Origin of the sequence: Acetanaerobacterium sp. MSJ-12 (assembly GCF_018917875.1) — a bacterium.
Classification (GTDB): Bacteria; Bacillota; Clostridia; order Oscillospirales; family Ruminococcaceae; genus Bittarella; species Bittarella massiliensis.
Map to the genome: position 1 here is coordinate 342215 of NZ_JAHLPK010000001.1, position 56892 is coordinate 399106.

General features: G+C 65.9%; 50 protein-coding genes and 1 riboswitch (1 of these 51 running past the window's edge). Of the genes, 22 read left to right on the forward strand and 28 right to left on the reverse strand.

Going from position 1 to position 56892, the window contains the following annotated elements:
• Window positions 1–55 precede the first annotated feature (55 nt).
• Complete coding sequence (locus tag KQI11_RS01595) at window positions 56–742, forward strand: phosphoribosylanthranilate isomerase (protein ID WP_021657977.1); 687 nt, start codon at window positions 56–58, stop codon at window positions 740–742.
• 76 nt (window positions 743–818) lie between these two features.
• Here the strand turns inward: KQI11_RS01595 and KQI11_RS01600 are convergent, their stop codons facing one another.
• The 5 genes from KQI11_RS01600 to KQI11_RS01620 all read right to left on the reverse strand — a co-directional run bounded on the left by KQI11_RS01600 (window position 819) and on the right by KQI11_RS01620 (window position 5059).
• Window positions 819–1229: a NifB/NifX family molybdenum-iron cluster-binding protein gene (locus KQI11_RS01600; RefSeq protein WP_216400836.1), complete on the reverse strand. Its 411-nt coding sequence runs from the start codon at window positions 1227–1229 to the stop codon at window positions 819–821.
• Window positions 1226–2077: an Mrp/NBP35 family ATP-binding protein gene (locus KQI11_RS01605; RefSeq protein WP_185915606.1), complete on the reverse strand. Its 852-nt coding sequence runs from the start codon at window positions 2075–2077 to the stop codon at window positions 1226–1228. The genes KQI11_RS01600 and KQI11_RS01605 overlap by 4 nt, the downstream gene beginning before the upstream one ends.
• Before the next feature lie 4 nt (window positions 2078–2081).
• Window positions 2082–2438 carry a DUF134 domain-containing protein gene (locus tag KQI11_RS01610; protein ID WP_059003460.1) on the reverse strand — a complete coding sequence of 119 codons (357 nt, stop codon included), beginning with the start codon at window positions 2436–2438 and terminating at the stop codon, window positions 2082–2084.
• A 97-nt stretch (window positions 2439–2535) separates the two neighbouring features.
• The gene (locus KQI11_RS01615) at window positions 2536–2682 is read right to left on the reverse strand and encodes a hypothetical protein (RefSeq protein ID WP_216400837.1); all 147 of its coding nucleotides are present in this window, start codon (window positions 2680–2682) and stop codon (window positions 2536–2538) included.
• 277 nt (window positions 2683–2959) lie between these two features.
• Entirely contained in the window at window positions 2960–5059 is a 2100-nt protein-coding gene (locus tag KQI11_RS01620; protein WP_353653882.1) for a glutamine synthetase III family protein, read from the reverse strand.
• 558 nt (window positions 5060–5617) lie between these two features.
• On the opposite strand from KQI11_RS01620, the gene KQI11_RS01625 reads away from it, so the two are divergent.
• From KQI11_RS01625 to KQI11_RS01645, 5 genes are all read left to right on the forward strand, one after another.
• Complete coding sequence (locus tag KQI11_RS01625; protein ID WP_216400839.1) at window positions 5618–6871, forward strand: glutamine synthetase family protein; 1254 nt, start codon at window positions 5618–5620, stop codon at window positions 6869–6871.
• 35 nt (window positions 6872–6906) lie between these two features.
• Window positions 6907–7476, forward strand: coding sequence for an ANTAR domain-containing response regulator (locus KQI11_RS01630; RefSeq protein ID WP_059003463.1), 570 nt, complete (start codon window positions 6907–6909; stop codon window positions 7474–7476).
• 19 nt (window positions 7477–7495) lie between these two features.
• Window positions 7496–8335, forward strand: coding sequence for a diaminopimelate epimerase (dapF, locus tag KQI11_RS01635; protein ID WP_353653884.1), 840 nt, complete (start codon window positions 7496–7498; stop codon window positions 8333–8335).
• A gap of 36 nt (window positions 8336–8371) precedes the next feature.
• Window positions 8372–9997, forward strand: coding sequence for a CTP synthase (gene pyrG / locus KQI11_RS01640; protein ID WP_216400840.1), 1626 nt, complete (start codon window positions 8372–8374; stop codon window positions 9995–9997).
• 70 nt (window positions 9998–10067) lie between these two features.
• Complete coding sequence (locus KQI11_RS01645) at window positions 10068–11264, forward strand: LL-diaminopimelate aminotransferase (RefSeq protein ID WP_216400841.1); 1197 nt, start codon at window positions 10068–10070, stop codon at window positions 11262–11264.
• A gap of 72 nt (window positions 11265–11336) precedes the next feature.
• Here the strand turns inward: KQI11_RS01645 and KQI11_RS01650 are convergent, their stop codons facing one another.
• The 3 genes from KQI11_RS01650 to KQI11_RS01660 form a co-directional block, all read right to left on the reverse strand.
• Window positions 11337–11720, reverse strand: coding sequence for a metal-dependent transcriptional regulator (locus KQI11_RS01650; RefSeq protein ID WP_353653886.1), 384 nt, complete (start codon window positions 11718–11720; stop codon window positions 11337–11339).
• A gap of 247 nt (window positions 11721–11967) precedes the next feature.
• Entirely contained in the window at window positions 11968–13059 is a 1092-nt protein-coding gene (locus tag KQI11_RS01655; protein ID WP_216400842.1) for a BMP family lipoprotein, read from the reverse strand.
• 343 nt (window positions 13060–13402) lie between these two features.
• On the reverse strand, window positions 13403–14116 hold the full coding sequence (locus KQI11_RS01660; RefSeq protein WP_185915614.1) for a Crp/Fnr family transcriptional regulator: 714 nt from the start codon (window positions 14114–14116) through the stop codon (window positions 13403–13405).
• An 84-nt stretch (window positions 14117–14200) separates the two neighbouring features.
• Between KQI11_RS01660 and KQI11_RS01665 the strand changes: the two genes are divergently transcribed.
• Entirely contained in the window at window positions 14201–15838 is a 1638-nt protein-coding gene (locus tag KQI11_RS01665) for a sulfatase family protein (RefSeq protein WP_216400843.1), read from the forward strand.
• A gap of 78 nt (window positions 15839–15916) precedes the next feature.
• On the opposite strand, the gene KQI11_RS01670 is transcribed toward KQI11_RS01665, so the two are convergent.
• From KQI11_RS01670 to KQI11_RS01680, 3 genes are all read right to left on the reverse strand, one after another.
• Window positions 15917–17008, reverse strand: a complete 1092-nt coding sequence (locus KQI11_RS01670) for a BMP family lipoprotein (RefSeq protein WP_216400844.1) — start codon at window positions 17006–17008, stop codon at window positions 15917–15919.
• Between the two features lie 243 nt (window positions 17009–17251).
• Entirely contained in the window at window positions 17252–18010 is a 759-nt protein-coding gene (locus KQI11_RS01675) for a glycerophosphodiester phosphodiesterase (protein ID WP_216400845.1), read from the reverse strand.
• Window positions 18011–18130: 120 nt separating this feature from the next.
• Window positions 18131–18841: a Crp/Fnr family transcriptional regulator gene (locus KQI11_RS01680; protein WP_216400846.1), complete on the reverse strand. Its 711-nt coding sequence runs from the start codon at window positions 18839–18841 to the stop codon at window positions 18131–18133.
• A 293-nt stretch (window positions 18842–19134) separates the two neighbouring features.
• Between KQI11_RS01680 and KQI11_RS01685 the strand changes: the two genes are divergently transcribed.
• Window positions 19135–20772 carry a sulfatase family protein gene (locus KQI11_RS01685; protein ID WP_243164336.1) on the forward strand — a complete coding sequence of 546 codons (1638 nt, stop codon included), beginning with the start codon at window positions 19135–19137 and terminating at the stop codon, window positions 20770–20772.
• A 95-nt stretch (window positions 20773–20867) separates the two neighbouring features.
• Here KQI11_RS01685 and KQI11_RS01690 read toward each other — a convergent pair whose 3' ends face one another.
• Together KQI11_RS01690 and KQI11_RS01695 are read right to left on the reverse strand one after the other, a co-directional pair.
• Window positions 20868–21344 carry a hypothetical protein gene (locus KQI11_RS01690; RefSeq protein ID WP_216400847.1) on the reverse strand — a complete coding sequence of 159 codons (477 nt, stop codon included), beginning with the start codon at window positions 21342–21344 and terminating at the stop codon, window positions 20868–20870.
• A gap of 1 nt (window position 21345) precedes the next feature.
• On the reverse strand, window positions 21346–21552 hold the full coding sequence (locus tag KQI11_RS01695; protein ID WP_021658022.1) for a helix-turn-helix transcriptional regulator: 207 nt from the start codon (window positions 21550–21552) through the stop codon (window positions 21346–21348).
• A 317-nt stretch (window positions 21553–21869) separates the two neighbouring features.
• Between KQI11_RS01695 and KQI11_RS01700 the strand changes: the two genes are divergently transcribed.
• Window positions 21870–22982 carry a radical SAM/SPASM domain-containing protein gene (locus KQI11_RS01700; RefSeq protein WP_216400848.1) on the forward strand — a complete coding sequence of 371 codons (1113 nt, stop codon included), beginning with the start codon at window positions 21870–21872 and terminating at the stop codon, window positions 22980–22982.
• A gap of 82 nt (window positions 22983–23064) precedes the next feature.
• Here KQI11_RS01700 and KQI11_RS01705 read toward each other — a convergent pair whose 3' ends face one another.
• Window positions 23065–23787, reverse strand: coding sequence for a helix-turn-helix domain-containing protein (locus KQI11_RS01705; protein WP_185915621.1), 723 nt, complete (start codon window positions 23785–23787; stop codon window positions 23065–23067).
• A 166-nt stretch (window positions 23788–23953) separates the two neighbouring features.
• On the opposite strand from KQI11_RS01705, the gene KQI11_RS01710 reads away from it, so the two are divergent.
• The 3 genes from KQI11_RS01710 (at window position 23954) to KQI11_RS01720 (ending at window position 25381) form a co-directional block, all read left to right on the forward strand.
• A complete protein-coding gene (locus KQI11_RS01710; RefSeq protein ID WP_216400849.1) occupies window positions 23954–24214 on the forward strand; it encodes a hypothetical protein in 261 nt (86 codons plus the stop codon).
• Window positions 24215–24314: 100 nt separating this feature from the next.
• Entirely contained in the window at window positions 24315–24686 is a 372-nt protein-coding gene (locus KQI11_RS01715; RefSeq protein ID WP_185915623.1) for a DUF3795 domain-containing protein, read from the forward strand.
• A gap of 14 nt (window positions 24687–24700) precedes the next feature.
• Window positions 24701–25381: an HD domain-containing protein gene (locus tag KQI11_RS01720; RefSeq protein ID WP_286172421.1), complete on the forward strand. Its 681-nt coding sequence runs from the start codon at window positions 24701–24703 to the stop codon at window positions 25379–25381.
• 1212 nt (window positions 25382–26593) lie between these two features.
• Here the strand turns inward: KQI11_RS01720 and KQI11_RS01725 are convergent.
• The gene (locus KQI11_RS01725) at window positions 26594–28603 is read right to left on the reverse strand and encodes a sensor histidine kinase (RefSeq protein WP_216400850.1); all 2010 of its coding nucleotides are present in this window, start codon (window positions 28601–28603) and stop codon (window positions 26594–26596) included.
• A 48-nt stretch (window positions 28604–28651) separates the two neighbouring features.
• On the opposite strand from KQI11_RS01725, the gene KQI11_RS01730 reads away from it, so the two are divergent.
• Window positions 28652–30394 (forward strand): hypothetical protein, encoded by a 1743-nt coding sequence (locus KQI11_RS01730; RefSeq protein WP_216400851.1) that lies wholly within the window; start codon window positions 28652–28654, stop codon window positions 30392–30394.
• Window positions 30395–30440: 46 nt separating this feature from the next.
• Here KQI11_RS01730 and KQI11_RS01735 read toward each other — a convergent pair whose 3' ends face one another.
• The 5 genes from KQI11_RS01735 to KQI11_RS01755 all read right to left on the reverse strand — a co-directional run bounded on the left by KQI11_RS01735 (window position 30441) and on the right by KQI11_RS01755 (window position 35466).
• Window positions 30441–31127 carry a response regulator transcription factor gene (locus KQI11_RS01735; RefSeq protein WP_216400852.1) on the reverse strand — a complete coding sequence of 229 codons (687 nt, stop codon included), beginning with the start codon at window positions 31125–31127 and terminating at the stop codon, window positions 30441–30443.
• A gap of 311 nt (window positions 31128–31438) precedes the next feature.
• A complete protein-coding gene (locus tag KQI11_RS01740; protein WP_216400853.1) occupies window positions 31439–33316 on the reverse strand; it encodes an aryl-sulfate sulfotransferase in 1878 nt (625 codons plus the stop codon).
• A 56-nt stretch (window positions 33317–33372) separates the two neighbouring features.
• Window positions 33373–34050, reverse strand: coding sequence for a Crp/Fnr family transcriptional regulator (locus KQI11_RS01745; protein ID WP_185915628.1), 678 nt, complete (start codon window positions 34048–34050; stop codon window positions 33373–33375).
• Between the two features lie 94 nt (window positions 34051–34144).
• Window positions 34145–34459, reverse strand: coding sequence for a thioredoxin family protein (locus tag KQI11_RS01750; protein WP_185915629.1), 315 nt, complete (start codon window positions 34457–34459; stop codon window positions 34145–34147).
• 86 nt (window positions 34460–34545) lie between these two features.
• A complete protein-coding gene (locus KQI11_RS01755; protein WP_216400854.1) occupies window positions 34546–35466 on the reverse strand; it encodes an NAD(P)/FAD-dependent oxidoreductase in 921 nt (306 codons plus the stop codon).
• 575 nt (window positions 35467–36041) lie between these two features.
• A riboswitch (Fluoride riboswitch) is annotated at window positions 36042–36114 on the forward strand.
• Between the two features lie 50 nt (window positions 36115–36164).
• Between KQI11_RS01755 and KQI11_RS01760 the strand changes: the two genes are divergently transcribed.
• Window positions 36165–37382, forward strand: a complete 1218-nt coding sequence (locus tag KQI11_RS01760) for a cation:proton antiporter (RefSeq protein WP_216400855.1) — start codon at window positions 36165–36167, stop codon at window positions 37380–37382.
• Between the two features lie 85 nt (window positions 37383–37467).
• Here KQI11_RS01760 and KQI11_RS01765 read toward each other — a convergent pair whose 3' ends face one another.
• On the reverse strand, window positions 37468–38088 hold the full coding sequence (locus tag KQI11_RS01765; protein WP_185915632.1) for a hypothetical protein: 621 nt from the start codon (window positions 38086–38088) through the stop codon (window positions 37468–37470).
• Window positions 38089–38353: 265 nt separating this feature from the next.
• Between KQI11_RS01765 and KQI11_RS01770 the strand changes: the two genes are divergently transcribed.
• Complete coding sequence (locus tag KQI11_RS01770) at window positions 38354–38914, forward strand: thymidine kinase (protein ID WP_185915633.1); 561 nt, start codon at window positions 38354–38356, stop codon at window positions 38912–38914.
• Window positions 38915–38974: 60 nt separating this feature from the next.
• Here KQI11_RS01770 and KQI11_RS01775 read toward each other — a convergent pair whose 3' ends face one another.
• A complete protein-coding gene (locus KQI11_RS01775) occupies window positions 38975–39487 on the reverse strand; it encodes a nitroreductase family protein (RefSeq protein ID WP_216400856.1) in 513 nt (170 codons plus the stop codon).
• A 131-nt stretch (window positions 39488–39618) separates the two neighbouring features.
• Between KQI11_RS01775 and KQI11_RS13390 the strand changes: the two genes are divergently transcribed.
• Window positions 39619–41547, forward strand: coding sequence for an elongation factor G (locus KQI11_RS13390; RefSeq protein ID WP_216400857.1), 1929 nt, complete (start codon window positions 39619–39621; stop codon window positions 41545–41547).
• Window positions 41548–41628: 81 nt separating this feature from the next.
• Here KQI11_RS13390 and gatB read toward each other — a convergent pair whose 3' ends face one another.
• The 3 genes from gatB to aspS are packed head-to-tail and all read right to left on the reverse strand — an operon-like array spanning window position 41629 to window position 46601.
• Window positions 41629–43059 (reverse strand): Asp-tRNA(Asn)/Glu-tRNA(Gln) amidotransferase subunit GatB, encoded by a 1431-nt coding sequence (gene gatB, locus KQI11_RS01785; protein ID WP_502757124.1) that lies wholly within the window; start codon window positions 43057–43059, stop codon window positions 41629–41631.
• Entirely contained in the window at window positions 43056–44513 is a 1458-nt protein-coding gene (gatA, locus tag KQI11_RS01790; protein WP_216400858.1) for an Asp-tRNA(Asn)/Glu-tRNA(Gln) amidotransferase subunit GatA, read from the reverse strand. The genes gatB and gatA overlap by 4 nt, the downstream gene beginning before the upstream one ends.
• 12 nt (window positions 44514–44525) lie before the next feature.
• Window positions 44526–46601, reverse strand: a complete 2076-nt coding sequence (gene aspS / locus KQI11_RS01795) for an aspartate--tRNA ligase (protein WP_216400859.1) — start codon at window positions 46599–46601, stop codon at window positions 44526–44528.
• Window positions 46602–47253: 652 nt separating this feature from the next.
• On the opposite strand from aspS, the gene KQI11_RS01800 reads away from it, so the two are divergent.
• A complete protein-coding gene (locus KQI11_RS01800) occupies window positions 47254–48429 on the forward strand; it encodes a VanZ family protein (protein WP_216400860.1) in 1176 nt (391 codons plus the stop codon).
• Window positions 48430–48499: 70 nt separating this feature from the next.
• Window positions 48500–49033 carry a GNAT family N-acetyltransferase gene (locus tag KQI11_RS01805; RefSeq protein WP_353653887.1) on the forward strand — a complete coding sequence of 178 codons (534 nt, stop codon included), beginning with the start codon at window positions 48500–48502 and terminating at the stop codon, window positions 49031–49033.
• A 302-nt stretch (window positions 49034–49335) separates the two neighbouring features.
• Here KQI11_RS01805 and KQI11_RS01810 read toward each other — a convergent pair whose 3' ends face one another.
• The 3 genes from KQI11_RS01810 to KQI11_RS01820 all read right to left on the reverse strand — a co-directional run bounded on the left by KQI11_RS01810 (window position 49336) and on the right by KQI11_RS01820 (window position 53129).
• Window positions 49336–50730: an MFS transporter gene (locus tag KQI11_RS01810; protein WP_216400862.1), complete on the reverse strand. Its 1395-nt coding sequence runs from the start codon at window positions 50728–50730 to the stop codon at window positions 49336–49338.
• A 72-nt stretch (window positions 50731–50802) separates the two neighbouring features.
• Window positions 50803–51402, reverse strand: coding sequence for a DJ-1/PfpI family protein (locus KQI11_RS01815; protein WP_353653888.1), 600 nt, complete (start codon window positions 51400–51402; stop codon window positions 50803–50805).
• Window positions 51403–51800: 398 nt separating this feature from the next.
• Window positions 51801–53129 (reverse strand): replication-associated recombination protein A, encoded by a 1329-nt coding sequence (locus KQI11_RS01820; RefSeq protein ID WP_216400863.1) that lies wholly within the window; start codon window positions 53127–53129, stop codon window positions 51801–51803.
• A 294-nt stretch (window positions 53130–53423) separates the two neighbouring features.
• Here KQI11_RS01820 and KQI11_RS01825 point away from each other — a divergent pair, with 294 nt between their 5' ends.
• The 4 genes from KQI11_RS01825 to KQI11_RS01840 all read left to right on the forward strand — a co-directional run.
• Window positions 53424–54098, forward strand: coding sequence for a response regulator transcription factor (locus tag KQI11_RS01825; protein ID WP_216400864.1), 675 nt, complete (start codon window positions 53424–53426; stop codon window positions 54096–54098).
• Window positions 54095–55366 (forward strand): sensor histidine kinase, encoded by a 1272-nt coding sequence (locus KQI11_RS01830; RefSeq protein ID WP_216400865.1) that lies wholly within the window; start codon window positions 54095–54097, stop codon window positions 55364–55366. The genes KQI11_RS01825 and KQI11_RS01830 overlap by 4 nt, the downstream gene beginning before the upstream one ends.
• A gap of 203 nt (window positions 55367–55569) precedes the next feature.
• Window positions 55570–56319: a polyphosphate polymerase domain-containing protein gene (locus KQI11_RS01835; protein WP_216400866.1), complete on the forward strand. Its 750-nt coding sequence runs from the start codon at window positions 55570–55572 to the stop codon at window positions 56317–56319.
• On the forward strand, window positions 56312–56892 hold the 5' portion of the coding sequence (locus KQI11_RS01840; RefSeq protein WP_216400867.1) for a DUF4956 domain-containing protein. 112 nt of this gene lie beyond the right edge of the window; only the first 581 of its 693 coding nucleotides appear in the window; it begins with the start codon at window positions 56312–56314; the stop codon falls past the right edge of the window. The genes KQI11_RS01835 and KQI11_RS01840 overlap by 8 nt, the downstream gene beginning before the upstream one ends.

Sequence of the window (56892 nt, forward strand, 5' to 3'; positions counted from 1 at the left end):
TAGAGGCAACAAGCGAGAACCGCCATCCGTTCGAGAGTTGAAGGAGGAACGCCCCATGATCACCCAAATTTATTCCATGCAGACCCCTGAAGAGGCCCTGGCCTGTGTCGAGGCCGGCGCCGACCACATCGGTGTCAACCCCACCGCCAAGAATTCCGGCATGAGCAAAGACGAGGCCATGGCCAAGTGCAAGGCCATCTTTGACGCCGTGGGCGACCGGGCCGTCAAGGTGGCCCTGACCATCGACGACACCCCGGAGGAGCAGATCGAGATCATCGAGAAGCTGCACCCCGACGTGCTGCACGTCTCCGGCGCCGAGGACGACGCCACCCCCGAGCAGGTGGCTGCCTGGAAGGCCAAATACCCCTGGCTGAAGATCATGCAGGCCGTTCCCATGAGCGGGCCCGAGGCCATTGAGCGGGCGGTCGCCTTCAGCAAGTTCTGCGACATGCTGATCCTCGACTCGGTGGTGCCCGGGGTCATCGGCACCGGGGCCGCCGGCATCACCCACGACTGGGCTTGGGACAGAGCCATTGTCGAGCAGGCCTCCTGCCCGGTCATCATCGCCGGCGGCCTGGGGCCCGACAACGTGGCCGACGCCGTTCGCGCCGTCAAGCCCTGGGGGGTCGACTCCCTGACCAAGACCAACTGCGAGAAGAGCCACATCGGCAAGAAGGACATCGACAAGGTGCGCGCCTTCTGCGAGAATGCACAGGCTGCCGCCAAGGAGCTGGGCATCTAGTTTTCCCGATACAGCAAATAAAAACTCCCTGTGCCAGAGGGCACGGGGAGTTTTTTGTCTGTGTACAGAAAAAAGACTAGTGGTGGCAACCGCCCTGGCAGCCGCCCATTTCGCCCTGGCAGCTGTCGTGGTGACCGTCTTTTTCGTGGTGGCCGCCGCAGCCGCAGGAGGGGAGGGGGGCGAACTGCAGCTGCCCGTCGAGGTAGCGCTGTACGACCGCCTCAACGGGGCCCTCGCAGCCGCCGATGAAGGCGATGCCCTCGGCCGTCAGCTTGTTCTGGGCCCCCTGGCCCATGCCGCCGCAGAGGACCAGCTCGACCCCGTTTTCCTTGAGCAGGTCGCCCAGGAGGTCGTGGCTGTGAATGAGGTTTTGGATCTGCCGGGTGGAGATGACCTTCCCCTCTTCGACGGTGAAGAGGGTGAAGTCGCGGGTCTTGCCGAAGTGGTGGGAGACCTGTCCGTCCAGGGTGGGGATGGCGATGATCACTTCTCCTCGCCTCCCATCAGGGCCTCGACGGCGTCGCAGGCGATGTCCAGCGCCGGGAGCTGCACCTCTTCGATGCGGCCCTCGTCGCAGAGGGCGGCCACCGCCGGGTCGATGGGCAGCCGGCCCAGGAAGGGCAGGGAGAACTGGTTCGCCACCGCCTCGGCCTTGCTGTGGCCGAACAGCTCGATCTGCTTGCCGCAGTCGGGGCAGGCCAGGTAGCTCATGTTTTCCAGCAGGCCCAGCACCGGGATGTGCATGGCGGACGTCATGTTCACCGCCTTGGAGACGATCATCGACACCAGGTCCTGGGGGGTGGAGACCACCAGGCAGCCGTCCACCGGCAGGGACTGAAAGACCGTCAGGGGCACGTCGCCGGTGCCCGGAGGCATGTCCACAAAGAGAAAGTCCACGTCCCGCCAGATGACGTCGGTCCAGAACTGTTTGACCACCCCGGCGATGACCGGCCCCCGCCAGATGACCGGCGTGGTCTCGGTGTCCAGCATCATGTTGATGGAGATCACCTGGGTGCCCTGGCCGGTGAGGGCGGGGTAGATGCCCAGCCCGTCGGACTGGGCCTGCTCGTGGATGCCAAAGAGTTTGGGGATCGAGGGGCCGGTGATGTCGGCGTCCAGCACGGCGGTCTTGTAGCCGCGCCGGGCCAGGCCGACGGCCAGCATCGAGGTGACGAAGGACTTGCCCACGCCCCCCTTGCCGCTGGCCACCGCCACTACGTGTTTGACCGAGGACAGCTCGTGGGGCTTCTCCAAAAAGCTGGCGGGACCCGCCTGCTCTCTCGAGGAGCAGGACTGGGAACAGCTGCTGCAGTCGTGGGTGCATTGCTCTGCCATCAAATCATTCCTCTCCATCTTCTTTTGCCGTTTTGCCGCACAGCTGGCAACAGGGGTGGGGCTGGCCCTCCAGCGCCCGGCAGCGCAGCCGGTAGCTGCCGCCGCCGATGAGCAGGGCCTTTCCCCCCACCACCGCCTCGGCCACCTGCCGCCTGGCGGCGGTGAGGATGCGCTGATAGGTGCCGCGGGAGACGCCCATCTGTGCGGCGGCGAGCTGCTGGTCGAGCCCCTCCAGATCCGACAGGCGGAGCGCCTCCAACTCCTCGACGCTGAGGCGGACGCTCCCCTGGGGATGGGGCGGGGAGAACTGGCTGCACCGGGGGACGAAACAGACCTCTCTGCACTTCTTGATGCGCGCCACAGCAGCCCCCCCTTTCGGCAAAGTGATTGAAACATTTATTTTGTGCAAATGCACAATACGGCAGTATTATACCGCACCCCAAAGGGGGCGTCAAGGGCTATTTGTCCCGGTGGCGGCGCAGGACGGCAAAGACCCCCAGGGCGATGAGGAGGACGGCCGCCGCCCCCAGGGCGATGTAGAGCCCGGTGGGGGTGGAAGTGGTGTCCCCGGTGAGGGGGGAGAGGGTGAGCAGGGTCGGATACACGGCAAAGCACTCCTTTCACGGCGCGGCGGGCCGCAGGGGCCCGACGGCGGTTTGAATTCCCCCTCAGTATAGCACAATTGCCGCTGTTCGGCGCCCCTGCCGGGGAAAAAGGGCAAAAAACACCCCGGCGAGGGGGAGGGGAGCTCCGCCCTGTCGGGGTGCTTGGCTGCTAGCTGTCGGGAAAGGCGGGGACAGCTGGAATGGGGTGGGCACCGCTCACCGCCCGTGGAGGGAAGTGGGGCAGAGCGCCGGAACAGAAGAGGCGGGAAGGGGCGCGCTACTCGGAGAAGAGCAGCTGCCCGTAGGAGGGGTAGGGCCAGCAGTCGGCGGCGGTGAGGGTCTCCATCTCATCGGTGACGGCCCGCAACTTCTGCATGGCGGGAAAGACCTTTTCCCGGCAGTGGCGGGCGCAGGCCTCCAAGTCGGCGCAGTTCTTGGTCTCCAGCAGCGCCTCCTCTAGGGTGTCGACGGCCTCTGCAAAGCAGCCGCTGAGGGCGGCCAGCCGGTCGATGATCTTCTCCTCGCAGCGGCAGGAGAGGGCGGGGGAGACGGCGCGCTTGGCGCTCACTGCGGCGCAGAGCTGGCCGGTGTAGCGGCTGACGGCGGGGAGGATGTCCCGCCGGGCCATCTCCAACATGGTCTGGGCCTCGATGGAGAGCACCTTGGCGTAGTTTTCCAGCAGGATATCCACCCGGGAGCGCAGCTCCACCTCGCTGTAAATTTTGTGTTTGGCCAGCAGGGAGATGTTTTTCTCCCGCAAAAAGCAGGGGATGGCGTCGGCCGCTGAGGGCAGGTTGGCCAGCCCCCGGCGCTGGGCCTCCTCCACCCAGTCGTCGCTGTAGCCGTTGCCCGAGAAGAGGATCCGCCGGTGCTCCTTGACGGTGCGCGCCAACAGCTCGGCCAAGGCCTGGTCAAAGTCTTCGGCCCCCTCCAGCTCGTCGGCGAACTGGGCGAGGCTCTCGGTGACGATGGCGTTTAAGATGGTGTTGGGCCCCGAGATGGAGAGGGCGCTGCCGGGCATGCGAAATTCAAACTTGTTGCCGGTGAAGGCAAAGGGGGAGGTGCGGTTGCGGTCGGTGTTGTCCAGGGGGATCCTGGGCAGCACGTGCACCCCCACCTTCAGTTCGCCCCGGCCGCCCCCGTCGTAGCGCTCTCCCCTTTCAATGGCCTGCAGCACGGCGGTGAGCTCGTCGCCCAGGAAGATGGAGAGGATGGACGGCGGCGCCTCGCTGGCGCCAAGCCGGTGGTCGTTGCCCGCCGTGGCCACCGAGGCCCGCAGCAGGTCCTGATAGTCGTCCACCCCCTTGATGACCGCGCAGAGAAAGAGGAGAAACTGGGCGTTTTCCCGCGGGGTGTCGCCGGGGTCCAACAGGTTTTGCCCGCCGTCGGTGCGGAGGGACCAGTTGTTGTGCTTGCCCGAGCCGTTGACCCCGGCATAGGGCTTTTCGTGCAGCAGGCAGACAAAGCCGTGGCGGCGGGCCACCTTCTTCATGGTCTCCATGGTCAGCTGGTTGTGGTCGGCGGCAATGTTGGCGGTGGTGTAGATCGGCGCCAGCTCGTGCTGGGAGGGGGCCACCTCGTTGTGCTCGGTCTTGGCGTAGACCCCCAGCTTCCAGAGCTCGGTGTTCAGCTCCTCCATAAAGCCCTTGACCCGGGCCTTGAGGGCGCCGAAGTAGTGGTCGTCCAGCTCCTGCCCCTTGGGGGCCTTGGCGCCAAAGAGGGTGCGGCCGGTGTACTTGAGGTCGGGCCGCCGGTCGTAGAGCCGCTCGTCCACCAGAAAGTACTCCTGCTCCACCCCGACCGAGGTGCTCACCCGCTGGGTGGTCTGGTCGCCGAAGAGGCGCAACACCCGCACCGCCTGGCGGCTGAGGGCCTCCATCGAGCGCAGCAGGGGGGTCTTTTTGTCCAGCGCCTCCCCCCCGTAGGAGCAGAAGGCCGTGGGGATGCAGAGGGTGTCGTCCTTGATAAAGGCGTAGGAGGTGGGGTCCCAAGCGGTGTAGCCGCGGGCCTCAAAGGTGGCCCGCAGCCCCCCAGAGGGGAAGCTGGAGGCGTCGGGCTCTCCCCGGATCAGCTCCTTGCCTGAAAACTCCAGGATGGCCGCCCCCTCCCCGGTGGGGGCGAGAAAGCTCTCGTGCTTTTCGGCGGTGATGCCGGTCATGGGCTGAAACCAGTGGGTGTAGTGGGTGGCCCCCTTCTCGACGGCCCAGTCCTTCATGGCGCTGGCCACCACGTCGGCCAGCGCCTGGTTTTCCCGCCCCAGGCTACGCCCCTCCCGAATGGTGCGCCGCAGGGCCAGATAGGTCTCCCGGGGGAGCCGCTCCCGCATCACCTCATCGCCAAAGACCATGCTGCCAAAAACCTCTCTCTCAGTGTTCACAGTCGATCCCTCCTCGTCTGGGCGGTGCTTTCCGCCCTGCTTTCTCTTTTTGCCTGCCATCGCGCGCCTCGAACGGGGGCAGCGGCGGGCAGTGGGGTGCTGTCTCAGGTCGGCCAGGCAGGGCGAGAGGCCCCGCCCCGGCGCCTGCTTTTTCGAGACCCAGACAAAAAAGGCGCTGCCGGCCCGTCGGGGCCTGCAGCGCCTTTGCTGTTTCTCTATGCCGGCCAGTATACCCCTGGCCGGGGCGGTTGTCAACACCCCGCCCGCCCTTTTTTCGGCGGGAGGGCGGGGCAAACGGAGGGGCCCGACCGATATAGGGGCCCTGGTGGGGGCGCAAAAAAAATTATCCAGTGGGCAGATCGGCCCAAAAAATGGGTTGACAACCGGCTTTTTCATCGGCTATACTTGCACCAGTAAGTGAACAAAGGCGTTCACCGTGGAAGGGACGAGGGCCCCTTCTCCGGTGGACGCTTTTTTTGGTTGTGGCCGAGGAGAGGGCGGACACAGGGCAAGATGGGCGGGACAGGGCCCGCCAAACAGGGAAAGGACGGAGTAGCAGTGGATTACACCGTGGGAGAGATCCTCCAATTTGTGGAGGAAAACGACGTCAAGTTCATTCGGCTGGCGTTTTGCGACGTCTTTGGGCGGCCGAAAAACATCGCCATCATGGCCGACCAATTGGAGAGGGCCTTTTCCTCCGGCATCTCCTTTGACGCCTCGGCGGTGCGGGGCTTTTTGCAGGTGGAGGAGTCGGATCTCTTCCTCTTCCCCGACCCGGGGACGATGGCCATTCTGCCATGGCGGCCGCAGCAGGGGCGGGTGGTGCGGTTTTTCTGCCATATCCGCCATCCGGACGGGCGGCCCTTTGCCGGGGATGGGCGCTACCTCCTCCGCCAAGCTGAAGGGGCGCTGGCCGAGATGGGCTACACTGCCAAGGTGGGAGCCGAGTGCGAGTTCTACCTCTTTTTGCAGGGGGAGGACGGCGCGCCCACCAAGATCCCCTTTGACCGGGCGGGCTACCTGGATATGGCGCCCCTCGACCGGGGGGAAAATATTCGCCGGGAGATCTGTCTGACGCTGGAGGAAATGGGCATCCTCCCCGAGAGCTCCCACCACGAGCAGGGGCCGGGGCAAAATGAGGTGGACTTTAAGTACGCCGATCCCCTGCGGGCGGCCGATGACCTCACCACCTTTCGCTCGGTGGTGCGGGTGGTGGCGGCGCAAAACGGCCTCTGCGCCAGCTTTGACCCCAAACCCCTGCCCGACGCCAGCGGCAGCGGGCTGCACGTCAACCTCTCGCTGCACCGGGACGGGGTCAATCTCTTTCGGGCCCAGGGCCAGGGGCACAGCCGAGAGGCAGAGGCCTTTCTCGCCGGGATCCTCGACCGGGTGGAGGAGATCACCGCCTTTTTAAACCCTCTGCCCCAGTCCTACGAGCGGCTGGGCCGCTGTGAGGCGCCGGGATACCTCTCCTGGTCCCACCAGAACCGCTCCCAGCTCATCCGCATTCCGGCGGCGGCCGGCCCCTATGCCCGCATGGAGCTGCGCTCCCCCGACCCGGCCTGCAACCCCTACCTAGCCTTTGCCCTGTTGCTGCGCGCCGGGGCCGAGGGGGTGCGGGAGAAAAAGGTCCTCTGCCCCCCCTGCGATCACAACCTCTACACCGCCCCGAAAGAAATTTTGCGGGGGGTGCACCCCCTGCCCAAGGACTTTGCCGCCGCCGCGCAGCTGGCCAGGGAGAGCGCCTTTGTGCGGGCAGCGCTCCCCCAAGGGGTCGTGGACAGTCTGCTTGGCGGCCAGCAGCCCCGCTAAAGGGGTGGCCGTGTGCGGGAAAGGGGGAGTGAGCGATGATGACGGCCCTGTTGGTGCAGCGCTCCAGCGACGGCGGACCGCTGCCGGACCTGCTGAAACAGGCGGGCTATGGCCAGGTGGTGAGCGCCTGTTCAGGGGCGCGGGCCCGGCAGCTCGTCGCCCGGCAGACCTTTGACTTGATCCTCTGCAACGCCCCCCTGCAGGACGAGACGGGGGAGCCGTTTTGCTGCGACTGCGCCGCCAGGACCGACGCCGGGGTGGTGCTGATTGTGGGGAGGGAGCGCGCCGGCGAGGTGGGGGAGCGGGTGGGCCACTGCGGGGTATTCACCGTGTCAAAACCCATGAGCCAGCCGCTGTTTTTCCAGGCGGTGCGGATGGCCCAGATCGCCCGGCAGCGGCTCTACACCCTGCGGCGGGAGAATGTCGAGCTGCAGAAGAAAATCGACGAGATCCGGCTGGTGGACCGGGCCAAGTGCGCCCTGATCCAGTATTTGCAGATGAGCGAGCCCCAGGCCCACCGCTACCTCGAAAAGCAGGCCATGGACATGCGCCTCACCCGGGCTGAGGTGGCCCGCAGTGTGTTGCAGACTTACGAGAAAGAGTGAGAGATTGGGGGGACCGACGGTGACATACCGCTTTACCAAGATGCAGGGGTGCGGCAACGACTACCTCTACTTTGACTGTTTTGCCCAGCCGGTCACCGACCCGGCGGGACTTGCCCGACGCTTTTCCGACCGGCATTTTGGGGTGGGGAGCGACGGGGTCATCCTCATCCTCCCCAGCGAGGTGGCCGACGCGCGGATGCGCATCTTCAACGCCGATGGCAGCGAGGGGAAGATGTGCGGCAACGGGGTGCGCTGTGTGGGAAAATACCTCTACGACAGTGGGCGCTGCAAAAAGACCGCGCTGCGCGTCGAGACCGGCAGCGGCATCAAGACGTTGCAGCTGGAGGTGGCAGGGGGCGTTGCGCGCCGGGCCACCGTGGGGATGGGCCCGCCCGATCTGCGCCCGGCGGCGGTGCCGGTGCTGCTGCAGGGGGAGCGGGTGGTAAATGCGCCGGTCAAGATCGGGGGACAGCGCTGGCAGATCACCTGTGTGAGCATGGGCAACCCCCACTGTGTGGTCTTTGTCGACTGTGTGGACGAACTGGACCTGACTGTCCTGGGGCCCCTGTTTGCGGGGAGCGGCCTCTTCCCCGAGGGGATAAACGCGGAGTTTGTACAGCCGCTGGGGGAGCGGGCCATCAAGATGCGGGTCTACGAGCGGGGCAGCGGCGAGACCCTGGCCTGCGGCACCGGGGCCTGCGCGGCGGCGGTGGCCGCCATCGCCGCCGGCCGTTGCCGCCGGGAAGAGGAGATCGCCGTCTCGCTGCCCGGGGGACAGCTGCAAGTCCGCTGGGGGGAGAGGGAGTGCTATTTGAGCGGCCCGTCGGAGACGGTTTTCTGCGGCCAGCTGGAGTGGTAAACAGAGGACTCGGAGAGCGAGTGGGGAGGAAGAGAGATGCAACAGAAGAAGAGAAAGTACGTATTTGTCACCGGCGGGGTGGTGTCCGGGCTGGGCAAGGGGATCACGGCCGCCTCTCTGGGCAGGTTGCTCAAGAGCCGGGGGCTCAAGGTCATGGCCCAGAAGTTGGACCCCTACATCAACGTGGACCCCGGCACCATGAGCCCCTACCAACACGGCGAGGTCTTTGTCACCGAGGACGGGGCCGAGACCGACCTGGACCTGGGCCACTACGAGCGCTTTATCGACGAGAACCTCAACCGATTTTCCAACCTCACCACCGGCAAGGTCTACTGGAACGTGCTGCAAAAGGAGCGGCGGGGGGAGTATCTGGGCGAGACGGTGCAGGTCATCCCCCACATCACCGGCGAGATCAAGGACTTTATCTACTCGGTGGGGGAGCGCGACGACGCCGACGTGGTGATCACCGAGATCGGCGGCACCACCGGCGACATCGAGAGCCTGCCCTTTTTGGAGGCCATCCGCCAGGTGGACCAGGAACAGGGGCCGGGGAACTGCCTCTTCATCCACGTGACCTTGGTGCCCTATATCCCCGGGTCGGAGGAGTACAAGTCAAAGCCCACCCAGCACTCGGTAAAGGAACTGATGAGCCTGGGCATCCGCCCCGACATCATCGTCACCCGCTCCGACGGGCCCATCGGCGAAGAGGTGCGGGAGAAGATCGCCCTCTTTTGCAATGTGGAGCCCGACTGCATCATTGAAAACATCACCCTGCCGGTGCTCTATCAGGCCCCCAAGATGCTGGAGGAACAGCACTTCTCCGACATCGTGCTGCGGGGGCTGGGGCTGGAGGAACTGCCCCCTTGCGACCTGGCGGAGTGGGACGAGATGCTGCGCCGGATCGGCGCCTGCCGGGGCGAGGTGGAGATCGCCCTGGTGGGCAAATACGTCCGGCTGCACGACGCCTACCTCTCGGTGGCGGAGGCGCTGCGCCACGCGGGCTGCACCCACGGGGTGGAGGTGGCCATTCGCTGGGTGGAGGCCGAAGAGGTGACCGACGACACTGCCGAGGCCCTGTTGGGCGGTTGCAGCGGGGTGCTGGTGCCCGGCGGATTTGGCGACCGGGGGGTGGAGGGCAAGATCGCCGCCTGCCGCTACGCCCGGGAGAACGACATCCCCTACCTGGGCATCTGCCTGGGGATGCAGGTGGCGGTCATCGAGTTTGCCCGCCACGCCCTGGGCTGGGCGGGGGCCGATTCCAGCGAGTTTGCCCCCGATACCCCCTACCCGGTCATCGACCTGATGCCCGATCAACAGGGGGTCGTCTCCAAGGGGGGGACCATGCGGCTGGGGGCCTATCCCTGCGCCCTGGCCGAGGGGTCGCTCCTGCGGGCGGCTTACGGCGAAGCCGCTGTTTCGGAGCGCCACCGCCACCGTTACGAGTTCAATTCCCGCTTCCGCGCCGCCTTTGAAGAGGGGGGGATGCGGGTCGTCGGCACCTCGCCCGACGGCCGCCTGGTGGAGGCGGTGGAGATCCCCCACAACCGCTTCTTTGTGGGGGTGCAGTATCACCCCGAGTTCAAGAGCCGGCCCAACCGCCCCCACCCCGCCTTCTGCGCCTTTGTGGGGGCCGCCATGGAGCGGGGGAGAGGGGACAAATAGGCCAACAGGAGAGAGAAAGCGACCGGAGGGCGGTTTGAATGCCGCGCTGTACCGACAGGGGGGAACACCATTGCAAATCAACGGAAACTACCGCAACTTACAGCCAAACTACCTCTTTTCCACCGTCACCAAAAGGGTGGCGGAAGAGAGGAGGCGCCACCCGGGCAAACCTATCTACCGCCTGGGGGTGGGGGATGTGACCCTGCCTCTCTGCCCGGCGGTCATCGGCGCCCTCGGCAAAGCGGTGGAGGAGATGTCGGCGGCCGAGACCTTTCGCGGGTATGGGCCCGAGCAGGGGTATGACTTTTTGCGGGAGAGGATTCAGCAGTACTACGCTGCGTTCGGGGTCTCCCTGGACCTGGAGGAGATTTTTGTCAGCGATGGGGCCAACAGCGATTTGGGGAACATCCTCGACCTCTTCTCTAAAGAGAACACCGCTCTCATCCCCGACCCGGTCTACCCAGTCTACCTGGACACCAACACCATGGATGGCCGCAAAGTCCTCTTTATGGATGGAGGGGAGGAAAACGACTTTCTCCCCCTGCCCGATCCCTCGGTGAAGGCCGACCTCATCTACCTCTGCTCCCCGGGCAACCCCACCGGCGCGGTCTACACCCGCGCGATGCTGCAGAGCTGGGTGGACTACGCCCGGGCGCGGGGGGCCGTCATTCTTTTCGACGCGGCCTATGAGAGCTTTGTGACGGGGGACCTGCCCCACAGCATCTACGAGGTGGAGGGGGCCAAGGAGTGCGCCATCGAAATCAGCTCCCTCTCCAAGACCGCCGGTTTCACCGGGATGCGCTGCGGCTACACCGTGGTGCCCCGGACCCTGGAGCGGGAGGGGATGTCCCTCAACCGGATGTGGCTGCGCCGCCAGACCACCAAGTTTAACGGCGTCTCCTATGTGGTGCAGCGGGGGGCGGCCGCGGTCTTCACCCCCGAGGGGCGGCGGCAGACCGGCGAGGCCACCGCCTTTTACCGGGAGAACGCCGCCCTGATCGCCGCCGCCCTGCGGGAGTTGGGGGTCTGGTTTACCGGCGGGGTCTGCTCCCCCTACATCTGGATGGCCTGCCCGGAGGGGATGGGCTCCTGGGAGTTTTTTGACCTGCTCCTGCGCGAGGCCGGGGTGGCCGGGGTGCCCGGCGCCGGGTTTGGCAGAAACGGCGAGGGGTATTTTCGCCTCACCGGCTTTGGCAGCCGCGAGGAGACCTGTCAGGCCATTGCGGCCCTGCAGGAGCTCTACCGGGCCAGGGGACTGGCCGGGTAAGACCCGGCGGAAAAAAGATAGGGGGCCCTTTCCCGCCGGGAAAGGGCCCCCTATCTGTGGGTGTAGAGGAAGTCAACGCCCCTCGCCGTCCTCCCGGGCGACGAAGGCCTTGATTTGGTCGAAGGACTCCTGGCTGATGATGTGCTCGATGCGGCAGGCGTCGGCGTCGGCGATCTCAGCCGGGACGCCGAGGGTGAGGACCAGGTAGCGGGAGATCAGCCGGTGGCGCTCATAGACCGCCTCGGCCTTTTGCTGCCCCGCCTCGGTGAGGAGGATGTTGCCCCCTTCCCCCACCTGCACATAGCCGGCAGATTTGAGGATGCCGATGGCCCGGCTGATGCTGGGCTTGGAGAAGCCCAGTTCGGTGGCCACGTCGATGGAGCGGACGTGCCCCTGCCGCTGGCGGAGGAGAAGGATGGTCTCCAGATAGTTTTCACCCGACTCTTGCAGTTTCACGGTGCACCTCCCAAAGGTCCGCCCGCAGGGCGGAGAGATGGCCCCGGGCAGAAGGCGGCCGGGGGCGGCGCGAGGCCGCTTATAAAGGTATTTTAACACATTCTCCCCCGTGCCGCAATCGCCGGCCGGGGGAGTTTGGGTTTCCCCCTCTCGCCGGGGGAGACGGCAAGCGGCGGCGCCCGGCCTTGAGGAAGCCGAGCGCCGCCGCCCTCTATGGATTTTTGGGGAAAGCAGTTGAAAGGGGGATTTACGGCTTGACGCTGTCGCGGAAGGTGACGTACTCGTCCTGGTCCATTCCGTAGACCATCTTCACCTCGATCTCGCCCGAGGCGATCTTGGCGGAGAGGCCGCCGATGTAGTCCTGGGCCTCCTGGGGGACCTGGGCCTTGTAGTAGTCGTTCTCGGCGAGGACGGTGATCCCCTCCTTGAGGCCCCACTTGTAGAGCTTGCCGTACTCGGCGGTGCCCTCGACGGTGTCTTTGATGGCCTTGGCCATGGTGATGTCGTTGCGCTTGGTCATAGAGGTGAGGATGACGTCGGCGATCTCCGGCTTGGTGTCGATGAAGAACTCGCGCTGGTCGGCGTCCACGCCGATGCCCCAGAGGCCCTTGTCCTTGCAGGCCTCAAAGACGCCCAGCCCGGCGCCGCCGGCCACCTGGTGGATGACGTCGGCCCTCATCTGGTTGGCCTGCACCAGGGCCAGCTCTTTGGCCTTGGCGGTGTCGGTGAAGCCGCCGATGAAGGAGTTGGCCACCTTGCCGCTGGGGTTGGCCTCCAGCGAGCCCTGGATGTAGCCGATGATGAAGTTGTTGATGGGCACGGTGTCGGCGCCGGCCACCAGGCCGATGGTGCCGGTCCTGGACATCTTCTGGGCCAGGGCGCCGGCCAGGTATTCGCCCTCGTGCTGCTTGCTCATGACGGCGAAGACGTTGGGGATGTTCACCTCGGTGGTGGGGGTCAGATCGGTGACGATGAACTTGGTGTCGGGGTACTCGGTGTAGATGCGGTCGAGGATCTCATAGAACTCGTTGCCGTTCATCACCACAATGTCGTAGCCCTCGGCCGCGTCGCGGACGGACGGCTCCATCTTGGACTTGTCGGTGCCGTACTCGATGCACTTGGCGTTCAGGTCGATTTCCTGAGCGGCCTTCTGCACCCCCGACCAGGAGAGGTCGTTGAAGGATTTGTCGCCCAGCTGGGCGCAGATGTAGCCCACGCTTTTGTACTCGCTGCCGCCGGCGGAAGAGGCGTCTCCGCCCTCGCCGGACTGGCCGCAGCCGGTGAGCAGGGCAGAGGCGGTCAACAGGCACGCCAGGGCGATGGCTCCAGTCTTTTTCATTGCGATGTCGCTCCTTTTTCTCATGTCTCAAAGTGTTCAATTTGGCGGAGGGGGCGAGCGCTCGCCAGACGGGCCCTGTCGGCGAATCCTGTGTCCCCAGTTGCTGCAAACAGTGTAGCATGGCGGCAAAAGGGGGGAAACGACAATTGTCGCTTCCCCCAAAAAAACAAACGGATTTTCGATTTTTCGGTGAAATCGCCCAGGCAAAACGCTGCCATCTGCCCCTCTTTTGCCCGATTTGGAAAAATGAGCCCCTCCACCGCCCCTGTCTTGCCGGTGGGGGGAGAATGCGACAGCTGTCGTTTTCCCCCCTTCTGGAGGCGGCTATAATGGGGGTGTCCCATCAGAGGGTCAGCTCCTCCACCAGATCGAGAAGCCGCTGGTGCTGCTCCTCGGTGACGGTGATCTTGCGGTGGGAGCCCCCCACATACCCCTTTTCCCGCAGCTTTTGGATGATGCGGTCCACCGAGCGGGGGTCGCGGCCGATGTAGCGGCCGATCTCCGAGCGGGTCTCGAGGATGCGGATGGCCCCCTCCTCGTCGGGCTCGCAGCAGTCGCGGTAGATGGAGTAGAGGAAGCTGAGATAGCGGGCCCCCGCCAGCAGGGAGTTGTTGACGTTGCACTCTCGGTAGAGGCGCTGGTCGTCGTGCTTTTGCTCGATGATGTAGAGGAGGATGGCGTTGTAGACCGGCAGGCAGATCTGGCTCCAGCGCAGAAAGTCCTCCCCCCGGATGCGCAGGGCCGAGACCTGGGTCTTGGCCCGCACCTGGTTGCGCCGCTTCATGGGCTGGGGGGAGAGGATCTCCGCCACCCCGATGAACTGCCCGGCAAAGAGGCGGATGCCCGTCAGGTCGTTGTCGCCGCTCTCGGCGAAGGCGCGAAAGTGCTCGCACACCCCCCGGACCAGAAAGAACAGGTCGGGCGGGGCAAAGCTGTCCTTCTCGATGAGGAGCTCCCCCGGGCCGATCTGGCACAGCTCGATCTTCTCCTGCTCCTCCTGGGGCAGCCCCTCAAAAAAGGGGGCCGCCTGGGGCCACTGCTCCAGCAAATGTGTCACCGATCACCGCCTCCGTTCTCCTGTATTCCTGTCTTTTAGGATAGCACAGGCGGCGGGTCAATACAATGGAAAGGATGAACCTTCATGCGCTTTCGCGTCAACCGGGAGGACCGGCGCCCCAATATCCTCCTCATCACCTGCGATCAGCTGCGCAGCGACTACCTGGGCTGCTACGGGGCCGACTTCATGCAGACGCCCCATATCGACGCCCTGGCCGCCGAGGGAAGGGTGTATGAAAACGCCTACTCCCCCAACCCGGTCTGCATCCCCGCCCGCATGGGGCTGCTCACCGGGCTGGGCTGCCGGCACCACCAGTTTTACGACAACCGCTGGGCCCCCGACGCCCCGTCCCTCTCCTACAAGCTGCCCACCTTCCCCCAGATCCTCTCGGACAGCGGCTACGACACCTGCGCCGTGGGAAAGATGCACTTTCAGCCCGAGCGGCGGGCCAGCGGGTTCGACCACTTCTTCGCCATGGAGGAGGGTCCCTCCTCCCGGGAGGCGGACAGCTATCTGCAATTTCTCAAAGAGCAGGGCTACGGCCGGGTGCAGAGTTTTCACGGGGTGCGCCACTGCCTCTACATGCAGCCCCAGCGCAGCCTGCTGCCCGAGGTGCTGCACGGCTCCCGCTGGGTGGCCGACCGCTCGATCCAGTACCTGGACGAGCAGCGGGGCCGGCGGCCCTTCCTCCTCTGGACCAGCTTTATCCACCCCCACCCGCCCTTTGACGCGCCCGACGAGTGGGCCGAGATGTACGCCGGCAAGCTGCCGGCCCCGGCGGTCCCCAAGACCCCCCTGGGCCTGCTGGCCGAGGAGAACAAGACCCTGGGCGACCTGGCCGACGACGCCTCCCTCCAGCGGATGCGGGAGCTCTACGCGGCCTGCGTCTCCTACTGCGACCACCAGGTGGGGCGGATCGTGGAGAAACTGAAAGAGCTGGACCTCTACGACGACACCCTGATCCTCTTCACCAGCGACCACGGCGAGATGCTGGGGGACCTGGGCACCTACCAGAAATTCCTCCCTTACGACGCCTCCTGCAAGGTCCCGTTTGTCCTGCGCTGGCCGCAGCGGGTGGGGGCCGGGGAGAGGGATCCCCGCTTTGTCGACCTCTACGACATCCTCCCCACCTTTTTGGACGCCGCCGGGGCCGCGTACCCCGACGTCTACGACCTGCCGGGGGAGAGCGTCTTTGGCGAGGGGGTCAAGGATCGGCGCTACCAGTACGCCGAACACCAGCAGGGGAGCAAGCGCTGGTGCATGCTGCGGGACGAGCGGTACAAGTACGTCTACTCCTACGGAGACGACGAGCAGCTCTTTGACATGGCGGCCGACCCGCAGGAGACCGAGAACCTCCTGTGCGGCGGCGGCACCCCCGAGATGCGGGCAGTGGCCGACCGGCTGCGCCGGCGGCTGATCCGCTACGAGGCGCGCTACGGCCTGAAGGGCGGTGTCGTGAACGGCGACTTTGAGAAGCGCCCCCGCTACCAGCCGTCCCTCTACTGGGAGGAGAACTTCCCCCCCTTTGTCCGCTCCCTGGTCAGGGAGGGGGAGAGAGAGGAGCTGGACGACATGCTCGACGAGGTGCTCTGGGCCATCCAAAAGGAGCCCACCTCCAAACCGGCACAGACCCACGCCCGGGACATCCTGCTGCGGGCGGGCTACGCCGAAGAGCGGGTCGACGCGCTGATGGAGCGGGCCAAGGCGCAGGGCAACGGCTGACATTGTACAGAGAAAAAGGACTTCGGAAAAAATCCGAAGTCCTTTTTTTATGGGTGAAGGGGAGGTTTCAGAGGGGATTTACGGCTTGACGCTGTCGCGGATGGAGACGAACTCGTCCTGCTCCATGCCGTAGACGGTCTTGACCACCAGCTCGCCCGAGGCGATCTTCTTTTCCAGATCGTCGATGTAGTCCTGGGTCTCCTGGGGGACATTGGCCTTGTAGAAGTCGTTCTTGGCCAGGACGGTGACGCCCTCGGCCACGCCCCACATGTTCAGCTTGCCGTATTCGGCAGTGCCGGCCACGGTGTCGCGGATGGCCTTTTCCATGGACATGTCGTTGCGCTTCATCATCGAGGTGAGGATGACGTCGGCCAGATCGGCCTTGCTGTCGATGAAGAACTCGCGCTGGTCGGCGTCCACGCCGATGCCCCAGATGCCGTTGTCCTTGCAGGCCTCAAAGACGCCCAGCCCGGCGCCGCCGGCCACCTGGTGGATGATGTCGGCCTTGGACTGGTTGATCTGCACCAGGGCCAGCTCTTTGGCTTTGGCGGTGTCGGTGTAGCTGCCGATGAAGGAGTGGGCCACCTTGCCGCTGGGGTTGGCCTGCAGGGACCCCTGCACGTAGCCGATGATAAAGTCGTTGATCGAGACGGTGTCGGTGCCCGCAACCAGGCCGATGGTGCCGGTCTTGGACATCTTCTGGGCCAGGGCCCCGGCCAGGAAGTCGCCCTGGTGCTGTTTGGAGTTGACGCCGAAGAGGTTGGGGATGTCCCACTCCAGGGTCGGGGTCATGTCGGTGGCGATGAACTTCACGTCGGGGTAGTCGGTGTGGATGCGCTGCAGGATCTCCACGTACTCGTTGCCGTTGAAGAGGACGATGTCATAGCTCTCGGCGGCGTCGCGGATGCAGGGCTCCATCTTGGACTTGTCGGTCCCCCACTCGATGGCCTTGGCAGTCATCCCCAGGTCGCTGGCGGTCCGCTGAATGCCCGACCAGGACAGGTCGGTGAAGGACTTGTCGCCCAGGGCGCTGCAAACGTAACCGATGCTCTTGTACTCGCTGCCGCCACTGGAGGAGGCGTCCCCCTTGTCGTCGGACTTGCCGCAACCGGAGAGGAGGGCGGAGGCCGCCAACAGGCAGGCCAGCGAAACGGCTCCAATCTTTTTCATCATACACACTCCTTTTGAAAGTCGTATCCAAAGCCGGCGGCCCCTCTGGCGAGCGGACCCTTCCGGCTGCTACTGGTTTTAGTATAGCACGGTGATTTTGAGGGGAAATATGACAAATGTCTATTTTGCAAAAGAAAAGGGGAGGGACGAAGCGCCTACATTGGCGGTTTTCCGGTTTCTGGGAGAGTTGGCCTGCCCTCTCTGTTAAGAAAGCGGGCCCACCGACAATGGGGCCCGCTTTTTTTATCTGTCTGCCTGCGCTTCCAGCTGCCGGCAGAGGGGGAGCATCTCCTCCGGGTGGTCCGATTCAATTAGGTCGACCCCCAGGGCCAGGGCCTGGCGCAGCCGCCCCTCGCTGTTGATGACCGAACCGTCCACCAAGTAGCCCGCCCGGTGCAGCTGCGCCACCAGCGCGGGACAGAGGTTGTCGATGTAGCAGAGGTAGATCTCGGCCTCCATCTCCGCCATCAGCCGTACCGGGTCGGCGGGGACAAAGGGGACGATCAGCCCCAGATGGGCCTTTGGCAGCAGCTGCTTGATTTGGCGCAGGGTGTGGTAGTCGGTGCCGAAGACGAAGCTGTACTCAGCAAAGTCGTGCGCCTCGACCGAGCGGGCGATCTCCTCGGCCAGGCGGGGCATGGTGGGGGCCATCTGCAGCAGTTCGCATTTGATTTCCAGGGCGGCGGGCAGCTCCCGCGCCCGGCACCAGGCCAGGCACTCGTCCAAGGTGTTGATGGAGAAGGCCGCCTTCAGCTCGGCTGCGGTGTAGTCGGCCACCCGCCCCGGCAGGGGGGAGCGCTCGCTCAAGTCCAGGTCGTGGTAGACCATGGCCACCTGGTCCTTGGAGAGCTGAACGTCGATTTCGATGTGGGAGAGGCCCAGCTCCGCCACCTCCGCAAAGTTTTCGAGGGTGTTTTCCCGCACCTGGGAGAGGTGTCCCCGGTGGCCCCCCACCAACAGCCGTTTGCCCCGGCTCTGGGCGATCTCTTCAAAGAGGGTCATGTTGCCGTCGCGCTCCTTTCGCTGGTCTGCCCGCGGGCATTTTTTTCAGTGTAGCAGAGCTGCCCTTTAAAAAATAGGACAGTTGTCGGCTTTTTTGCAAAAAGGGGCGCTCCCCCGGTTTTAGAGGGAGCGCTCCTCGATGAAGCGGCGCAGGGTCTTTCGCTGGGCGGGGGTGATGACCACCTTTCCCCGCTCCACCCCCACGCAGCCGGCCTCCCGCAACTTTTGGATGATGCGGGCCACCGAGCGGGGGTCCCGGCGGATGGACTGGGCGATCTCGGACTGGGTCTCCCACAGCCGCACCGGGCCCTGGTAGCCCTCGGGATAGCAGCCCAGGTAGACCCCGTAGAGGTAGTCCAGGTAATAGGCCCCGGCCAGCACCGAGTCGGTGACCGAGCAGTTGCGGTAGAGCGTCTGCAGGCGGTGCTTTTGCTCCAAGCTCTCAAAAATCACGGCGTTGTAGACCGGCAGGCAGACCTGGCTCCAGCGCAGAAAGTCCTCCCCCCGGATGCGCAGGGCGCAGAGGGGGGTCTTGGCCACCACCGCCGCCGTCCGCTTCATGGGGACGGGGCTGACGATTTCCGACAGGCCGATGAACTGGTTGGCGCAGATGCGGTAGCCCAGGTCGTTGTCCCCCGCCAGGGAGAAGGCGCTGTACAGTTCGCACACCCCTTTGACCACCAAAAACAGGTCGGGCGGGGCAAAGCTGTCCTTTTCGATCAGGGTCTGGCGGGCGGCCTGCTCCACCAGGGTGATCTTCTCTTTCTCCTCGGGGGGGAGGGGGGAGAAGAGGTTGGCCGCCCAGGGCCAGCGCTCCAGTGGTTCGCCCATCTCTATCACCGCCTTTTATTAAGGTGTTTCTCTCCCCACCAGATTAGCACAGGCGGCCGATTTATACAAGAAATACCGGGCAAATTCCCCGCTTTTGACAGGCGATCTGCCCCGGGCGTTGGGCAAATTTTTGCGGCAAAGATGACAGGTGTCGTTTTCCGACCGGGGGCTGAAAGCTATAATGGAGGCAAAGCTGGGGCGGTATGCCGCCCCGCCCACTTCCCGCGAAGACCGCCTCTCCGCGCCCACCCGGCCCGGCCAGCGGATCTGAATCAATGGAAAGGATGGTTACCATGCGTTACCGAGTCAACCAGGAGGACCGGCGTCCCAACATCCTCCTCATCACCTGCGATCAGCTGCGCAGCGACTACCTGGGCTGCTACGGGGCCGACTTCATGCAGACGCCCAACATCGATGCCCTGGCCGCCGAGGGAAGGGTGTATGAAAACGCCTACTCCCCCAACCCGGTCTGTATCCCCGCCCGGCACAACCTGCTCACCGGGCTCACCGACCGCCACCACGGCTTTGACGACAACTACTTCGGGGACGAGGCCAAGCCCCTGCCCTACTACCTGCCCACCTTCCCCCAGATCCTCTCGGACAACGGCTACGACACCTGCGCCGTGGGGAAGATGCACTTTCAGCCCGAGCGGCGGATGAACGGCTTTGACCACTTCTTCAACATGGACGAGGTCCCCCCCGACAGGGAGGCCGACGACTACATGCTCTTTTTGAAGGAGAAGGGCTACGGCAACCTGCAGAGCATCAACGGGGTGCGCCACTGCCTCTACATGCAGCCCCAGCGGGCCCTGATGCCCGAAGAGCTGCACGGCTCCCACTGGGTGGCCGACCGCTCGATCCAGTACCTGGACGAGCAGCGGGGCCGGCGGCCCTTCCTCCTCTGGACCGGGTTCATCCACCCCCATCCCCCCCTGCACATCCCCGACGAGTGGGCCGAGATGTACAAGGGCAAACTGCCGGCTCCCTCTGTCCCCAAGACCCCCCTGGGCCTGCTGGCCGAGGAGAACAAGACCCTGGGCGACCTGCCCACCCCCGAGGCGGTGCAGCGGATGCGGGAGATGTACGCGGCGGCCATCTCCTACGTGGACTTCCAGGTGGGGCGGATCGTGGAGAAACTCAAGGAGTTGGACCTCTACGACGACACCCTGATCCTCTTCACCAGCGACCACGGCGAGATGCTGGGGGACCTGGGCACCTACCAGAAATTCCTCCCCTACGACCCCTCCTGCAAGATCCCCTTCATCGTCCACTGGCCCAAACAGGTGGCGGCGGGAGAGAGGGATCCCCGCTTTGTCGACCTCAACGACGTGCTGCCCACCTTCCTGGACGCCGCCGGGGCCGAGTACCCCGACGTCTACGACCTGCCGGGGGAGAGCGTCTTTGGCGAGGGGGTCAAGGACCGGCGCTACCAGTACGTGGAGCACCAGAGGGACAGCAAGCGCTGGTGCATGCTGCGGGACGAGCGGTACAAGTACGTCTACTCCTACGGCGATGACGAGCAGCTCTTTGACATGGTGGCCGACCCGCAGGAGACCGAGAACCTCCTGTACGGCGGCGGCACCCCCGAGATGCGGGCGGTGGCTGACAAGCTGCGCCAGCGGCTGATCCGCTACGAGGCGCGCTACGGCCTGAAGGGTGGCATCGTGAACGGCGACTTTGAGAAGCGCCCCCGCTACCAGCCGATCCTCTACTGGGAGGAGAATTTCCCCAACTTTGTGAAGATGCTGGTCAAAGAGGGGGAGAAAGAGGCCCTCAACGACATGCTCGACGAGGTGCTCTGGGCCATTGAGAAGGAGCCCACCGTCAAGTTGAGCCTCAACCACACCCGCGACATCCTGCAGCGGGCGGGCTACTCCGAAGAGCGCATCGACGCGCTGATGGAGCGGGCCAAAGAGCAGGGCAACTACTAGAGCCGACCTTTTGAGATGGGAAAACGGCGAGAGGGGACCGGGGCTGTCAGCCCCGATCCCCTCTTTTTTTGTTTGTTTTGTGCGGCGGCCGAGGATCAGTCGGTCCCGCCGGTCTGCCGGTTGAAGTGAAAGCGCAGGATGCCGGTGAGCAGGGCCTCAGCCAGGGCGGCACAGACCAGGGCCACAAAGGCCCCGATGCTGAAATAGCCCGCCACCACCGCTGCCGCCAGCAGCAGGATGGTCATCCACCGCCAGCTGTACCGGCCGGCCATCTGCTCCACGTACTGGGTGCGCTCGTCCTGTTCTTCCAGCAGGAGGGCGGTGAGCCGGGCGTCGTCGCGCAGGGCGAGGAGGTAGCGCACCACAAAGAAGATGGCCACCGCCTCCAGCCCAAAGATCATGCCCGTCTGAAAGCCGGCAAAGAAGTCGGCGTAGTGGGTGTCGCCGACGAGGGGCGACAGGGTCCGGGTCGCCGCCAGCACGGCCAGCAGCAGGATGCAGCCGCTGCCCATGGCAAAAAAGGCCAGCCGGCGGCGCAGGGTGGCGCGCATCCGTTCGAGTTTCTTTTCCATTTCAATTTTCCTCCCAATCTGAAAAGTCGAAAACTTCTTCGATGGTCAGCCCAAAGTAGTGGGCAATTTTATAGGCCAGCGGCAGAGAGGCGGTGTACTTCCCCACCTCGATGGAGGTGATGGTCTGCCGGGTGGTGCCCACGGCGGCGGCCAACTCCTCCTGCGAGAGTTTGCGCTCCCGGCGCAGCTGGCGGATGATGCTCTTCACAGGCATCCCTCCCTTTTTGTTAGCAAAGTTTGCTTTGCATTTTTAGTATAGCTTGCTTTGCAAAATATGTCAAGCATGCTTTGCAAAAATAATTTGGAAGAGAAAAAATAGACAGCTGTCGTTTTCAGCGGAGGGAGAATCCGCTATAATAAAGGGCAAAAGCCGTGGCCGCCTCTCGGCCGCCTGTGCCCCGGATGTCCGGGCAGACGGCGGCGGGGCGAGGGGGCCCGACGGCAAGACAGAAAACCTGTTCCCGCCTGGCGGGAGCGACGTGGCCCCTTGGCGGGGCGTTCTTTAGAGAGAGGGGGAAGCGCGCCGTGCCCGCTGTGAGTATGCTCATCAAGCCCGCCTCCGACGCCTGCGACCTGCGCTGCAGCTACTGCTTTTACGCCGATTTGGCCGAAAAGGGGGGCTGCCCCAGCGGCAAGCGGATGTCGGAAGAGACCCTGGTGGCAATCATCCAAAAGGGGATGGCCGCCGCCGAGGGGGCCTGCCGCTTTGCCTTTCAGGGGGGGGAGCCCACTCTGGCCGGGCTGGACTTCTTCCGCTGGGCGGTGGCCCTGCAGAGGGAGTTTTCGCGGGAGGGGCTGCGGGTGGAAAACGCCATTCAGACCAACGGCTGCTCCATCGACGCCGAGTGGGCCGCCTTTTTGGCCCGGGAGCGGTTTTTGGTGGGCCTCTCCCTCGACGGCACCCGCGCCAGCCACGACGCCTTTCGCCGGGACAGCCGGGGAGAGGGCACCTTTCGCCGGGTGCTGGCCGCCCACAAGCTGCTGTGCGAGGCGGGGGCCGAGGTGAATATCCTGACGGTGGTGACCCCAGCGGTGGCCCGCCAGGCCGACAGGGTCTGGGACTTTTACCGGGAACAGGGGTTTGACTACCTGCAGTTCATCCCCTGTATGGCCCCCCTGGGACAGCCGGCCGCCGGCCCCCAGGCCCTGACCCAAAAGCAGTACGGCGACTTTCTCTGCCGCATCTTCGACCGCTGGCACAGCGACCTGCGGCGGGGGCGGTACGTCAATGTGCGCTACTTTGAAAACCTGCTGGGACTGGCCGCCGGCCGCCCGCCAGAGGAGTGCGGCCTCTGCGGGCGCTGCGCCAACCAGCTGGTGGTGGAGTCCGACGGGTCGGTCTACCCCTGCGACTTCTATGTCCTCCCCCAGTGGAAGTTGGGGGAGATCGGCGAAGACGACCTCTCCGACCTGCTGCAGTCGCCCCGCTCGGGCGAGTTCACCGCCCCGCTGCCCCTGGCGCCCCGCTGCGGCGGCTGCCGCTGGCGGCCCCTCTGCGGGGGCGGTTGTCGCCGGGAGCGGGAGACCCCGGGCGGCTTGGGGGAATACCGCTGGTGCGCCGCCACCCGCCGGTTTTTGGAGTACGCCTGGCCCCGGCTGCAGAAGTTGGTGCCCTACGTGCGGCGAGACGGGCGGTAGAGAGCGCAAAAAAGAGCGCCTGTCCTTTTCCCAGAGAGGGGGAAAAGGACAGGCGCTCTCTCTTTTTTGAAGAAGGGGAAAATCAGAGCTTCCCCACCACCTGGCCGCTGCAGGAGACCTGCTCGAACCGGGCCAGGGGGATGTCTGGGTAGGCGGGGTTGAGGGAGATCAGCCGGTCGCCCCCAAAGCGCTTGAAGTAGCCCTCGCCGTCCAGGGTGAAGACCCCCAGCTCCCCCACCGGCACCGCCTCCTGCTGGCGCACCAGCAGGATGTCGCCGTCCAGGTAGTCGGGCATCATGCTGTCGCCGCAGACCCGCAGGGCAAAGTCGGCCCGGGCCGAGGCGGGGGTCAGGGGGACCTCCAGGTCCTCGGTGTCGCTGGAGTCCAGGTAGACGCCGGTGCCGGCCGAGACCGGCAGGGCGTAAAAGGGGATGATCTTGGTACTGGCCCGGCGGGCGGCGGTTTTGGCCCGGCGGCAGCGCTCCACCTCCTTTTGCAGGATGGTCTCCACCAGTTCGCGGCTGTAGTCGTCCAGCTGGCGGTAGCATCCGAGCAGGGCCTCCTCCTCCGCGGTGAGGGCTGCCTGCACCCCTGCGGGACCGGCGGGGTAGTGCCCGGCAAAGAGGTAGTTGGCGTCGCACCCCAGGACCTGAAACAGCTTGTAGAGTACAGGTTCCTTGGGGTGGCTGACTTCATTTTCGTAGTTCCCCACGGCGGATTTGGTGATGCCAAGCTGTTTGGCCAGTTCGCCCTGGGTGAGGCCGAGGCGCTCCCGCCCGGCCCGTATCTGTTTGCCAATGCCCACTGTTAAGCCCTCCTTTTGTTCATATTCTAACATGCGGCCCAGCCGCGGTCAAGGAAAAAGTACAAGAAATTTGATTTCTCTATTGACAACACAAGTTTCTTGCGGTACACTGAGGTCACACAAGAAACTTGTACATGCCCTTTGCTTACAAGAAGGAGAGAGACGTATGAAAACATATAGATCCATCTTCACCGGGCTGGCCATCGCCGCCCTCTTCTTTGCCGCCGGCGCCCTTGACGCCGGGTTCTTTTCGGTGGGACAGGCCTTCATCACCTGCCTGGCCTCGGTCGCCGTCCTCTGCTGGAGCAGCCTGCTGCGCCCGACTCGCCGCCGCCGTCCTGCCCGCCGTCCCCAGCCCGCCGCCCGGCCGGCAGGGGGCGCGTTTCGGCCCCAGCTGGCCCCCCGTAGCAGGGGCAGCGCTGCATAAAAGCTGGCAAAGAGGAAGCGCTCCCCCTTCTCGGGAGGGGGGGAGATGGGGGTGTGGCTTGGCGGCTGCACCCCTTTTTGAATGAGAGAGGGGAAGAGGGATGGAGAGAGAAAAATCATTTGCCTGCTGCGGGCTGGCCTGCTGCCTCTGCGAGGTGGGGGACTGCCGCGGCTGCCGGGGAGAGGGCTGCCCACAGGAGACGGACTGCACCCTTCGCCGGTGCTGTCTGGACAGGGGGCTGGCCGGCTGCTGGCAGTGCGAGCAGTTTCCCTGCGGGGAGCTGATGTTGCAGAGGCCCCGCAACAGGGCCTTTCTCCGCTTCCTCAAGGACCGGGGAGAGGCGGCCCTTCTGGAGCGCCTCGAGGCGGACGAGCGGGCGGGGATGCGCTACCACCACCCGGGCGCCCTCACCGGCGACTACGACGACCTGGGGGGCGAGGAGGCCATCTACCGCCACCTGCGGGGGCTGTGAGGGGGGAAAGGCGTTTGACGCGCGCGCAGTACGCCCTGATAGAGGGGAAGATGCTCGCCTGCACAGAGGACAGCGCCCACGACAGGGAGCACATCTACCGGGTGCTGCACCTGGCCCTGGAAATTGCCGCCACCGAGCCGGGCTGCGATCGGGAGGTGTTGGCGGCCGCCTGTCTGTTGCACGACATCGGCCGGCCCGCGCAGTTTGCCGACAGCCGGGTCGACCACGCCGACGCCGGTGCGGTGCAGGCCGCCTGCTTTTTGCGGGAAAACGGCTTTTCACCCGCCTTTGCCGGGCGGGTGGGGGACTGCATTCGCACCCACCGCTTTCGCAGCAGCGCCCCGCCCGAGAGCCTGGAGGCCAAGATCCTCTTTGACGCCGACAAAATCGACAGCTCTGGGGCCATGGGGGTGGCCCGTACCCTGCTCTACCAGGGGCAGATGGGGCAACCTTTCTACACCCTGCGGCCGGACGGCCACATCTCCGACGGGCAGGGGGAGAAGACCCCCTCTTTTTTTCGCGAGTACCGCCGCAAGCTGGAGGGGCTCGGCGACAGGCTCTACACCCCGCGCGGGCGGGCCCTGGCCGCCCAGCGCCGCGCCGCTGCCGCCGCCTTTTACCGGAACTTGCTGGCCGAGGCACGCGCCGCGGGCGACGGCGAGAGGGTTCCCCCTACTCTCTGGCAAGGGTCATGAATCCGCTGTAAAAGGGTCTTTGGGCCCGGTTGCGGACGGATGTGTAGGGGGGTGGCGAACTTTTCCGCCTTCCCAAACAGTTTGTTTTGCCCGCGCCCACGCCTGCTCGCCAATATAGGCGCAACGAAACACGGCTACACACCGATGAAGGGTGCGAGCTGTGCCCGTGTACTGCTGTGGTGGGCGGGCGAAGTGCCGATGGCGCTTCTGCATGCGCCCTATTTCGGCCCAAAAGGGCACCCCGGCGCGGGAGGGCCCCACCCCCAGGACAGCACCCGATCGAAAACAGCACCCCAAACAAAGAGACGCCGCCGCCCGATTTGCCGGGCGGCGGCGTCTCTTTGCCACTGCTACGATTTCGTGAAATGACGACCCGCGGCTAAGCCGGGGAGGGGAAAGCGGCGCTAGATGCAAGCGCCAAGCGGAGCGAGAAATGAAGGGGGATCTCACGATATCAAAACACTTTCTTTGTGTGCAATTGCCCCTTAACGGGCTGTGGGGCAGGGGGAGGGGGAAGGCGATACAGGTGGAGGGATTTTCGGTGCCTCTTGAGAGGCTTGCCGGCATTCTGCCCTTCTAGGGCTTTCTCAAGCCCCCGGCTTTGCCGGGGACCCCTGACCTGTTGTCCCTTTTGTGTAGGGATGCAGAGAGGGGGAAGGGAGGGAAAACTTTGCCCCGTGCGAGGGGGACGGCGACAATCAGGCGGGCGCGCTATCCTCGGCGCGCTCCTGCTCTGGCGTATCCCTGCCCTGACGCACCTCTGTCTCGACGCGCTCCTGTTCTGAATGGGTCTCTGTCTCGACGCGCTCCTGTTCTGACGGGTCTCTGCCCCGGCGTGCTCCTGCTTCGGGGTGCCTACCTGCCCCAGCGCCTCCTGTTTCGATGCGCCTCTGTCTCGACGTGCTCCTGGCTCGGCATATCTCTACTCCGGCGCGCCCCCTGTCTCGGTGCGGATTTGCCCCCGGCACGCCCCGGTCTTGGCGTGCCCCTGCTCCGGCGCGCGTCTATTCTGGTGGACCTCTGTACCGAAGCGGTTTCTGTTCTGGCGCGCTTTTGCCCTGGCATGCCTCTTACTTCGACGCGCCCCCTGCCTTGGTGCACCCCTGTCCTGGAGCACTTTTTGCCCCGGAGTGCCCCTGCTAAAAAGGGAACTGCCGCGAGGGGATGACGGGCATTGGGGGAGGGAGAGCCTGATCGGGCCTGAAGGCCGCCCTATTCTGGCGGCTGCCAGAGGGGGAGGGTCAGGGTAAAGGTGGCCCCCTCCCCCGGGCGGGAGGAGGCGGTGAGGTCGCCCCCCATTTCAAGTAGCGCCTCCCGGGCGATGAAGAGGCCCAGCCCCCGGCTGTCTTTATCCTGCCGGGTGGAGAAGTGCCGCTCGAAGAGGCGGGGCAGGTCGTCCCCCTCCACCCCCTGGCCGCTGTCGATCACCTCGATCCAGGCGCTTTTCCCCCGCACCCCGGCGCGAAGGGCGATTTCCCCCTCCGCCGGGGTGAAGTCGATGGCATTGTAGACCAGGTTTTCCAGCGCCCGGGTCAGCCGGTCGGGGAAGGCCAGCACAGAGACCCCTTCCGGCGGCGGGACGAGGGTGAAGTGGATGGCCGAGGCGTCGGTGTCCGGCAGCAGGGATCGGTGGAGCCGCTGCAAAAAGGGGGCCAACTCCACCCGCTGCCGCCCGCCGGAGGTCAGTTCCTGGGCGGTGTAGCGCTGCAGGTATCCCAGCCGCTGGGCCACCTCGCCGCTCTTCTGGCCGATGATGTCCAGGTACTCGCCCAGCTCCCGGTCGTCACCCCCCTCGCCCTGGCGGATGAGGGAGACATAGGTAGCAATGGCCGCCGCCGGGCCCTTGATGTCGTGGGCCAGGTCGGCCAGAAAGCGCCGCCGCTGGTTTTGCAGCTCGGTGAGCTGACGGGTGCGCTGGGCCACCGTTTCCTCCAGGTGGGCGGTGAGAGCGCGGTTTTGGCGGGCGATCCGAACATTTTCCCGCACCATGGCCGCCGCCAGCAGCACCACCAACCCCAGGCCGCCGTACTCCACCGGCCAGCCGCCGCGGATGGGCTCAAAGCGGTTGGCCTGCACCGCGCTCAGCCAGAGGGCGACCCCGTAACAGCAGCAGCCGAGGTAGACCAGCCAGCCCGAGGGGCGCTGTTTGCGGACCCCCCGGAAGGATGTTATAATGAGATAACTTCCCACCCCGAGGCGGCAGAGGTCGACCAGTGCGCCGTAGAGGGGGAGAAAGCTCGGCGCCCGCGGCAGCACAAAGGCGTTGCAGACAGCCGAGAAGAGGGCGAAAAAGAGGGTGAGGGGATCGGCCAGCCACCGCTGGACCCGGCTCGTTTCCAGGTGGGACAGCCGGGAGACCAGGGAGCACAGGCAGAAGGCCGCCCCAAAGAAGGCCGCGTCTTCCAGCACATAGGGCCAGCGCCCGCCCAGCCCGCCCAGCCAGTGGAAGAGGGGGTAGGCTGCGTGCAGGCCGAAGAGGAGGCAGAACCCGCCGAAGGAGAGATAGTGGCGCTCCCGCCGGTCCACCGCCCAGACGGCCAGGGAGAAGAGGGCCAGGGTCACGGCGCCCAGGGAGATCGCCCCGTAAAAGAGCAGCTGCCCGGCCAGGGCCGAGGAGAGGGCCTCCGGCGTCCCCAGAAGGGGCGGGTAGTAGAGGCCGCTGTAATAGTGGCTGTAGTTGGCCGCCTCCACCACGATTTCGGTGCGCGCCCCCGGCGAGAAAGTGAGCAGGGCGTTTTGCACCCCGGGGCGGTAGCCCTCGGCCTCGGGCCGGCCCTGCTGCCAGAGCAGCACCCCGTCCACCCAGATGCGGCTGGCCGAAAAGACCTCCTGCACCTGCAGGGAGAGGGCGGGCAGCGCCTGGGCGCCGGTGAGCACCAGCCGGTAGGTGGCGGCCCCATACGGGCTGCGCCCCGCCTGCCGGCGGGAGAAGTCGGGGTACTGGCCGATATAGGTCTGCTCCGGGGCCCCTCCCCGACCGTCGGCCAGTTCCTGCGGGGTGTAGAGCCCGTCATAGAGCTCCCAGCCGCCGGCCAGGACCGCCAGCTCCCCCGCCTGCAGGGCGGCGGCATCCAGCGGCTGTGCCCCCTGCACTCTGCCGGTGGCCAGGGGGGCGGTGTACTTGTTGTCAAAGCGGTAGGCCAGGGCGAACAGCCCGCCCACCAGCGCCAGGGCCAGCAGAAGGGCGGCGCTTGCGAGGGCGCCGCGGCGAGAAGGGGACACGGTGTCACCGCCTTTCAGGGTTTTTGAGAAGAGGGAGAGACAGAGAAGATGAAAAAGAGAGGATTGGCCGGCCTGATGGCGACTTTGATGCTCCTCCTCCTGGCGGGAGGGGTGACGGCGGCCACCGCCGCGCCGGCCGAGGGGGAGTACGAGCGGTTTCAGGCGTGGTACGAGGAGCACCGGGTGGACGGCGGCACCTTTGTCCTGCGGGGGGACTTGCTCTTGGAGGAGGGGGAGTGGTACCTGGACACCGCCGACTTGGTGGGGGAGATCACCATCGACTGCGGTCCCCACCAGATCTTGATGGACGACCCCGTCCAGTCGGCCTACCTGCGCCAGAGCGGCGGCGGGCTGCGCATTGTGGGGGAGGGCCGGCCCGACGGGATGATCCGGGTGGAGGACGGCGTCTTCAGCCTGTACGGCGTCGAGGTCGCCGCCGAGAGCGGGGTGGCCATCTGGCAGGGGGCCCCCGCCTGGGTGTTCATCGGCTCCGGCAGCGGGCCCACCCGCATCTCGTCCCGGGGCGAGGGCGCCACCGCCCTTCTCTGGGCGGGGGAGGGGGCTGAGGGACAGCTGGACCTCTTTCAGGCCGAGCTTTCCGTTCAGGGCAGAGACAGCGCCGCCCTACGGTCCGCCTTTCCGGTCTGCGCCCAGTTTTGCACCTTTGCCGCCCAGGGGGAGGGGGCCCAGTCGGTCGTCTGCCAGGGGGAGATCACCCTCAGCGGCAGCAGCGCCCGGCCCGACCCCGCCCTCTCCGGCCAGCAGGTCGTCCGTCGGGCCTGGCAGCTGTTGGGGCTGCCAGAATGCCGCCCGGCGTCGGTCCTCCCCGGGGCCAGCTTGGCCGAGAGCGGGCTGCCCTCCGCGGTCCCGGTCGACCTTTTCTGCGAGGAGGAGAACAACTATCAGTCCCCCCGCTTCCCGGTGCGCTGGGATGAAAATGCCTACTGGAACGGGCAGGCGACGGGCGGCAGCTTTACCCTTTCCGGTGCGGTGGAACTGCCGGGGATGGACGGCCTGCTGCCGGGGGGCGCCGTGGCCGTCACTGCCGAGGTGGAGGTGACCGGTGCGGCCCCCATCGGCGACCTCTGCGTCCGCCTGCCGGAGAGGGAGAAAGATCCCCCCGTCCTCTTGCTGACAAACCCCCTCACCTTTGGGGGCATCTACCTGCAATCCTCCCGGGACGGGGGTCTCACCTGGGAAGAGGAGCGGGCCGTCGCCTACCCGGCAGAGGGCGAGTCGAGGCTGGCCATCGACCTTTGCGACCTGGAGGAGGGGGAGTGGCAGTTTCGGGTGCGGATCACCCGCTCTCCCCGGGCGGGGGTCAGCAACACCTGCCGCTTTACCTGGGACAGGGCGGCCCTCTTTCCCGACGAGGGACCCCTGCCTCCCGACGGAAATCCCCTTCCGCCCAGCGGGGAGCCGGCGGAGGAAGAGCACGAGGACATTGACGGGAACCGGGGTGGTGGGGGCCGGCAGGACCCCGAGACCCCGCTGCCCAGTCCCGACCCAAAGGAGGAGACAGCCCCCAGCAGCCCCACTGTCTCCGGCTCGGCCCGCCCGGAGGGGCAGATGCCCCCACAGTCTGCTGAGCCCAGCGTAGGCGAGGAGAGCGGGGAGCACGGCGGCGGGGCGGTCCCCCCGGAGGGAGAGGGTGCGGCTGCGCCCGTCTTTTCCCCCGCGGGGGAGGAGCGCCCTGCCGGCAGTTGGCTCTGGCCGGTGGCGGGGGCCGCCGCTGCCTGTGGGGCGGCGACAGCGGCCATCCTGCTGTTGCGACGGGCCTGGCGCAAATAGGGCGAGAGAGGGGGGACCGGCCTTGCGGGCCGATCCCCCCTCTTTTTTATGCTGTGGGCGGCGGGGAAAACCGGTAGCCCTTCCCCCAGACGGTCTGGATCAGGGAGTGCCCGGGCAGCGCTGCGGCCAGCTTTTTGCGCAGTTGGGCCACGTGTACCTGCACGGTGTGGGTGCCGTCCAGCCCCGGCTGGTTCCAGATGGCCCGGTAGATGGCGTCTTGGGTGTAGGGGACGTCCCGGTGCTGGGCGAGAAAGACCAGGATGTCGAATTCGCTGCAGGTCAGCTCCAGCGGCCGGCCCTCCACCTCCACCTGGCGTCGGTCCAGGCGGATGCAGACAGGGCCGAAGCGCAGGTCCCGCTGGGCCCTGGTGCCCTGCCGGGCGCGGGTGCGGGCCAGCACCCGCTGTTCCAGTTCGGCCAGGCTGTAGGGCTTGCAGAGGTAGTCGTCCCCGCCGGAGAGAAAGCCCTGCACCCGGTCGTCCTCGCTCCCCAGCGCCGAGAGAAAGACGACGGCCGCCCCGGTCTCCTTGATGGCCTGGCAGAGCTTGAGCCCGCTCTGGTCGGGCAGCAGCACGTCGACCACGGCGCAGTCAAAGGGAGGGGGTGTTTGGGACAGGCGCAGCGCCTCCTCGGCGCTGCGGGCGGTGGCCACGAAGAAGCCGCGGCTGGAAAAGTAGTCGAAGAGGGCCCGGCAGACAGCCGGGTCGTCGTCGACGGCGAGCAGTCGGTACATGCAGAAGATCCCCCCATCTGCTTTTGGCGGGTCGCCCTCCCTTCGGGCGGGGCCCTGCGGGTTTGTGAAAACGGCATCTGTTCGCGGCGGCGCGAGAGGGGCGTGGGCGGTCTTTAAGCGGGAGGGGACGGTCCCCTCGCCGGCCGGTAGAATGAAATCCATTATACCATATCCCCCGCTCTTTTGAAGGACAGGAAATCACAATAAATGACAAGGCGCGGGCGCTTGCCCTGCCGCCCTCTGCCGCCGGTGTGCAAAAAAACAGGGCGAGGCAGCCAATCGCTGCCCTGCCCTGTTCGCGAAAGCCCCCGCTAGGCGGTGATGGTGACGCCGGTCTCGTAGAGCTTGTCGTCGCAGACGAGCTTGACCTGGTAGCGCCCCGAAAGGCCCTCTTTGCTGATGACCTTGTCCACGTCCCGGGGGTCTGCCTTCTGGAAGGTCCCCACGCACATGGCCTTAAAGGACTGTTTGGCGGTGTTGATGAAGTAGCGGTGGGTGCTGCCGTCCTCCCCGCAGAGGAGCAGCTGCACCAGCTCTCCCTTTTCGTAGGTGGCGCTGAAGGTGAAGCGATCGTCCTCCTCCACCAGGCGGGCGCTGTAGTGCTCGGGCACCAGTTCGCCGGTCTCTTCGGCGGGGATGGCGGTGTCGAACTCGCCGGTGACCCCCAGGCTGCCCAGCACCTTGCCCGCCCCCAGCTCCGCCTGTTCGCCGGCGTAGTAGAGGGGCAGTTTCTCCGCCCGGTAGCAGTTGGCCGGGACGTGCAGCTCGTAGACCAGCTGGTCGTCCACCAGCTCGCAGGTGATGGAGCCAAGCTGCACCCGGTCCCCGTCGGGGCCCTGTTTCATCTGGGCGGGGATCCCCTCGCAGGGGGCCCCGTCCAGGGTGCCGATGCCGCCGGAGTGCACCAGGTAGTGGCCGTCTTTATAGTACTCCACATTGGAGATGTAGCAGGAGAAGAACTCCGCCCCCCGCTCCTTGCCGTACTGCCAGACCTGGCGGATGGTCATCTTCTCGGTGTCGATGCGGTAGCGCACCCCGCGGGTGTAGCTGTCCGCCGCCTTTTGGTAGTGCGCTGGGTCTTTGGAGCGGTAGTGGCCGTTGTCCAGGCACATGATGTCCCCGTCGGGCAGCACCATGCAGGCGTGCTGCTCGTACTGCCACTCAAAGTCCTCCCCTACCGGGGTGAAGAAGTAGCGCTGCATCTCCTCCGGCCAGCCCTGGGGGTCGCCGATGATCCAGTTGAGGTCGCCGGTGTCGTAGTCCAGGTTGATGATGGCGTCCTGGTGGCGGCCCGAGAAGGTCAGGGAGTTGGTCTTTTTGTCGTACCAGACGGCGTTGTTGTGGAACCAGTCGTGCTCGTCCTGGCTGCCGGAACCGCCCTTGTCCTGGGGCAGGACCTTTTTGTAGTCCCAGCTCTTGAGGATCGCCCCGGTGTCCTTGTCCACCAGCACGCAGCAGTCCTCCACGGTGGCGGCCTCGGGCTGCTGGGTCAAAATCAGCAGGTTGCCGTCCTCCATGGGGAAGTGGTCGTGGTGGTAGCCGCCGGGCACCCGGTACTCCTTGAAGATCTTGCCGGAGAAGGCCATCTCGTAGACGCCGGTGGTGTAGTAGGGCATCCCTACAAAGCGCTCGGTCCCCACCAGCAGGTGGCCATTGGGGCGCCGCTTGAGGTCGAAGTTGAGCTTTTCGGTGGAGTACCAGCGGATGTCCCCCCGGTAGTCAAAGGCCACCGGGGTGGCGGCCATGGCGGCGGTGAGGACCATCACATTGTCCCCCATGTAGGCGGCGGTGGTGTCGATGGAGGTGGCCTGCGGCACCTCGTCGGGCAGCGGGTCGGTGGGGATGGAGAGACGGCTCTTCTCCCCGTTTTCCAGGGTGATCTCCACCTGGTTGTCCCAGTCGGGATAGAGGCCGTAGACCGGCAGCACGTGGCGGGTCTCGCGGGGGAAGCGGTGCACCATGTCCCCTGCGGGCTCCTTGCCCAGGACCCGCACCGTCACCTCGCAGGGGGTCACGGTGTGAAAGAGGACCAGGGCGCACAGGGGCGCGAAGAAGTAGGGGTTGAGCTGGACCAGCGGGTGCTCGGGGGTGTAGTCCCCGGCGTCCAGCTGGGAGAGAAGGGCCTCTTCGGCCCGGGCCTGGCGGGTGATGATGTGTTCCTGCCGGGTGTAGGAAATGGTCTTTTCCATTGTGATCTGCCTCCTGAAACCGCCCAGCGGGCGGGGTATGGATGTTTCTTTGGGGTTTACAGGTAGTGGAGGGGCTGCTTTCCCGCGGCGTAACTCTCCAGCGCAGCGGGTCGCAAAATCAAAAAGCGGTGGGGCTCCCGGGCGACCACCCCCTCCTCCATCAGCCGCCGCACCATCCGCGAGATGGTGACGCTGTGGATGCCCAGGATGCGGGAGAGCTCCTCGTAATTGAACCACCGGTCCAGGGCCAGCACCCCCTTTTGGTCGTAGGCGTTGTCCTGAAAGAAGCGGCAGAGGACGGCGGCGGTCTTGTTCTCCCGCAGCAGCATCAGGTTCTCCTCCAGCCGGCCGACCTCCCGGCCCAGCACCTCCATCAGGTAGCGAAAGACCCCGGCGTGCTGTTGGGCGTAATTCACGCACTCCTCCAGGGGCACCTTGTAGCACAGGCAGTCGGTCATGGCGACGATGCTGGCCCCCTCGAAGATGGGGGAGTTGCCCCGCTCCCGGTAGAGGGCGGCCTTGCCGGCGCAGTCCCCCCGGTGAAAGTAGTGGAGCACCCGCTCCCCGCCGTCCTCGTCCACGCAGCCCACGATCCCCGAGCCCTTGAGGATGAAAAAGAGGGATTGCAGCGGCTCCCCCTGGTGGAGGAGGTAACTCCCCCGCCGGTAGAAGTGGTTGTACTCCTTTTTGAAAAGGGCGGGGTTTTGGGCGATCAGGTCTTCCAGCATCATCATGGCTCTCTCTCCTTTGCGGGCGTTCTCATCTCTCTTCATTATAGCATAGCCGCGGAAGAAAAATGAGCGGTCGGCCGTTTGGGATGTGTTTGGGCTATCCGGCGATGGTAGAGACGATGAGGGGCTTTTGCTGCAGCCCCTTGAGGCGGGCCTTCTCCGCCCCGCCCTCAAAGAGGATCATGGTGGGGTAGCCCTCGACCCCGTGGGCCTTGACGGCCTCGGGGTTTTCCTCAAAGCAGACCTTTATGATCTCCACCCCGTCGACCTCTTTGGCCACGTCGCCCAGGACGAAGCCCAGCATCTTGCAGGGCCCGCAGGTCTTGGAGTAGAAGTCCGCCAGCACCTTGGCGCCGGTTTCGATCAGGCGCTCCAGTTCGGCACCGTCCATCTCTTTTACAGTGACTGCCATAAAAATTCCTCCCTTTGTCGGTCGGGGCGCAAGGGCCCCTGTTCGATTCCTGCAAACAGAGGGGCCGCCGCCCCCCTGAAAAGCGTTTATCGGGTGAGGGCGCGCACATAGCGGGCGGCGCTCTCGGCGGCGATGGCCCCGTCGCTCTCGGCGGTGACGATCTGCCGCAGCCCCTTTTCGATGGCGTCGCCGGCGGCGAAGATGCCCGGACGGGCGGTCTTCATCTCCCGGTCGGCCTGGATGTAGCCGTGGTCGTTCAAGATCCCCAGGGAGCCGAAGGGCTCGGTGGTGGGCTGTAGCCCGATGTACTCGAAGGCGCCGTCGGCGTGCACCACCAACTCCTCCCCCGTCTTGGTGGAGACCGCCCGCAGGCCGGTGAAGTGCTCGCCGGGCAGAAAATCCTTGATGTCGTAAAACTCGTGGACATCCACGTTGGGCAGGGCCCGCAGCTTGTCGCAGGCCGAGGGGTCGGCCGTCAAATCAAAGAGGGTCACCACTGTCAGGCGGCGGGCCAGTTCGGCCAGGTAGAGCGACTCCTCCACCGCCGAGTTGCCGCCGCCCAGCACCAGCACGTCCCGGTCCCGGTAGTTGGCCCCGTCGCAGACGGCGCACCAGCTGATGCCGCTGCCGGCAAAGTCGAGCTCGTGGGGGACCCCCAGCATCCGCGGCCGGGTGCCGGTGGCCAGGATGACCGCCCTGCAGGAGATGCGCTGCCCCTCTTTGCAGGAGAGGATCTTCTCCTCCCCCTCGTCGAGGATCTCCTCCACCGTGGCGTAGTCAAAGGCCACCCCCAGCTTCTGGGTGTGCTCAAACATCGAGATGGCCAGGTCGGCCCCGCCGACTTTTTCCATTCCCGGGTAGTTGCCGATTTCAAAGGTGTTGACGATCTGGCCGCCTGGGGCCAGTTTGTCCAGCAGCAGTACCTTCATGTTGGCCCGGGCCGCGTAGATGGCCGCCGTCATTCCGGCAGGGCCGCAGCCGACAATTGCAACGTCGTAATCCGCCATAGTGCATTGCCTCCCAGCACACAAAATCGCCCGCCTCCCCTGGGGGGAGGGGGATATTTTTATTGTAGCAGGTCAGGGTGGGAATTCTTTAGCGCAGGCTAATGGCGCGGCCCGGTTTTGCCGGCAATCGGCGCGGGCGGATGGGATGATGGCAGGGGGGAGGGGCGGGTTTACACGCCGAGGCAAGAGAGCTGAAGAGATGGCGGTCGAGGTGCCAAGCGGCGGCCTTTCGGCGGTGGATGGGGGCGGCCCTTTTGCTTTATCTAGAAAGCCGGCGAGGAGTGTTCGTCAATCTGCTCCACCGGGGGCGCGCCGGGACCCGCCTTCGCCCGGGAGGACGGCTGGCGGGCCTTTCGGATCGCAGGGGGACCGGATTTTCCCCCGGCGGGGATCCTTGTTTTCATTTTCTCCCTGTCGGCGGGGGCGGGGATCGCTCTCATCGCCCTCTCCCCATCCTGGCCAAGCGAGGGTCCCTATGCGATGTGCTGGCGGGGGCTGGTTGGGAGGTCTTCGGCGAAAAGCCGTTCGGCGGCGGTTGACAGCCGCCGGTGGGTCTGGTATGCTTGTGTGCAAAGAGAAGATTGGGGAATGAAGTGCTCCCCCGGGCAACCGAAACCGCTTTTACGAGCTGATGACTTCTGTGATTTTACCGTCGCAGAGGGCCATCGGCTTTTTCTGCGCAAAAAGGAGACTTTTTTATGCTCACCTCCCTCGCGTTCATCTTTTTGGCCGGCCTGGCGCTGGCCGCCATCTGCCAGCGGCTGCACCTGCCCCGCATCATCGGGATGCTGCTCACCGGCGTTCTGTTGGGGCCCTATGCCCTGGCCCTCCTCGACGGCTCGATCCTCGCCGTCTCCGCCGATTTGCGGCAGATGGCGCTGATCGTCATCCTCATCAAGGCCGGCCTCTCCCTGGACCTAAGGGATTTGAAGGCGGTGGGGCGACCGGCCCTCCTCCTCTCCTTTCTCCCCGCCCTCTTTGAAATCGGCGCCGTCACCCTCTTTGCCCCCCGGCTGCTGGGCGTCACCCGGCTGGAGGCGGCCCTGATAGGGGCGGTGCTGGGCGCGGTCTCCCCGGCGGTGGTGGTCCCCAAGATGGTGCAGCTGATGGAGGAGGGGCTGGGCACCGACAAGCGCATCCCCCAGCTCATCCTCGCCGGGGCATCCCTGGACGACGTCTTTGTCATCGTCCTCTTCACCACCTTTGTGGGGATGGCCCAGGGCGGTTCCGCCTCGGCCTGGGACTTCGCCGGCATCCCCCTCTCCATCTTCGCCGGCATCGCCCTGGGGGCCGCCGCAGGCTGGCTGTTGGCCCGGTTTTTCGAGGGCGCCTTTGCCCGCGGCCACCTGGTGCGGGGCAGTCTCAAGGTGATCGTGGTGCTGGGGGTCTCTTTCTTGCTGGTGGCGGCGGAGGGATGGCTGGCAGGGGTCCTCCCCCTCTCGGGGCTGTTGGCGGTGATGGCCATGGCCTGTGTGCTGCAGCGGGAGAGCGACCCACTGGTGGGCCGCCGCCTCGCCGAGAAGTTCGGCAAGCTCTGGCTGGCGGCAGAGGTCATCCTCTTCGTGCTGGTGGGGGCGGCGGTGGACATCCGCTACACCCTGGGGGCCGGGCCGGCGGCGGTGGGGCTGATCGCCCTGGGGCTCCTTTTTCGCTCGGCGGGGGTCTTTCTCTGCCTGCTGGGCACGCCGCTCGACAAAAAAGAGAGGCTTTTCTGCGCCATCGCCTATCTGCCCAAGGCCACCGTGCAGGCGGCCATCGGCTCGGTCCCCCTGGCCCTGGGGCTGCCCTGCGGCAACATCGTCCTCTCGGTGGCCGTCCTCTCCATCCTCCTCACCGCGCCGCTGGGGGCCCTGGGGATGGACGCCAGCTGCCACACCCTGCTCCACCGGGCCGGGCCGCGGGGGGAACCCCTTTAAAAAGGGCGCAAAAAGGCCGGAGCGGCAGACGCCGTCCCGGCCTTTTTGCTGTGAGAACAGGGGTGAAAATGGAGCGTGGAAAAGGCTATTTGCCCAGCTGTTTTTTGACAAAGGCCTTTTTGGCCTCGTCGTCCTCTCTGGCGAGCATCTCCATCAAGATGGGCTTGAGCTCCTTGTCGTAGAGGTCCATGTGGGGCTCCACCTTGCCGGGGCCCTCAGGGTCGAGGAACTGCTCGAAGCCCAGGCCCAGCTCCCGCCCCCTCTGGGTGTGCATGTCGATGGCGTAGTCGGGGATGGTGGGGTAGATGCCCTCGTCGAACTCGCGGAAGATGATGTTTTTGAGGATGTCGCTGGAGCGCTCCTTCTTGCACTTGCAGAGGTAGCGGATGGCGTGGATGGGGAAGAGGGCGCGGCTGCCGCCGGGGGTGTAGTCAAACTTCTGGCGCAGGTGGTCCAGGGCGTCGATCATCAGGGGGGCGTTGGGCTCCCCAAAGCAGATGTCCTCCACCGAAATCACCGCCAGGCGCATCCAGAGCAGGTTTTCCATCTCTTTGCTGGTGCAGTACATCTCGTACCCCAGGCGGATGGCGTTGTCCTCGTTTCCCCGGCGGATCTCCTTTTGCAGGGCGGAGATCACCTCGTCAGCGACGAAGCCGTGACGGGTCTTCTGGCTGGACCAGGTGTCGTAAAATTCGTGTTTGACCATGTTGATGCGCCTACCTTTCTCGCTGCAGAGAGCTCGGTGAGCCCTCTATAAAAACGTTTTTATTTCGTCTGCAGTATACCACTGATGTTGGGGGGATGGCAATTGTTTCGAGGAAAATGAGCGAGTTGTACAACCCCTCTTTTGAAAAATTGTCCATTTCATCAATTTCCGGCGCGCGGGTCTTTTCAAACCGAGGGGGAGGCGGTATACTGAAAGACAGCCGGGGCCGCCTGCGGGCAGCCCCTTTTTTGCGGGGGGAGAAGGCATGCCAAAACTCTATTTCAAGTACGGCGCCATGGGCAGTTCCAAGACGGCCCAGGCCCTGATGACCAAGTTCAACTACGAGGAGAAGGGCTACACCGTGGGGCTGATGAAGCCCGCCACCGACGACCGGGACGGGGCGGACGTCATCCGCTCGCGCATCGGGCTGGAAGGGCGGGGGATCGTCATCTCAAACGACCTGGACCTCTACGACTGGTTTTTGCAAAACCGCTACGACGTGCTGGTCATCGACGAGGCCCAGTTCCTCACCGCCGCCCAGGTCGAACAGCTCAAGGACATTGCCATGGAGTTTGTGCCGGTGCTCTGTTTTGGGCTGAAAACCGATTTTCGCACCTATATGTTCGAGGGCTCCAAGCGCCTGTTCGAGATCGCCGACAGCCTCACCGAGATCAAGTCGGTCTGCCGCTGCGGGCGCAAGGCCGAGGTCAACGCCCGCATCAAGGACGGCAGGGTGGTCAAGGAGGGGGAGCAGATCCTCATCGGCGGCAACGACGCCTACATCGGGATGTGCTACAACTGCTGGCAGGCGGGCAAGCTCGACTAAACGGGCGAAGTGTGCAAAAAAGAGGGCCGGGGCAACCGCTTTGCCCCGGCCCTCTTCTGCCTAGTCGGCCCAGCGCTCCCGCACCACCAGCTCCTCCAGGGGCTTGCGGCTGCGGGGCCGCCCCTCTTCGGCGGGGTAGCCCAGGGGGCTCACGGCGACGATATCGTACTGCGGCGGGATGTGCAGCGCCCGGCGCACCCCCTCCTGCTCGAAAGCGCCCAGCCAGCAGGTCCCCAAGCCCTGCTCGGCGGCCTCCAGCATCATAAAGGAGAGGGCGATGGAGCAGTCCACCGTCCGCGCGGGCTGGCCGCAGCGCATCTGGGCGGCCTGGTCGGCGCAGAGGACCAGCACCGCCGGGGCCTGGGCAACAAACGGTTGGCCGCAGCAGGCCTCGGCCAGCTGTTCCCGCAGGGCCGGCTCGGTAGCGACCACGAATTTCCAGGCCTGCTGGTTGCGGGCCGAGGGGGCCAGCTGGCCGGCCTGTAGCACCGCCTCCAGCGCGGCGGGGGGGATGGGGCGGTCCAGGTAGGCGCGAATGCTCTTTCTCTTCTCAATGGCTTCCATAACGGTCATGGCAGCTCACCTCCACTGCCAGTATACCCCCCGCGCCGGGCGGGGCGCAAGGGGTTTTGCAGCGGGGCGGGGTGTGGTAAAATAGCTCTTGTACGGCGGGAAAATCGCCGCGGGGACAGGGGGCGTACAGCGTGAAAAAGACCATTGGCATTTTGGCGCATGTGGATGCGGGAAAGACCACCCTCGCAGAGGGGCTTCTCCACCTGGCGGGGGCCACCCGCCGCCGGGGCGGGGTGGAGGAGGGGACCTCCCTCCTGGACTGCGACGCCATTGAGCGGGCGCGGGGGATCACCGTCTTTTCCGGGCAGGCCCACTTTTCCTTTGGGGGGGACGAATACGCCCTCATCGACACCCCGGGCCACGCCGACTTTGCCGCCGAGATGGAGAGGGCCCTCTCGGTTTTGGACGGGGCCGTCCTCTTGGTGGACGGGACCGAGGGGGTGCAGGGCCACACCCAGCTGATCTGGCGGCTGCTGCGGCAGCGGGGGGTGCCCACCTTTTTCTTTGTGGGCAAGTGCGACCGGGAAGAGGCCGATCTCCCCGCCGCTCTCGCCCAGCTGCGCGCCCGCCTCTCGCCCCGGCTGCTGGACTTGAGCGGCGGCTTTGCGGGGGAACTGCCTGCGGCGGCGGTGGAGAGCCTGGCCGAGTGGGACGACGAGCTGTTGGAGCGGTATCTGGACGGGGGATACGACCCCGCCCTCTGGCTGCGGCGGGCGGCGCAGTTGGCGGCGCGGGGGGAACTGTTCCCGGTCTTTGCCGGGTCGGGTCTCACCGGGCAGGGGCTAGAGGGCCTGCTGGCCGGGCTGGGGGCCCTTCTCCCCACCGATTATGAGGAGCGCCGGGAGGCCCCCTTTGCCGCCCGGGTCTTTGGGGTGCGGCGGGACCCCGGCGGCGGGCGGGTCACCTTTCTCAAGATCCTCTCCGGGTCCCTGGAAGTCAAGGGGGAAGTGGGGGGCGAAAAGGTCAACGAGATCCGCTTTTACGAGGGGGAGCGCTACACCCAGGCCCCCCGCGCCCTGGCGGGGGAGGTCTGCGGGGTGACAGGGCTGCGCCGCCCCCTGCCGGGCGGCGGCCTGGGGGCGGTGGGCGACCTGCCCGCCCCGGCGCTGCAGCCGGTGCTGCAGGTGTCGGCCTGCTGGGGGGAGCAGCCGCCGGGCCAGGTGCGAGACGCCTTTTTGGCGCTGCAGGAGGAGGACCCGGCCCTTGAAGTTCGCTGGGACGAGACCCTGCGGGACCTGCAGTTGCGGGTGATGGGGGAGATCCAGTTGGAGGTGCTGCAGGAGCTGATGGAGCGCCGCTTTGGGCTGGGGGTCGCCTTTGGCCCGGCGCAGATCTGCTACCGCGAGACCATTGCCGCCCCGGCAGTGGGGATCGGCCACTTTGAGCCCCTGCGCCACTACGCCGAGGTCTGGCTGCGGCTGGAGCCGGGGGCGCCGGGCAGCGGGGTCACCTTTGCCAGCGAGTGCTCCACCGACGCGCTCGCCCACAACTGGCAATCCCTCATCGAGACCCACGTTTTGGAGAAGGAGCACCGGGGGGTGCTGACCGGCGCCCCCCTCTGCGACGTGCGGGTGGTGCTTTTAAAGGGGAGGGCCCACCTCAAACACACCGAGGGGGGCGATTTTCGCCAGGCGGTCTACCGGGCCATCCGCCAGGGCCTCTGCGGGGCGAAGAGCGTTCTTTTGGAGCCGTGGTACGACTTCACCGCCACCCTCCACGCCGACCAGCTGGGCCGGGTGCTGGCCGACATCCAGCGGTTACAGGGCAGCTTTTCGCCCCCTGAGATCGCCGGGGACACGGCGGTGGTGAGCGGCAGCGGACCGGTCGCCACCTTCCTCCACTACGCGGCCGAACTGCCCGCCTTCACCCACGGGCGGGGGCACTTTTCGGCGGTCTACGGCGGGTATCGGCCCTGCCACAACGCCGACGAGGTGGTGGCTGCCGCCGGTTATGACCCGGAGCGCGATCTGGAAAACCCGCCCGGTTCGGTCTTTTGCGCCAGGGGGGCGGGCTATCCGGTGCGCTGGTGCGATGTGCCCGACATGGCCCACCTCAAATAGGGAGGAGATCGTTTCCCCCTAAAAAAAGCCGCCGCCGGAGAGCTCTCTGGCGGCGGCTTTTTGGGGCAGATCTCTGCGGGGTCAGCGGTCCAGCAGGCGGCGCAGGATGTCCTGGGTGCGCGCGGGGTCGGCGCGGCCCTGGGTGGCCTTCATCACCCGCCCCACCAGGGCCTGCAGGGCGGCCTTTTTGCCCCGGCGGTAGTCGGATGCCGAGCGGGGGGCCGCCCGCACCGCCTCTTGGGCCAGCCGGGCGAGGGCGGTTTCGTTTGTGATCTGCCACAGCCCCTGGGTTTCGATCCACTCCTCGGGCGGGCCGTCTTGCCGCCAGAGGGCTTCCAGCGCCCGGCGGCAGGTGGAGCTGTTGATTTTTCCCTCCCCCCAGAGCTCGCAGAGGGCGGCCAGATGGGCGGGGGAGAGGGGGATCTCGCCCCCGTCCTCCCCCAGCAGGGAGAGGACCTCGCCCAGGATCAGGTTGGCCGCCAGCGCGGGGTAGCGACAGCGGACAGCGGCCGCCTCGAAGTAATCGGCCACCTCCCGCCGGGCGGTCAGCTGTTCGGCCGCGTAGGGGGTGAGGCCGAACCGGGCCACATAGTCGGCCTTGCGCGCGTCCGGCAGGGCAGGGATCTCCCCCTGCAGCCGGGCCAAATAGGCCTCGTCGACTCGGATCGGCGGCAGGTCGGGGTCGGGGAAGTAGCGGTAGTCGTTGGCATTTTCCTTGCGCCGCATGGAGAGGGTCTTGCCGCTGTTCTGGTCAAAGCGGCGGGTCTCCTGGACAATGGCCTCCCCGGCCTCGAGAGCGTCCACCTGGCGGCGAAACTCGTATTCGATGGCCCGGGTGACCGACTGAAAGCTGTTGAGGTTTTTCATCTCGGTTCGGGTGCCGAGGGCCTCCCCCCCCGCCGGGCGGACCGAGAGGTTTACGTCGCAGCGCAGGGAGCCCTCCTGCATCTTGCAGTCGGAGATGCCGGTGTAGAGGATGACCGCCCGCAGCTTTTGCAGGTAGGCCTTGGCCTCTTCGGCCGAGCGGATGTCCGGCTCGGAGACGATTTCGATGAGGGGCACCCCGCAGCGGTTGCAGTCGATGAGAGTGCCGCCCCCGGGCAGGTGCACCAGCTTTCCCGCGTCCTCCTCGATGTGGATGCGGGTGATGCCGACGGTCTTCTGCCCCCCCTCGGTCTCGATGGACAGGGCGCCCCCCTCGCAGAGGGGGAGGTCGTACTGGGAAATCTGATAGGCCTTGGGCAGGTCGGGGTAGAAGTAGTTTTTTCGGTCCTGCCGGGAGCGGGGGGAGACGCGGCAGCCGGTGGCCAGCCCCGCCTTTATCGCGAACTCCACCACCTGGCTGTTGAGCACCGGCAGGGTGCCGGGCATCCCCATGCAGACAGGGCAGCACTGGGTGTTGGGCGGGGCGCCGAAGGTCGTGGGGCAGTCGCAGAAGATCTTGGCGGCCGTCTTGAGTTCGACGTGCATCTCCAGCCCGATGACCATCTCATACCCTTTATAGGTGTTCACATGCATGATTTCTCCCCCTCTCGCTCCTGTTCAAAGGCCTGTCCGGCCCGGTAGAGGTCCCCCTCGCCAAAGGGGCGGCCGATGAGCTGCATCCCGATGGGCAGGCCCTGGCTGTCCGCCCCACAGGGCAGGGCGAGGGCCGGCACCCCGGCGATGTTGACGGGCACGGTGTAGACGTCTCCCAGATACATCTGCAGCGGGTCGGCGGTCTTTTCGCCGATTTTGTAGGCGGTGGTGGGGGCCACCGGGGAGAGGATGCAGTCAAAGTCCCGGAGGATCCGGTCGAAGTCCCCCTTCACCAGGGTGCGCACCTGCTGGGCCTTTTTGTAGTAGGCGTCGTAGTAGCCCGAGGAGAGGACGAAGCTGCCCAGCAGGATCCGCCGCTTGACCTCCCGCCCAAACCCCTCGGTGCGGGTGTTCTTGTAGAGGCTGTCCAGGTCGCTGTAGTGGGGGGAGCGGTAGCCGTACTTCACCCCGTCGAAGCGGGCCAGGTTGGAGGAGGCCTCGGCCGAGGAGATGACGTAATAGGCCGGCAGGGCGTATTCCAGGGTGGGGAGGGAGACCTCTTCCACCTGGGCGCCCAGGCGGGCAAAGGTGTCGGCTGCCCCGCGGATGGCGGCGGCAATTTCGGGGGCGAGGCCCCGGCCGAAATACTCCCGCGGCAGGGCGATGCGCATCCCCTTGACCCCGCCGTCGAGCTGGGCGGTGAAGTCGCCCCAGTCCCGGTCCAAGCTGGTGGCGTCGCGGCTGTCCTTTCCCGCCAGGGCGTTTAGCACCAGGGCGTTGTCCCGCACCGTGCGCGTCAGCGGCCCCACCTGGTCGAGGGAGGAGGCGAAGGCCACCAGCCCGTAGCGGGAGACTGCGCCGTAGGTGGGCTTCATCCCCACCACCCCGCAAAAGGCCGCTGGCTGGCGGATGGAGCCGCCGGTGTCCGAGCCCAGGGCAAAGGCGCATTCCCCGGCGGCCACGGCAGCCGCCGCCCCGCCGGAGGACCCCCCCGGCACCCGGCTCAAATCCCGCGGGTTGCGGGTGATTTGAAAGTGGGAGTTCTCGGTGGAGGAGCCCATGGCGAACTCGTCCATATTCAGTTTGCCCAGACTCACCGCCCCGGCCCCCTCGGCCCGCTCGACAGCGGTGGCGGTGTAGGGGGGAACGAAGGTCTCGAGCATCTTGGAGGCGCAGGTGGTGGCGACCCCCTCGGTGCAGAGGTTGTCCTTGACCCCCATGGGCACCCCGGCCAGGGGGGGAAGGGGGTCGCCGGCGGCCCGCCTTGCGTCTATCTGCCCGGCGGCGGCCAGAGCCCGCTCGGCGGTGACGGTCAGAAAGGCGGCCACCTGGGGCTCGGCTGCGGCGATCTGTGCCAGGTGGGCCCGGGCGACCTCCTGGGCGGTGAAGGTCCCGGCCCGAATCCCCTCGGCCAGGGCCCAGGCGGTGTATTCTGTCAACTCTTTCACGGCGCGCTCCTCCTATTCTACCGCCGATGGCACAAAGAGGTAGCCGTCTTGTGCCTCGGGCGCGTTTTGCAGCAGTTTTTCCCGGCCGGTGGAGGGGCGGGGCCCCCCAGCCCGAAAGACATTTTCCAGCGGCACCACGTGGGAGGTGATCGCCACCCCCTCGGTGTCCACCTGGGCGAGGGCGTCGGCGAAGGCAATCATCCCCTTCATCTCCCGGGCGAGGGAGGTCCGCTCCCCCTCGGCGATGCGCAGTTTCGACAGTTCGGCCACCGCCTCCACGTCGATTTGAGGGGCGGGCCGCGCCCCCTCCCCCCGGCTGCCGGGGCGGAGGAGGGCGTCCAGCCCCAGCTCGGCCAGCTGCCCCTGGTCCACCGGTGAGGGGGCTTCGGTGAGGGGACAAATCGCGTCTTTGTTTTTGGGAAAGGCGATGACCTCCCGCAGGGAGGGGGCGCCCAGCATCAGCATCACCAGCCGGTCCAGGCCGAAGGCAAAGCCCCCGTGGGGCGGGGTCCCGTAGGAGAAGGCCCGCACCAAAAAGCCAAAGCGCTCCTCGACCTCCGCGGGGGAGAAGCCCAGGGCGGCAAACATCTGCCGCTGCACCTCGGGCTGATGGATGCGGATGCTGCCGCTCCCCAGCTCCACCCCGTTGAGCACCACGTCGTAGGCCTGGGCCCGCACCCGGGCGGGGTCGCTCTGCAGATAGGGCAGGTCCTCGGGATAGGGCATGGTGAAGGGGTGGTGGGTGGCCAGGTAGCGCCCCTCCTCCTGCGACCACTCAAATTCGGGGAAGTCGGTCACCAGGCAGAAGCGGTAGTCCCCCTCCCGCCGCAGATCCAACATCTGGGCCAAATCCAACCGCAGGCCGCCCAGGGTGCGGCAGACGGTGGCGAAGGAGTCGGCGCAGAAGAGGAGAAGATCCCCCGGCCGGGTGCCCGCCCGCTGCAGGATGGCGTCTAGCTGGGCGGCGGTGAAGTACTTGGTGAGGATGGAGTTGATCTCCCCGTTGGGGCGGACGGCGATCCAGGCCATCCCCTTGGCGCCGTAACCCAGGGCGCGGCGGGTCAGCTCCTCGATCTGGGAGCGGGTGAGGGAGGCCCCGCCGGGCAGGTTGATGCCCCGCACCAGGCCGCCTGCCGCCACCGCCCGGGCAAAGACCGAGAAGCCGCAGCCGGCCGCCAGGTCGCTTAGCTCCACGATGGGGAGACCGAAGCGGAGGTCGGGCTTGTCGGTGCCGTAGCGGTCCATGGCCTGGCGCCAGGTCAGGCGGGGGAAGGGCTCCTCCATCTGCACCCCCAGCACCTGGGAGAAGAGGGATTTGAAGAGCCGCTCTAGGTGCTGCAAGATGTCCTCCTGGTCGACAAAGGAGAGCTCCATATCCACCTGGGTGAACTCGGGCTGGCGGTCCGCCCGCAGGTCCTCGTCCCGAAAGCAGCGGGCGATTTGGTAGTACCGGTCCACCCCGCCCACCATCAGCAGCTGCTTGAAGATTTGGGGGGATTGGGGCAGGGCGTAGAAGGAGCCGGGGTGTACCCGGCTGGGGACCAGGTAGTCCCGCGCCCCCTCGGGGGTGGATCTGGTGAGCATCGGGGTCTCCACCTGCAGGAAGCCCGCCCCGTCCAAGAAATCCTCCACCGCCCGCACCACCCGGTGGCGAAAGCGGAGGTTTTTCTGCAGCTGGGGGCGGCGGATGTCCAGGTAGCGGTACTTCATCCGCACGCTCTCCCGCACCCGCTCCCCCTCCTCCAGGGAGAAGGGGAGGGTTTCGGCCCGGGAGAGCAGTTCGATCTCCCGCGCCGCCAGTTCGATGGTGCCGGTCTCCAGCTTGGGGTTGTAGGTCTCCTCCCCGCGGATGCGGATGTCCCCCCGCACGGCGATGACCGACTCGCTCTTCAGCCGGTCGGCCACCGCAAAGCCCGCGGGGCTGAGGTTGCGGGCGTCAAAGACCACCTGTAAGATGCCCTCCCTGTCCCGCAGGTCCACAAAGATGACCCCGCCCATGTCCCGCTTGGTCTGTACCCAGCCGGCGGCGGTGACGGTGCGGCCGGTGTCCCGCTCCCGCAGGGCGCCGCAGTAATCGGTTCGCTTCACAACGATCGCTCCTCCTTTTGCGCTTGGCGCTTCAAATGCCGCCGGGCAGAGGATGGAAAAAGAGAGCCCTCCGCCCCGCAAATTGGGACGAAAAGCTCTCTTCACTTTCCGCGGTACCACCCAAATAAGCCGCGCCCTTGCGGCCCACTCGTCACACACTGTGTCCGAAAGGGGAGAGATCCGCTCCCTCTCGGCCTATGGTCTGCGGCTGTAACGCGCCGCCCGCGTCTGAGCCTACTGCCGGCAGCGCCGGGTTCGGTCAGCGGCTCGGGGATGTTCTTCCCCCCGCTTCCTCTGCGCCGGCTCTCACCTCTCCCGGCTCTCTGTCGCGTCGGACTGCGGGGCTACTCTTCCCGTCGTCACCTTTCTCTGTTGTGAATGAGGTTATTATATCCCGATTTGGGCGGTTGTCAAGCGGCAGATCACAATTTTTACGGCGGGCCGCCCGATCGGGCGGCGACTTGTGCCCCTTTTATGCAGGTTGCAAAATGGGGGGCAAGAGGACGCAGACTGCACAGTTTTGGCAAATTTTTGCCTGCTGTTTTGGTGGGGTTTTGGAACTTTAAAAATTGCGCCTTGATTTGGCGCTACAGGTGTGCAAAGATAGGGCAGTGATGTTTTCCAATGTACACGCAGCAAGGCGGTGTTTTTTGTGCGCTCCTACCTCGTCCCCATCCAGGCGGCCTTCCTCCTCTTCCCGGTGCTGGCCGCCCTCTTCTCCCTGCCCTATGTGGTGGCCCAGTACCGGCGGTATGGGGCGCTGCTGCTCTTTCGGGTGCTCGTCGTCTACTCCCTCATCCTCTACCTGATGTGCGCCTTTTTCCTCACCGCCCTCCCCCTGCCGCCCATCTCCCAGGTGGCGGGGATGACCACCCCCACCCGCCAGCTGCACCCCTTTCACTTTGTGCGGGTATTTTTGCAGGAGAGCTGCCTGGTGCCCGGCGACCCCTCCACCTGGCTGCCCGCCCTGCGCCAGGGCTGTTTTTACCAGCCGGCTTTCAACCTGCTGCTCCTCTTCCCCCTGGGGGTCTACCTGCGCTACTACTTCAAGCGGGGCTGGACCTCCACCCTGTTGCTGGTCTTTTTCGTCACCCTCTGCTTTGAGCTCATCCAGTACTCGGCCCTCTTTGGCATCTACCCCCGGCCCTACCGGGTGTTTGACGTGGACGACCTCTTCCTCAACACCCTGGGGGGGATGCTGGGCTTTTGGCTCACCCCGGCCCTCAGTTGGCTGCTCCCCACCCGGCAGCAGCTGGACACCCTCTCCTACCGCAAGGGGCGGCGGGTCTCCTACCCCCGGCGGCTGGTGGCTTTCTGCCTCGACTGGGGGCTGCTGGCGGGCCTTGTCACCCTGGCCCACCGGGGATCGGGCTGGCCCGGCCTGCGCGACCTGCTGGGGCTGCGCAGCTGGGGGGCGGCCCTGCTCTACCTGGGGCTGGTGCTCCTCTACTTTGTGGCGCTGCCCTGGCTCACCGGCGGGCGCACCCTGGGCAAGGCCCTGGTGGGGCTCAAACTCGCCGGGGAGGGGGGAGAGCGCCCCCGGTTCTGGCAGATCCTGGTCAGGCAGGGGATGCTCTACCTGGTCTTTCTCCCCGCGCCGGTGGTGGCCCTGCGGCTCTTTGAGCGGCGCGCCGCCCTCTCCCAGGGGCTCACTTTGCCGGTGCTGGTCCTCTTTTCCCTGCTGGGGCTGGTCTCGGCCTTCTTCGTCTTCTCCCTCTTTGCCGCCGGGCTCACCCGGCAGCACCGGCTGCCCTACGACAAGCTGGCCGGCACCGAAAACCGCAGCACCGTCGCCCGCCGGGGCGGGGAGGAGGCGCCGCGGCCTTGACAGCCTCGGGGGCAGATGGTATGATGCCCCAAACACCCGCCGCCCGGCGGAGGAAAGAGGAGGGCTTTTGATGGCGTTACAGCTTGTGTTTCCCAGCGAGGAGTGGGGCGACCAGGTGCTCTGCTACCGCGCCGAATGTTTGGAGGCGGGCGACAACAGCCTGGCTGGCACCGCCGGTCTTGCCGAGGCGGGCAGCTTTGCCGCCTGGCTGGCCGCGGTGCGCCGCAACCGGCGGGAGGAGACCGCTCTCCCCGGCATGGTGCCCGCCACCACCCTGCTGGCGGTGCGGCCGGAGGACGGGCGGCTGGTGGGGATGATCGACATCCGCCACCGGCTCAACGACTACCTGCTGCAGTTTGGCGGCCACATCGGGTACAGCGTCCGCCCCTCCCAGCGGCGGCGGGGGCACGCCAAGGAGATGCTCCGCCAGGGGCTGGTGCGCTGCCGGGAGATGGGGCTTGTGCGGGTGCTCGTCACCTGCGACCGGGATAACCGCGCCTCGGCGAGGACCATCCTCGCCTGCGGCGGGGTGCTGGAGGACGAGCGGGAGCGGGAGGACGGCGGTGTGACCCAGCGCTACTGGATCGCCCTGCCCCCCGCCTAAAAGCCGGCCTCGCAGAGAAAGAGGGCCGCGAGAGGATCTCTCTCGCGGCCCTCTTTTTGTCGCTTCGCGCCCCCCGATTTTACCGGGGGAGTCAAATCGATTTGGCGGAAGCCTTTTCTGAAAGGGTGTTGGAGGGGTGGAAAAGAAGGCGATTTTGGGGAGGGGGTGGCGCGAAGTGGTGTCCGGGATCGCCGGTCTGGCGGCGGGTGAATGCGGTCGTGAGACCCTGCCGCGCCCCTGAGCGGCTGAGCTCGTACGATGCCCTTTTGGAGCTGTCGTCCAGCGCCCAGCGAGGCGCGGGGTCAGGGGGTCGGCTCCCCCGCCTCGGCGGGGAGGGGGGAGGGGGCGGCCGACCGCTTCTCGCAGCGGGGGAGGACGACAAAGTAGAGGGTCGCCCCCACCAGGAAGATCAGCAGGATGCTGAGCACCCCCCAGGGGGCGGCCTCCTGGGCGACCCCTTCCAGCACGGCGGCCGGGGCGTCGGCGGCGATCCCCCGGGAGGAGCGGATGACCGAGGCCGCCACCGAGGAGGCCAGGGCCACCACGCTGGGGCCGATGATGGCCGAGAACTTGCCGAAGATGTCGTAGAAGCCGAAGAATTCGCCCGAGCGGGAGCGGTCCGGGATCATCTTTCCGAAGAGGCTGCGGCTGAGGGCCTGGATTCCCCCCTGGCTGGTGGCCACCAGGATGGCTAGCACCCAGAACTGCCAGATGGAACGGATGAAGAAGCCGAAGACGCAGATGCACATGTAGATGCCGATGCCCACCCCCACCATGGTCCGGGCGCCGAAGCGGCCGGCCAGCTTTTGGTAGAGCAGGGCGAAGGGCAGCCCCAGCAGCTGCACCAGCAGCAGGGCCAACAGCATTTCGGTGGAGCCCAGGCCCAGGGTGTCGCCGTAGCTGGTGGACATGTGGATGATGGTGTTCACCCCGTCGATATAGAAGAAATAGGCCAGCAGGAAGACCAGCATCTGCCGGTGGCGGACGATCTCCCCCACCGTTTTGCCCAGCCCTTTCAGGGCCTGTCCCACCGCCCCGGGGCGGTAGGGGGCGCCGCTTTTCTGGCGGACGTTTTTGAGCAGCGGCCAGCTGAAGCAGAGCCACCAGAGGGCGGTGAAGCCAAAGGCAAAGCTCAGGCAGTAGATCATCTCTACCCCCACCAAGTTGAGCAGGAGGAAGAGGAGCAGGGGGATGGTACTCCCCCCGATGTAGCCCAGCCCGTATCCCAGCAGGGAGACCTGGTCCATCCGCTCGGGGGAGGTGACGTCGACGAGGAAGCTGTCATAGTAGAGATTGGCCCCGGCGAAACCCACCTGGCTGACGACGTAGAGCCCCAAGATCCAGAGGCCCACCTGCTCGGCCACGGCGGTGTCGGTAAAGCCGGTGAGGGGGGTGATGGCCAACCCGGCACAGGAGAGGACCCCCACCGCCAAAAAGATGCAGAACAGCCGTTTGCGCCAGCCCCAGAAGTCGCCCAGCGCCCCCAGGATGGGGGCCAACAGGGCCACCAGCAACATGGCGATGCTGGTGCAGTACCCCCAGGTGGCCATGCTGCTGGCGGAGTCCCGGGTGAAGCCGGCCACGGTGCCGTAGAAGATGGGCAGCACGGTGACCACCACCACGCTGTGGGCCGAGTTGGCCCAGTCGTACATCATCCAGCTCTTTTCCTCTTTGCTGTAACCCTTTAACAGTCCCATTGCGATACCCTCGTCTCTCTCTCATTTTTTGCGGGGGGAAAGGCGGCCGCCGCCTTTGGCGGGCCGGGTCGATCACGACATGGTCGACAGGGGGGCGTTGTAGTAGCCCAGCTTGTGAAAGGCGAACCACTCCTGAATGAGGGGCTCGGGGGCGGCGTCAAGGGCCAACAGGGCCTCTTTGGCAAATTCCAGGGCGGCGGTGCCGTTGGCGGTGACGATGTTTTGGTCCCGCACGGCCTGCCGGGTGAGGTAGCGCTCCTCCCCGGTGTAGGCATCCCCTGCCCAGCGCTTCAAGTCCCCCAGGTCGTTGGCGGTGTGGCGCACCCGGTTGAGGGCCCCGACGGTCCCCAGGAAGCCCGCGGCGTCGCAGATGCCGCCCAGCACCCGCCCTTTGGCCAGACAGTCCTTCACCAGGGGGGTCACCCGGCGGGCGCTCTCCTCCCGCCAGGAGAGGCCGCCGATCAAAAAGAGGGCCTCGTACTCCTCCGGCGCCCCGTCCACAGAGAAGTCGGGCAGCGCCTGCACCCCGCCGATGGAGGAGACGGGCTCCCCGGTCAAAGAGACGGTTTTGACAGCGTATTTGCCGGGGGCCAGCATTCCCAGGGCGGAGGCGAGATAGGCGCCCTCCCAGTCGGCCCACCGGTCGAGCAACACAAGTAAAATGGTCTTCAAGACGACAGCACTCCTTTTTTCGCCGCGCAGAGCCGCGGCCAGCTATTTTTTTCCGCTCTTCCCCGCGTCGGCGACGGCTTAGACCATGTCAAAGCCCAGGGCGCAGAGGAAGGGGATTTTTGACAGGGTGAGGATGGGGACGGTCTCCAGGGCGAAAAAGGCGGTCGGCCCGCCAAAAATCACCGCCACCAGGCGGTATTTGCCCCGTTTGTCCGCCCGGCGCCGCTCCGCTTTCCCCTTTCAGAGATAGGTGTTTGAGAGGATGGGGCCGCGGCCCCTCGCCGCAAAGGCGGTGTGGACGCCGCCCAGCACGGGGTCACCCCTATCCTACCACAGCTGCCCGAAATGGCAACCGATCGGGGAGAAAAATGACAGAGATTTTGCAGAGGGGGAGGGGGTCATCCCTTCCAGCCGTGTTCCCGCTTCCACCGCTCGATCTGTTCCAGCCGCTCCCGATAGCGCTTTTCCGAGCCCTGGTCGGTGGGCTGGTAGTACCGCTTGCCCAGCAGGGAGTCGGGCAGGCACTGCATGGCGGTCACCTTCTCGTCGGCGTCGTGGGCGTATTCGTACCCCTCGCCGTAGTGCAGCTCCTTCATCAGGCGGGTGGGGGCGTTGCGGATCTGCAGGGGCACCGGCTCGGCCAACATCCCCAGGGCGTCCTTCTTGGCGCTCTCGTACCCGGCGTAGAGGGCGTTTGACTTGGGGGCCAGCGAGAGGTAGGTCACCGCGTGGGTCAGGTTGACCGAGCACTCGGGCATGCCGATGAAGTGGCTGGCCTGGTAGGTGGCCACCGCCACCTCCAGGGCGCGGCTGTCGGCCATCCCCACATCTTCGCTGGCGAAGCGGATGAGCCGCCGGGCCACGTAGAGGGGGTCCTCCCCGGCCTCCAACATCCGCGCCAGCCAGTAGATGGCCGCCGAGGGGTCGCTGTTGCGCATCGACTTGTGCAGGGCCGAAATCAGGTTGTAGTGCTCCTCGCCCCCCTTGTCGTAGAGGAGGGACTTTTTGCTGATGCACTGCTCCAGGCTCTCCCGGGTGACCACCGTCCGCTCCCCCTGCCGCTCTCCGTTGAGAACGGCCATCTCCAGGGTGCCCAGGGCGGTGCGGGCGTCGCCGTTTGCAAAGGCGGCCACCGCCCGCACCAGTTCGTCGGCCATCTCCACCTGCAACTTGCCAAAGCCCCGCTCGTCCGCCAGGGCGCGGCGGAGCAGTTCGGCGATCTCCTCCTCCTTTAGGGGTTGGAGCACAAAGACCTTGCAGCGGGAGAGGAGGGCCGAGTTGATTTCAAAGGAGGGGTTTTCGGTGGTGGCGCCGATGAGGGTGATGCTCCCCCGCTCCACATAGGGGAGGAAGGCGTCCTGCTGGGCCTTGTTGAAGCGGTGGATCTCGTCCACAAAGAGGATGGTCCGGTCCCCCATCATCCGGCTGCGCTCGGCCGCTGCCATCACCTCTTTGATTTCTTTGATGCCGCTGGTGACGGCGCTGAAATCCACAAATTCCGCCTGGGTGCGGCGGGCGATGATGCGGGCCAGGGTGGTCTTGCCCACCCCCGGCGGCCCCCAGAAGATCATGGAAGAAATCAAATCCTGGTCGATGAGCTGGCGCAGGATCTTCCCCTCCCCCAACAGGTGGCGCTGGCCCGCGAACTCCTCCAGCGTTTCCGGCCGCAGGCGGGCGGCCAGGGGCTGCGACTGGGTGCGGGAATCAAAAAAGCTCTGCTGTTTCAAGCGGCTCTCCCTCCTCTGTGCCGTGTGGGCAAACTTTTGTTTTCTCCATTATACCCGGCGCGGGGGACGAGGGCAAGGGAGGGCAAGGGATGAGAACGGGCATTTTCTTTAAGTTGATTTTAGGCGGGGGTGGTAGGGTGAAAAGAAAAAATCGATTGCCGCGGCCTTGGGTTTTCCCCGCCGCCGGGGTATAATGGGAAAAACGCCGCGGGCGGGGGGAGATGCCCCCCGGGGGCACCCGACAGGAGAGAGGGGCTGCCGGCCGGGGCGGTGAGAGGAGAGGGGAGAGGCGCTGTGCGATTGCTGCTGGCCGAGGACGAGCGGGAGCTCTCTGCCGCCCTGGTGGCCATTTTGCGCCACAACCGATACGAGGTGGACGCCGTCTACGACGGGGAGGACGCCCTGGCCTACGGCGAGAGCGGCCAGTACGACGGCATTGTCCTGGACATCATGATGCCGAAGATGGACGGTTTGCAGGTGCTGGCCCGGCTGCGGGAGCAGGGGGTCTCGACGCCGGTACTCCTCCTCACCGCCCGCGCCGAGATCGAGGACCGCATTGCCGGGCTGGACGGCGGGGCCGACGACTACCTGAGCAAGCCCTTTGCCATGGGGGAGCTGTTGGCCCGCATCCGCGCCATGACCCGCCGCCGGGAGGTATACGCCCCCAACACCCTCACCTTTGGCGATCTCTCCCTGGACAGGGAGAGCTTTGAGGCGCGCTGTGGGGGGCGGGCCCAGCGGTTGGCCAACAAGGAGTTTCAGATGCTTGAAATGCTGCTGCAAAACCCCGGGCGCTACCTCTCCACCGAGCAGTTGATGGAGCACGTCTGGGGGTTTGATGCGGAGGCCGAGGTCAACGTGGTCTGGGTCACCCTCTCGGGGCTGCGCAAGAAACTGGCGGCCCTGGAGAGCCGGGTACAGATCCAGGCGGCTCGCGGCATCGGCTACCGGTTGGAGGAGAGGGGATGATCAAGCGGCTGCAGCGCAAGTTCGTCCTCATCGCCATGGGCTCCCTTCTGGCGGTGATGGTGGTGTTGGTGGGGGCCATCAACGCCGTGAACTTTGTGCAGATGGACCGGCGGGCGGACCGGCTGCTGGAGCTGATCTCCCAAAACGGGGGTGGCTTCCCGGCGGGGGGGAAGGAGCCCCACCGGGGGGAGAAGCCCCTGAAAGAGGGGCTGTTGGGCCCCGGCATGACCGAGGAGACCCCCTTTGAGACCCGCTATTTTGTGGTGTGGGCCGACGGGGCGGGGCAGGTCTCCCAGCTGGACACCAGCCATATTGCCGCACTCTCCTCCCAGGAGGCCCGGAGCCTGGGGGAGGAGGTGCTCGCCTCGGGGCGGACGGGCGGCTACAAGGGCAGTTACAAATACCTGAAGACCGCCAGCGGCGGCGGGAGCATGGTGGTCTTTGTCGACTGCAGCAGCCAGATGCGCACCGGGCTTTTTTATCTGGCGGTCTCTTGCGGGGTGGCGGCGGCCAGCTTTTTGGTGGTGCTGGTGCTGGTGAGCGTCTTTTCCCGCCGGGCGGTGCGCCCGGTGATGGAGAGCTTGGAGAAGCAAAAGCAGTTCATCACCGACGCCGGACACGAAATTAAGACCCCTCTGGCGGTCATCTCGGCCAACACCGATGTGCTGGAGCTGGAGGGCGGGGCCAACCAGTGGACCGAGAGCATCCGCAACCAGACCGCCCGCCTGGAGCGGCTGGTCAAGGACCTGCTGGCCCTGTCCCGCATGGAGGAGGGGAGGGTCGCCCTCTCCCTGAGCGATTTCTCCTTCTCCGACGTGGTGGAGAAGGCGGCCGAGTCCTTTCTCGCCCCCGCCCGGCAGAGGGGGCAGACCCTCGAGCTGGCAATCGAGCCGGGGGTCTCCCTCTGCGGGGACAAGGGCGGGGTGCGGCAGCTGGTGTCCATCCTGCTGGACAACGCCGTCAAGTACGCCGGCGAGGGGGGACGCATCCAGCTGCGGGCCGGCCGCCGGGGGCGGGGCGCTTTTTTGGAGGTGATCAACACCGCCGACAGCCTGCCCGAGGGCGACTTGGACAGGCTCTTCGACCGCTTTTACCGGGCCGATTCCTCCCGCGCCCGCGCCACCGGCGGGTACGGCATCGGCCTCTCGATCGCCCGCGCCATCGCCGAGGCCCACGGCGGCAAGATCACCGCCCGCCGGAGCGAGGGGGAGATTTGCTTTCTGGTCGCCCTTCGGGCGGGGATAGAGGGCCCGGGGGGGCGGAAATAAGCAAAAAAACAGTTCTCAGCGGACGGCCGTCTGCTGGGAGCTGTTTTTTTGTTCCCCCTTCCCTTTTCGGGGAGGGTTTGGGGGAACATGCGCTCTTTTTGGCCGAAGGGGTCGAGGGCCTTAAGTTGTTTTTAGGTTGGCCCTGTACACTTTGAGAAAAGGCGGGGGGAGACCCCTGCCGAATGCAAAAAGGAGGCAGCGAAATGGGGGATTACCAGGGCGTTTTTGAGCGCTATGAAAAAAAGTATCTCCTCACCCCCGGGCAGTACCGGGCCCTTCGCCGAGAAATGGAGGGGCGCACCGAGCCCGACCAGTACGGCCGCAGCACGGTGTGCAGCGTCTATTTCGACACCCCCAGCTACCGGCTGATCCGCCGCTCGCTGGAGAAGCCCGGCTACAAGGAAAAACTGCGGCTGCGCAGCTACGGCGAGGTAAGCGGCGGCGACCCAGTCTTTGCGGAGCTGAAGAAAAAATGCGGGGGCATCGTCTACAAGCGGCGGGTGCAGATGACCTTGGATGAGGCGGAGGCCTACCTCTACCGCGGCCAGCCGGCGGGAAATCCCAGCCAGATCACCCGGGAGATCGACTGGTTTTGCCACTTTTACGGCGAGATCGCCCCGCGGATGCTCATCACCTGCGAGCGGGTCGCCCTCTGCGGGGTGCGGGACGAGGGGCTGCGGGTGACCTTTGACCGGGACATCCGCTGGCGGGAGGAGGCCCTCTCCCTGCGGGAGGGGGTCTGGGGAGACCCGCTGCTGCGGCCGGGAGAGCGGCTGATGGAGATCAAGGCGCCGGGGGCGCTGCCCCTCTGGCTGGCCGACGCCCTTGGCGGGCAGGGGGTCTTCCCCATCTCCTTTTCCAAATACGGCAGCGCCTACTGCCAGAAGATGGGGAGCGCCGCCTCCACCGGCGGCCGACAGTTGAAACAGAAAGGGGCATCCATCTGTGCTTGATTCGCTTTTTGCCAGTATTTTGACGACTTCGTCCGCCGCGGCGACCCTCTCCTTGGGGAAGCTGCTCCTCTGCACCGCCACCTCGCTGGCGCTGGGGGCGGCGATCGCCGCCATCCACACCTTCCGCAACCGCTACACCAAGGGGTTTGTCATGACCCTGGCCCTGCTGCCGGCGGTGGTGCAGATGGTGATCTTGATGGTCAACGGCAACCTGGGCACCGGGGTGGCGGTGGCGGGGGCCTTCAGCCTGGTGCGCTTTCGCTCGGCCCCCGGCAGCGCCCGGGAAATCTGCAGCATCTTTTTGGCCATGGCGGTGGGACTGGCCACCGGCATGGGCTACCTGGCGGCGGCCGCCCTTTTTGTGCTGGTCATCGGCGGGGCGAGCATCCTCTACACCTGCTTGCGATTCGGGGAGCAAAAACAGCTGGAAAAGGAGCTGAAGATCACCATCCCCGAGACGCTGGACTACACCGACCTCTTTGACGACCTGTTTGCCCGCTATACCGCCCACTGGAAGCTGGAGCAGGTCAAGACCACCAACATGGGCAGCCTCTACCGGCTGGATTACCGCAT

Bases quoted from the DNA above. Each gene is read 5' to 3' on its own strand.
- KQI11_RS01675 (WP_216400845.1), bottom strand. From the start codon at position 18,010: ATGACCCTCTTTGAAGAGATCGCCCAGAGCCGGGGCAAACGGCTGTTG.
- KQI11_RS01690 (WP_216400847.1), bottom strand. From the start codon at position 21,344: ATGGAAAAGAAACTCGAACGGATGCGCGCCACCCTGCGCCGCCGGCTG.
- KQI11_RS01685 (WP_243164336.1), top strand. From the start codon at position 19,135: ATGCGTTACCGAGTCAACCAGGAGGACCGGCGTCCCAACATCCTCCTC.
- KQI11_RS01745 (WP_185915628.1), bottom strand. From the start codon at position 34,050: ATGATGATGCTGGAAGACCTGATCGCCCAAAACCCCGCCCTTTTCAAA.
- KQI11_RS01750 (WP_185915629.1), bottom strand. From the start codon at position 34,459: ATGGCAGTCACTGTAAAAGAGATGGACGGTGCCGAACTGGAGCGCCTG.
- KQI11_RS01665 (WP_216400843.1), top strand. From the start codon at position 14,201: ATGCGCTTTCGCGTCAACCGGGAGGACCGGCGCCCCAATATCCTCCTC.
- KQI11_RS01730 (WP_216400851.1), top strand. From the start codon at position 28,652: ATGAAAAAGAGAGGATTGGCCGGCCTGATGGCGACTTTGATGCTCCTC.
- KQI11_RS01770 (WP_185915633.1), top strand. From the start codon at position 38,354: ATGCCAAAACTCTATTTCAAGTACGGCGCCATGGGCAGTTCCAAGACG.
- KQI11_RS01680 (WP_216400846.1), bottom strand. From the start codon at position 18,841: ATGGGCGAACCACTGGAGCGCTGGCCCTGGGCGGCCAACCTCTTCTCC.
- KQI11_RS01605 (WP_185915606.1), bottom strand. From the start codon at position 2,077: ATGGCAGAGCAATGCACCCACGACTGCAGCAGCTGTTCCCAGTCCTGC.
- KQI11_RS01755 (WP_216400854.1), bottom strand. From the start codon at position 35,466: ATGGCGGATTACGACGTTGCAATTGTCGGCTGCGGCCCTGCCGGAATG.
- KQI11_RS01760 (WP_216400855.1), top strand. From the start codon at position 36,165: ATGCTCACCTCCCTCGCGTTCATCTTTTTGGCCGGCCTGGCGCTGGCC.
- KQI11_RS01775 (WP_216400856.1), bottom strand. From the start codon at position 39,487: ATGACCGTTATGGAAGCCATTGAGAAGAGAAAGAGCATTCGCGCCTAC.
- KQI11_RS01805 (WP_353653887.1), top strand. From the start codon at position 48,500: ATGGCGTTACAGCTTGTGTTTCCCAGCGAGGAGTGGGGCGACCAGGTG.
- KQI11_RS01830 (WP_216400865.1), top strand. From the start codon at position 54,095: ATGATCAAGCGGCTGCAGCGCAAGTTCGTCCTCATCGCCATGGGCTCC.
- pyrG (WP_216400840.1), top strand. From the start codon at position 8,372: ATGCAACAGAAGAAGAGAAAGTACGTATTTGTCACCGGCGGGGTGGTG.
- KQI11_RS01655 (WP_216400842.1), bottom strand. From the start codon at position 13,059: ATGAAAAAGACTGGAGCCATCGCCCTGGCGTGCCTGTTGACCGCCTCT.
- KQI11_RS01765 (WP_185915632.1), bottom strand. From the start codon at position 38,088: ATGGTCAAACACGAATTTTACGACACCTGGTCCAGCCAGAAGACCCGT.
- KQI11_RS01630 (WP_059003463.1), top strand. From the start codon at position 6,907: ATGATGACGGCCCTGTTGGTGCAGCGCTCCAGCGACGGCGGACCGCTG.
- KQI11_RS01810 (WP_216400862.1), bottom strand. From the start codon at position 50,730: ATGGGACTGTTAAAGGGTTACAGCAAAGAGGAAAAGAGCTGGATGATG.
- KQI11_RS01835 (WP_216400866.1), top strand. From the start codon at position 55,570: ATGGGGGATTACCAGGGCGTTTTTGAGCGCTATGAAAAAAAGTATCTC.
- KQI11_RS01735 (WP_216400852.1), bottom strand. From the start codon at position 31,127: ATGTACCGACTGCTCGCCGTCGACGACGACCCGGCTGTCTGCCGGGCC.
- KQI11_RS01670 (WP_216400844.1), bottom strand. From the start codon at position 17,008: ATGAAAAAGATTGGAGCCGTTTCGCTGGCCTGCCTGTTGGCGGCCTCC.
- KQI11_RS01740 (WP_216400853.1), bottom strand. From the start codon at position 33,316: ATGGAAAAGACCATTTCCTACACCCGGCAGGAACACATCATCACCCGC.
- KQI11_RS01710 (WP_216400849.1), top strand. From the start codon at position 23,954: ATGAAAACATATAGATCCATCTTCACCGGGCTGGCCATCGCCGCCCTC.
- KQI11_RS01715 (WP_185915623.1), top strand. From the start codon at position 24,315: ATGGAGAGAGAAAAATCATTTGCCTGCTGCGGGCTGGCCTGCTGCCTC.
- KQI11_RS01595 (WP_021657977.1), top strand. From the start codon at position 56: ATGATCACCCAAATTTATTCCATGCAGACCCCTGAAGAGGCCCTGGCC.